We start from the raw sequence: 55,937 nt of genomic DNA, 5'->3' as shown, positions 1-55,937 counted from the left end.
GGAGCCGCGTCACGCGCCCCGGCTGGACGTAGACCGTGTCCTGCCATCCGGCGAGGTCGGGCCCGGGCGGTTCGCCCGCGACGTCGAGGACGCGGAACCGGACATCGTGCACGTGGAAGTTGTGCGGGGTGTCGTCGAGGCCCGTGACCTCCCAGACCTCGGTCTCGCCGACCGTGACGACCTCGTCGACGCGGGTCATGTCCATGGACCGGCCGTTGATCGCGCTCCCGGAGAGCTCGAAGCGCCGGGTGCGGACGGCGTCGGACTCGTCGAGCGCGTCCGCGGGGTCCGTCGCCCCGAGGGTGGCGGGCACGTCCGGGCTCGGCACGAGCGTGGCGGCCGCACGCAGCTCGAGGAGGTCGAACGTGTCGTCCCCGCCGGAGAAGCGCTCGAACAGGGGGTTGACGCCGAGGTCGGGCGGGAAGCTGCGCAGGACCGCGCGCTGCCCGGGCGCCATGGTCACGACGACCTCGGCGCGGTCGCCGGGCGAGAGCCGGACCCGCTCGACGGTCTGCGGTGCGGCGAGCAGGCCGCCGTCGGTCCCGACGAGGCGGACCGTCCCGCCGTCGGCGAGCCCGACGTCGTACACGCGCGAGTCGGAGCCGTTGAGCAGCCGGAGCCGGACGCGCTCGGTCGTGACGTCGAGGTAGGGGCCGGGCGTGCCGTTGACCAGGATCGTGTCGCCCAGCGTGCCGACCGGCGACAGGAACGACACCGCGTCGTCGAGCCGGCCGTCGGCGTGGAAGCGCTTGTCCTGGAGGATCACCGGGACGTCGTCGACGCCGTACTCGTGCGGCAGGTCCGCGGCCGGCCCGTCGGCGGCGGCGGGGTCGTCGAGCAGGAACATCCCCGCGAGCCCGCGGTACACCTGGTCCGCCGTCTGCCCGTGGAGGTGCGGGTGGTACCAGAGCGTCGCGGCGGGCTGGTCGACCGTCCAGGTGGGCGACCACGTCTCGCCGGGCTCGACCATCTGGTGGGGGCCGCCGTCCATCGCGGGCGGCAGGTGCATGCCGTGCCAGTGGAGCGTCGTCGTCTCGTCGAGCGCGTTCGTCACGTCGACGCGCACCCGCTCGCCGCGCGTGGCACGCAGCGTCGGCCCGAGGTGGTCGCCGTTCAGCCCGATCGTCGGTGTGGGCGCGGACGCGCCGAGGTCCGCGACGCCCGCGCGCGCCTCGAGCGCGAAGACGCGCACGCCGTCCTCCACGCGCGACTCCGCGAGGGGCGGGACGGCGAGCGGCCGCGTGAACGCCACGGCGCCGGCCGTGCTCGTCGCGGCGCGCGCCCACGCGACACCGAGGACGGCGACGATCGTCCCGACGAGCAGGAGCGCGCCCAGGCCGAGCACGAGGACGACCCGCCGCGCGCGGTGCGGCGGGCCTGCGGCCGGGACGACGGCGGGCGGGACGGTCGGCGAGGTCGGCATGGCGGCTGCGCTCCAGGGTGCGGACGGCGGCCTCCGGGGACCGGGGCCGGAGGCGGCCGGGCGAGGGCCACCTCCTCGACGCTAGGACGGCGGAGGGCACCGGGCGTCGGCCGTGCGGCGTACGCGCGCCCGGAGCGGACCCTGAGCGGGGCCCGGGGAGGCTCAGGGGCCTCCCCGGGCCGCCGGCTCAGGCGTCGAGGCCGCGGCGCGCGAGGAGCGGCGCGATCTCGGCGTCGCGTCCGCGCAGCTCGCGGAACGACTGCAGCGGGTCCTGCGAGCCGCCGCGCGCGAGCAGCACGCGGCGGAAGCGCTCGCCGTTCTCGCGCGACAGGCCGCCGTTCTCGCGGTACCACTCGACCGTGTCGGCGTCGAGGACCTCGGACCAGATGTACGAGTAGTACCCGGCCGCGTACCCGCCCCCGAACACGTGGTTGTAGTACGTCGTGCGGTAGCGCGGCGGGACGGGCGCGAACGCGACGCCCGCCGCCTCGAGCGCGGCGGCCTCGAACGGCACGACGTCCGCCTCCGACGCCGGGACGCCGTCGGGCCCGACCTGGTGCCAGGCCTGGTCGAGCAGCGCCGCCGCGAGGTACTCGGTCGTGCCGAAGCCCTCGTTGAACTGCCGCGAGGCGAGCATCGTGTCGACCCACTCGGCGGGCATCGGCTCGCCCGTGACGTGGTGCACCGCGTAGGAGCGCAGGACCGACGGCTCCCACGCCCACATCTCGTTGACCTGCGACGGGTACTCGACGAAGTCGCGCGGCACCTCCGTGCCGGACTGCGACGGGTAGCGCACGTCGGAGAACAGGCCGTGCAGCGCGTGCCCGAACTCGTGGAAGAGCGTGATGACCTCGTCCCACCCGAGGAGCGTGGGCTGGCCGGCCGGCGGCTTGACGATGTTGAGGTTGTTCACGACGACCGGCTTCTGGCCGAGCAGGTGGTTCTGGTCGACGAGGTTGTTCATCCAGGCGCCGCCGCGCTTGGACTCGCGCGTGTACCAGTCGGCGAGGAACAGGCCCATCCCCTGGCCCGGCTCCCCCGGCGTCTCGGCGTCGAAGACCTCGAAGACGCGCACGTCCGGGTGGTAGCCGACGAGGTCGTGGCGCTCGGCGAAGGAGATGCCGAACAGGCGGTTCGCGGCCAGGAGCACGCCGTCGTGCACGACGCGCTCGAGCTCGAGGTACGGGCGCAGCAGGGCGTCGTCGAGCGCGTAGCGGTCCTTGCGCACGCGCTCGGCGTAGAACGACCAGTCGGACGCGCGCAGCGTCGCGCCCGGCTCGTCGGCCCGCAGCGCCGCCTCGAGGTCGGCCGCCTCGCGGCGCGCGTTCGCGACGGCGGCGGGAGCGAGCCGCGCGAGCATCGCGTTCACGGCCTCGGTCGTCTTCGCGGTCGCGTCCTCCGCGACGTACGCGGCGTGGTGCTCGTAGCCGAGCAGGCGCGCGCGCTCGGCCCTCAGGCGCACGGTCTCGAGCACGATCTCGCGCGTGTCGTGGTCGTCCCCGGTCGCACCGCGCGACTCCGACGCCTGCTGCACGCGCTCGCGCACGTCCCGGCGCGCGAGCGAGGCGAGGACGCCCTGCTGGGTGGGGAGCTGCATCTCCAGCAGCCACGCGCCCTCGTGCCCGCGCGCCGAGGCGGCCGCCGCCGCGCCCGCGACGGCGTCCTCGGCGAGCCCGTCGAGCTCGGCGCGGTCCGTGACGAGCACGCTCGCGGCGTTCGCGCCCGCGAGCAGCTTGCGCCCGAACGCGGCCTCGAGCGTGGTCAGGCGGCCGTTCAGCGTGCGCAGGCGCTCCTGCTGCTCCGCGTCGAGCTCGACGCCCGAGCGGCGGAACCGGACGAGCAGCGTGCGGAGCAGCCACGCGGCGTCGGGCTCGAGGGTCTGCTCGCCGGCGTCCACCGCGTCCTGGAGCGCGCGGGCGCGCGCGTACAGGCGGGCGTCCATGTAGATCGCGTCGTGGTGGGCCGCGAGCTCGGGCGCGAACTCCTCCTCGATCTGCTCCAGGCCCGGCGTCGCGTCGGCCGACAGCTGGTTGTAGAACGCGTTGAGCACGCGCGCGAGGTCACGACCCGACCGCTCGAGCGCCTCGAGCACGCTCGCGACCGTGGGCGGCGCGTCGTCGGTCGCGATCTCCTCGATCGCCGCACGTTGCGCCGCCGTCGCGGCCCGCAGCGCCGGGAGGTAGTGCTCCTCGCGGACCGCGTCGTAGTCGGGCAGCTCGTACGGCAGCACGGACGGCGTCGCGAACGGGTTGGCGGGGTCGAGGTCGAGAAGGGCCGGCGCGGCGGTGGGCGCGGGCGCGTCGGCGCGCGTCGTGGGCTCGGAGGTCATGGTGCCCATCTTGACCCCGCGGGCGGGCGCGACGGAAACGGATACCCCGCCGCCCGCGAGCACGACGGCGGTGCGTCGTCAGGCGGCGCGGCCCGACGGCGGCGCGTCCGCCGGCCACGGCTCGGCCGGCTCGCGCGGGTCGTCGGGCAGGAGCGTGCCGACCCAGGCGTCCCGTCGCTCGCCGCGCTGGAGCGCGAAGCCGCGCACCGTTCCCTCGACCCGGAAGCCGAGGCGCCACGCCGTCCGGCGCGAGGGCCAGTTGCCGACGTACGCCTGCCAGAAGAGCCGCGCGAGGCCCGCGCCCTCGGGGTCGAACGCCCAGTCGACGACGAGGCGGCCCGCCGCCGTCATGAGGCCGCGGCCCCGCACCCCCGGAGCGGTCCAGTAGCCGATCTCGGCGGACCGTCGGCCCTCGGGCGCGTCGTCGAGGCTCAGGCCGATCATGCCGAGGAGAGGACCGACGCCGTCCGGGCCGGGGATGCCCGAGCGGCCCGCGCTCTCGCGCACGCCCCACGTGAGGACGTCCCCGCGCTCCCACCCGGGGCCGACGTGCTCCTCGACGAACTGCACCGCGTCCGTGCGCGCGTACGGCGACGGCACGACCGTCCACGCGGCGACCTCCGGGTCCTGGCACGCGGCCGTGATCGCGTCGACGTCGTCGAGGGTCGGGGTGGACAGGTGGACGCGGCCGTCGTCGAGAGCGAAGGGGTGCACCCGCCCGAGCCTGGCACGCCCTGCGGCGCGACGTCACCCGGAATCCGGGAGGTCGCCGTCCTGGAGCGCCACCGCGCCCTCGCTCGTCCTCGTGGCCCGGTCGGCGTCAGGGGCGCAGGGCGTCCTCCACGGGCGTCCACGGCAGGTCGTGCGCGGCAGCCACCGCCTCGTTGAGGAGGGCACCGCGGTGGGTGGACGCCCCCGACCGCAGGAGCGGGACGTCCCGCACGGCGTCGACCCCGCCGTCCGCGAGCGCCGCCAGGTACGGGAGCGTCGCGCTGGTCAGGGCGAGGGTGCTCGTCACGGGGACGGCGCCGGGCATGTTGGCGACGCAGTAGAACGTCGTGCCGTGGACGGCGAACGTCGGGTCGTCGTGCGTGGTGGGCCGCGATCCCTCGAAGCACCCGCCCTGGTCGACGGCGACGTCCACGAGCACGGCGCCGGGCCGCATCCGCGCCACGAGGTCGTCCGTGACGAGGCGCGGGGCGCGCGCCCCGGCGACGAGCACGGCGCCGACGACGAGGTCGGCCTCCAGCACCTCGCGCTCGATCGCGTACGCGCTCGACACGACGGTGCGCACGTGCCCCGAGAACTCCTGGTCGACGGCGCGCAGCACGGGGAGCGCGAGGTCGACGACCGTCACCTCGGCCCGCATGCCCACGGCGATCTCGGCGGCGTGGCGCCCCGCCGTGCCGCCCCCGAGCACGACGACCCGGCCGGGCCGCGTCCCCGGCACACCGCCGAGCAGGACGCCGCGGCCGCCCGCCGGTCGCTGGAGGAGCCATGCGCCGACCTGGGTCGCCATGCGTCCGGCGACCTCGCTCATGGGCGCCAGGAGCGGGAGCGTGCCGTCCGCGGCCTGCGCGGTCTCGTAGGCGACGGCGGTGGTACCGGCGTCGAGCAGGGCGCGCGTGCAGGCCTCGTCGGCGGCGAGGTGGAGGTACGCGAACAGCAGGAGGTCGTCGCGCAGGAAGCGGTGCTCGCTCGCGACCGGCTCCTTGACCTTGCACACGAGCTCCGCCTCGCCCCAGACCTCCTCGGCGGTGGGCACGATGCGCGCGCCCGCGCTCTCGAACTCCGCGTCGGGCAGGTGGGAGCCGGTCCCGGCCCCGGACTGGACGAGCACGTCGTGCCCGGCCCGCACGAGGTGGTGCGCGCCGGCGGGGGTGAGCGCGACGCGGTCCTCGTGGTTCTTGACCTCGGTGGGTATCCCGATCCTCATGGTCCAGTGTGGCCGCAGGCGGCCGTCGTGCGCAGGGTGGCAGGATCTTGTGCCTGCGTGTCCTGGCTGCCACTCGTGCCGCCTCGGCGTCGTTGCCAGGGTAGGGCGCGTGGACCCGACGACCTCTCGCACGACGGCCCGACCCGACCTGCCGGGCCGCCCGGCCGCCCCTCCCGGACCGGGCCGTCCTCCCGCACCCCTCGCACCGGCACCGGCACCGGCGGGCACGCTGGGCCTCGCACGCGGCAGCGCGCTCTACGTCGCGAGCGTCCTCGGCACCGGCGTCCTCGCGCTGCCAGGGCTCGCGACCCGCGTCGCCGGGCCCGCGTCCGTGCTCGCCGTCGCGCTCGTCCTCGTCGCGAGCGTGCCACTCGCGGGGACGTTCGCCGCGCTCGCGGCGCGGCACCCGGACCGGGGCGGTGTCGCGAGCGCGGTGCGCACGGCGCTCGGCCCGACGGCGGCCCGCGCCACCGGGTACTGGTTCTACCTCGGCGTGTGCGCAGGCGTCCCCGTCGTCGCGGTGCTCGGCGCCGAGTACGTCGTCGCCGTCGTCGGGGCGGACCGCGGGGCCGTGCCCGTCGTGGCGGTCGCGCTCGTCGTCGTGCCCGCGCTCGCGGTGGGCCTCGGCGTGCGCGTGGCGGGCGCCGTCCAGCTCGGCCTGACGACGCTCCTGCTCGCGGCGGTCGTCGTGGTGGTCGCCGCGGCGGCGCCGGCCGCGAGCGCCGAGCGCTTCACGCCGTTCCTCAGCGAGGGGTGGTCCGGCGTGGGCTCGGCCGTGAGCCTGTTCGTGTGGGCGTTCGCCGGGTGGGAGGTCGGCACGCACGTCTCGGCCGACTTCCGCGACCCCCGGCGCACGATCCCCGCCGCGACGGGCGTGGCGCTCGTGGTGGTGGGCGTCGCGTACCTCGCGCTCCAGGTCACGACGGTCGGGGTGCTCGGGACGGGCGCGGGGACGGGGACGGTCGCGCTCCTGGACCTCGCGCGCGTCGGCGCCCCCGGCGCGGGCCCGGTGCTCGTGGGGGTCGTCGCCGCGGTCGTCACGTCCGGCGTGCTCACCGCGTACCTCGCCGCGTTCGCGAACCTCGGGCAGGCGCTCGCTCGCGACGGGGACCTCCCTCGTCCCCTGGCCGCGCTCTCGGGCCGTGGGGGCGTTCCGCGTCGCGCGCTGGCCGTCACGCTCGGGCTGGCGACGGGCTACCTCGCCGTGCTCGTCGCGACGGGGCTCGACCTCGAGCCGTTCGTGCGCGTCCACACGAGCAGCATGGTGGCCGTCTACGCCCTGGGCATGGTGGCGGCGCTGCGCCTGCTCCCCCGACGCACTCCCGGCTGGTGGCTCGCCGCGGTCGCGGCCGTCCTCACGGGCGTGCTGCTGCTCCTCGCCGGTGCGTCGCTCGTGGCGCCGGCGCTGCTGGCCGTTGCCGCGGTCGTCGTGACGCTCGTCCGGCGCCGGGCCGCGCACCGACCCTCGGACGCCCGGGTCCGGGGCCGGTGACGGCGTCGCCCGGGAGCCACCCGGGCGGCCTGTTCCCCGGGCGCGCACTCTCCGCTACGGTCGACGCCATGCCCACGTGGACGGACCCCGGCCCGGTGGAGTTCGACGCCGAGGTGGTCGCCGCCGGGACACGGTCGGGAGCGTTCGTCGCGCTCCCCGTCGACGTCGTCGACCTGTTCGGGACGCGCGGCCGGGTCCCGGTGCTCGCGGCGGTCGACGACGTCGCGTACCACGCGTCGCTCGTCGCCTACGGCGGCCCGCACCTGCTCGCCGTGCTGCGCTCGGTGCGGGCGGCGACCGGCAAGGGCGTCGGGGACACCGTGCACGTCTCGGTCCGTCTCGACGACGGGGTCTCCGCCGTCCCGAGGTGACCGCGCCCCGAGCCCTCGCGGGCGGTCAGCTCGTCGCGCTCTCCGGGGGCGGCGTGACGCCCGGCCCGACGTCCCCGAGGGCGATCTCCTTCGCCGTCGGCAGCTCGTCCTCCATGGGTGGGTCCTTGTGCCGCAGGTGCGAGAACACCGACCACGCGACCGCGACGAGCGGCACGGAGACGACCGCGCCCAGGATCCCCGCGAGCAGCGTGCCGGCCGTCACGGCGATCGCGACGACCACCGGGTGGAGCGACACCTGCTTGCCCATGACGAGCGGCTGCAGCACGTGGCCCTCGAACTGCCCGATGAGCGCGATGCCGATCGTCACGATGAGCGCGATGAGGAAGCCCTTGGCCGCGAGCGCGACGATCGCGGCGATGATCATCGCCAGCGGGGCGCCGATGATGGGGATGAAGGCCCCGATGAAGACGAGGACGGCGAGCGGGGCCGCGAGCGGGACGCCGAGGATCGCGAGGAAGATCCCCGCGAGGATGCCGTCGACGAGCGCGATGATCACCGTGCCGCGCGCGTAGCCGGAGAAGGTGTACCAGCCGGCGCCGCCCGCGATCTTCCAGCTGTCGCGCGAGCGCGACGGGAGCTGGTTGAGGAACCACGTCCACATGTCCTTGCCGCGGGCGAGGAAGAACACCGTGCAGAAGATCGCGAGCGCGATCGCCGCGAACGCCTCGAAGACCGACCCGGCGCTCGCCGCGGCCTGGCTCGCGATGTCGCCGCCGTGCTCCGTCAGCCACTGGCGGCCGTTGTCGATCCAGCCGTTGACGTCGTCCGCCGTGATCGTGACCGGCAGGGGCCCGTTCTCGAGGAAGTCGAAGATCTGCTCGATGCCCTGGTCGAACTGCTCCGCGAGGCTCTGCCACTGGCCTGCGACCGACGTGATGACGTAGGTCAGCAGGCCGGCGAAGAAGAGCAGTGCCGTGAGGATCGCGAGCCCCGTGGCCAGGCCGCGCGGCATGATCCGGCCGTAGAAGTCGGTGACCGGCCGCAGGACCGACGTGATGACGAGCGCGAGGAAGACCGCCACGAACACGAGCTGCACCTGCGCCGTCGCGAAGAAGACGAGCGCGACCGCCGCGACGATCATGAGCAGCCGCCACGACCAGCCCGCGGTGGTGCGCAGCCAGGCGGGCACGGTCTCGTCGTACCCCACCACCGACGGGTTGCGACGCGCCCCGGCGACCTTGCGCGCCGCGCTCGACGCCCCGGCGAGGTGCTTGACCGACGCCGCCGAACGGTCGGAGCCGGACCCCGGCCGAGGTGTCGGTGCCGGGCCTGCTGCGGGTCGCTGCTCGTCCGTCACGCGTGCCTCCGTCGCGTCGTGGCCACCATCCGCCCAGTGTGCCCCAGGTCGCCCCCGCACGCCGGGCGCCGCGCGCGGCCTCGACGGAGGTCGAGGTCGAGGTCGCAGCCCTGGTCCGGGCCGTGACGGCGATGTGAGGACCACCCCCGAACCGTGCTATGTTTTTCCCCGCACCCGAACGGCGGAAACGCCGGGAAGGTCCACTCGTCCGGGTGGCGGAATGGCAGACGCGCTAGCTTGAGGTGCTAGTGCCCTTTATCGGGCGTGGGGGTTCAAGTCCCCCTCCGGACACCACGATCAAGGCCCCTGGCCTGCGGAGACGCAGACCAGGGGCCTTCGTCGTGCTTCCCGGCGCGTGCGAGCGGTGCGTCACCGTCCCGTGGGGAGGACGACGTCCTCACCCGTGGTGACGACCGTCACGGGCTCGTCGGCAGGCAGGCCGGGGACGACGACGACGCTCGTCGACGGCGCGGTGTCGAGGGTGCAGGGACGCTCGTCGGTGCCCGCACGACGGCCGAGGAGGAAGCTCAGCTCGCGGTCCTCGGCGTCCCACGTGTAGTCGACGGGGACGAGCGGGCACGAGCTCGACCCGAACGTCACGACGTTCACGGTCTGCGGCTCGCCGCCCCGCGCGTAGCCGACCTCCGGTGTGTCGGCGTCCGACCACGGGTGCACCTCCCCGCCCTCGGCGGGCAGCCCGAGATACGTGCGGTCGGCGACGGACGGATCGATCGGGTCCGCGACCCCCGCGCACGCGGCGAGGGCGACGAGCGCGCCGGCGCTCAGCACCGCGGTGCCGGTGCGGCGGGCCGTGCGGACGGGGACGGGCGGCTGGAGGTCGATGGCAGGCATGCCGCCCACGCTGGTCCTGAGGCGCACCGTCCCGCATCCGTCGGACGCGCCGTCCCTGCCGCCCGGGCGGCCTCACCCGGCGCTCCACCGCCTCAGGCGCGACCGCCTCGGGACCTGAGGCCACTTCCCCGCCGCGGCCGGGCACGCCGTCGACCCGTCGGCTCAGGCCGTGACGTTGGCGCTGTCGCCACCGGTGACGGCGAGGCTCGTGCCGCTGATCATGGACGCCTCCGGCGAGGCGAGGAAGACGACGGCGGGTGCGACGTCCTCCGGCGCGAGCCACGGCACCCCGAGGGGGAGCTTGCTCGCCAGCCCCGCTGCGGCGGCCCGCTCGTCGCGGGCGACGTCGCCGGTGGGCGACGCCCCCGACGACTCCAGGGCCTGGGCGTACCGGTCCTCGTGCCGGGTCAGGACGGTATCGACGAGGCCGGGGATCACGGCGTTGACGGTGATCCCGTGGGGGCCGAGGTCGAGCGCCGCGGACTTCATGAGGCCGATGAGCCCCCACTTCGACGCGGAGTACGCGCTGCCCTCGAGGGTGCCGTGCTGTCCTTGCGTCGACGAGGTGAGGATGATCCGTCCGCCACCCCGTTCGACGAGGAGCGGCGCCGCGGCGCGCAGCACGTTCGCGGTGCCGGTGAGGTTGACGTCGATCGTGTCGCGCCAGAGCTCGTCGCTCATGTCGAGGACCGAGGCGAAGCCCTGGATCCCGGCGTTGGCGAACACGACGTCGAGGCCGCCGAACCGCTCGACGACCACCTCGAGGGCTGCGCGCACGGCAGCGAGGTCGCGCTGGTCGGCGACCAGCGGCAGCCACGACGCCCCGGCCTCCTCCACGAGCTCGCCGGTCCGCGCGAGGTCGTCCGGGCTCGCGGGCTCGTACTCGAGCGCGCGGCTCGCGACGGTCGCGATGTCGAGGCCGGCGACCCGGTAGCCCGCCTGCGCGAACGCGACCGCCGTCGCGCGCCCGATCCCGCGCGCCGCGCCGGTGACCACGACCACTCGTCCCTGGCTCATCCCGCTCTCCCTCCGAGGGTGCCGTCCCGCGAGGCTAGCCGCGGGACCGCGGGACGGCAGCCGGAGCGCCGCCGACCGCCCGGCGCGCCCGTCGGGCGCGTCAGCGCGGCGCCACGGCGTCGTGGCGGCGGGCCAGGGCGAGCGTCGTCGTGCCGACCGCGACGAGGACGCCCGCCAGCAGCAGGCCGGCCGCACCGGACCACGACCGCACGACGACGGCGCCGACGGCCGCGCCCGTGCCCATCGCGAGCACGGCCCCCGCGCGTCGGGCCGCGCCCTCTCCGGACCCGCCCGCGAGCGGGCTGCTGAGGGCGAGGTTCACGAGCGTCGTGGTGACGACGACGGTCGAGACGTCCTGGACGTGGGCGCCCCGCGCGGCGACCGCCTGGGCACCCATCACCAGCGCGAGGGCGGCGGTGAGGGCCAGGACCCCCGCAGCGGGCAGGCGCCCGACGGCGAGCCAGAGCGCGCCGCCCGCGACCACGAGCACCGCTCCCCCGGCGAGCACGCCGAGCGCGCGCCGCGGCATCCGCGCGCCGTCGGCGCCCCCGCGGAGCAGCACCCCGCACAGGGCGGCGCCGAGGACGAAGGCGACGAGCGCGACGACGTTGTTGAGCAGCGGGATCCCGCCCGCACCGGCGGCGGCGAACCCGACGAAGAGCACGTTGCCCGTCATGTTGCCGGTGAACACCTGGTCGAGCGCGAGGTAGCTCACCGCGTCGACGACGCCCGTCGCCACGGTCAGGACGAGCAGGCCGGCCACGTACGGCCGGTCGCGCGGGTCGGTCATCGTCCGACCGTACGGGCCGGGACCTGCCGCGGCGCGTCGGCCGGGCGCCGCCCCGAGCCCGCGCGCGGCTTCATGCGCCGGACGCGCGGTCCTCCACGTCGTCCGCCGGGCGGTCGGCGACCACGACGGCGTCGTCGACGAAGCGGGGTCGGCAGGCGAACCAGCCGGCCACGACCCCGGGGACGGCGGTCGCGGCGAGCACGACGAGCGGGACGGACCACGAACCGGTCGCCTCGCGCAGCAGGCCGAGGCCGAGGGGCCCGAAGCAGGCGAGCCCGTACCCGATGCCCTGGACGAAGCCGGACACGGCCGACGCGGCCTGCGCCGTCCGCGTGCGCCGGTTGATGAGCGTCATGCACAGGGGGAACGTGCTCACCCCGATGCCGAGCGCGCACACCCAGACCACCGTGCCGTCGAGCGGGGAGAGCAGGAGGCCCAGGTACCCGGCGACCAGCACCACCGAGCACGCGACCACGACGACGAACGGGTTGGCCATCCGGGTGGCGACCTGGGGCACCACGAGGGCTGCGAGCACGCCCCACGCCGAGTACAGCGCGACCATGGAGCCGCCGAGCGCCGCGCTGCCCCCGGCGTCGGTGAGGACGGCCGGCACCCAGGTGATGATCGCGTAGTTCGACAGCGACATCATGGCGAAGAGGCCGACGAGACCCCACGCGGTGGACGACCGGCCGACCCGGAGCCGTTCGCCGGCGACCGCGACCGGGGCGGGCGCGTGGTGGTCGGCGGGGAGCCGGAGCGCGAGGAGGAGCCAGACGACCGCGGCGACCGCGGCCGGCCCGGCCCAGATCCCGACCGACAGCCGCCAGGTGCCGGCCTCGGCGACCGGGACCGCGAGCAGCGGGGCGACGAACTGCCCCGTCTGCAGGAGGAGGAGGTAGAGCGAGGTCCACAGGGCGAGCCGGTCGGAGAACCAGGCCTTCACCAGCGGCACGATCACGACGTTGGCCGCCCCGATGCCCGCGAGCGCGAGCACCGTGGAGAGCACGAGCACGGTCGTCGTCGGGGACAGGGCGCGCAGCAGGAGCGACAGCGCGGTGAGCCCGAGCGCCACGGTGGCCGTGCGCTCCAGGCCGAACCGCCGCGTCACGGCGGGCGCGAGGAACCCGAACACGGCGAACGACGCCGCGGGCACCGTGCCGAGCAGCCCCGCGACGGCCACACCGAAGCCGAGGTCGGCGCCGACGATCTCGAGGAGCGGGGTGAACCCGGTGACGGCCGTCCGGAGGTTGACCGCCGTCAGCGCGACGGCGACGCCCGCCCAGAGCGTCAGGCGTCCGGGGCGCAGCCGCGGCCGGGAGGGAGAGAGGGTCGCCACGCTAGACTCCACACTGAGGTCGGCGGATGATGGGATCATGGGATGAATCTGGAGCAGTCTGGCACAGCCGGACCGATGCGTCGAGTAGGCCTCATCGACCAGGCCGCCGCGCGCTTCCGGGACGAGATCGTCTCCGGCCGGTGGGCCGTCGGCGAGCGGATCCCCACCGAAGCCGCCCTCGTGGCGGAGTTCGGCGTCGGGCGCAACACCGTGCGCGAGGCGCTGCAGTCGCTCGTGCACGCCGGGCTGCTGCGCCGCGAGCAGGGCCGCGGCACGTTCGTCATCTCCCGCTCCGAGCTGACCGGCACCCTGGAGCGCCAGCTCGCGGGCGGCAGCCGCCGGCACTACCTCGAGCTGCGGCTCGCCCTCGACAGCACCGCCGCCTCGCTCGCCGCGGCGAGCCGCTCGGACGACGACGTCGAGCACCTGCGCGAGCTGCGCGACCGGCGGGAGGCGGCCGGGGAGGCCGACGACCGCGACGCCCGCGCGCGCGCCGACCTCGACCTGCACCGCGCGATCGTGGCCGCGACGCACAACCCGCTCTACGTCACCCTCTACTCGAGCATGCTCGACGTCTTCACCGTGCACATGCGCGACGAGGAGAACGCGGACGACGAGACGGCGCACCGTCACCACCACGAGCTGGTCGAGGCCGTCGCACGGCAGGACGCCGCCGGGGCCGCCGCGGCGGTCGCCGCGATCTTCGAGCCGTTCCTGCCGCGCGCGGACGCCGGGCCCTCCCCCGTCCGCTGAGGCACGGCGCCCGGGCGGGCGGCAGGACGCACCGGGACAGCGAGAGGCCCCGTCGTGTGGAGCGACGGGGCCTCTCGATCCGCTGTCTCATTCGGATCCCGCCGGCGCTCTCACGCCGGAAGCATGCCCCCGAGCCTACCGGTCCCGTCCGGGTTCGCGTGCCGTAGCGTCGGGGCGTGACCGCGACCACGCCCGGCGGCAGCGACCGGGCGGAGCTCCTCTGGCTGCCCGTGGGGGCCGGGGGCCACGTCGTGCGTCGCACGAGCGCCGCGTGGGAGCGTGCCGCCGCGCTCCGCGCACGACGGCGTCCCCGCCCGCTGTTCCACGCGGCGCTGGGGCTGCGGTGCGACGGGGTGCCGTACGTCGTCGAGATGACCCCCGCGTGGGGCGGCCCGCCGGTCGACCGGGGCGTCGTCGTGACCGGTCCCGTGGGCCTGCGGCCGCTCGGGCGCTCCCGCTGGTTCCGGTACGAGGTGCGCTGCTGGCCGCACGGCGCGATCCCCGACCGGGAGCACGCCGTCGGGCCGCCCGTCGTCGTCACGAGCGACCCCGCCGCGGTCGGGCGGCTCCTGCGCGCCGTGCGTGGCGCCCCGCCGCTCACGTGGGGCCGTCGCCCGCCCGGTGCGAGCGAGATGTGGAACTCGAACTCGCTCGTCGCGTGGTCCCTCGTCCGGGCGGGGCTCGGGGCCGACCACGTGCCGCCCGACGGCGGACTGGCCCCGGGCTGGGGTGCGGGCGTCCGCGTGGCCGCAGGCACCGCCTGATCGTCCACGGTCGCGCGGGCGGCGCCCGTCCCACCCCGGCACGACCTCCTCCTCCCCGAGGAGGAGGCGGAGCGGTCGCGGATCTCGGCCGACCGCCCGAGCCGGTGCCCCCGCGGGTCTCCGTAGCGTCGACGACGGCGGTGCCCGACGACCGGGCCCGCGGACGACGGGAGGACCGATGATCCAGGTGGAGGCGCTGACGAAGCGCTACGGACCCACGACGGCGGTGGACGGGCTGACGTTCACGGCGCGGCCCGGGACCGTGACGGGCTTCCTCGGCCCCAACGGCGCCGGGAAGTCGACGACGATGCGCGTCGTCGTCGGGCTGGAGCGGCCGACCTCCGGCACGGCGACCGTCGACGGCCGCCGGTACGCGGACCTGCCGGCACCGCTGCGCGCCGTCGGGGTCATGCTCGACGCCCGCTCCGTGCACCCCGGCCGCACGGCGTTCCGCCACCTGACGGCGCTCGCCCGCACGCACGGGATCGGGCGGGCACGCGTGGACGAGGTGATCGGGATGACGGGCCTCGAGAGCGTCGCGGGGCGGCGTGCGGGCACGTTCTCGCTCGGGATGGGCCAGCGTCTCGGCATCGCGGGCGCGCTCCTCGGCGACCCCGGGACGCTCATCCTCGACGAGCCCGTCAACGGCCTGGACCCCGACGGCGTGCTGTGGGTGCGCGGTCTCGTGCGCGGCCTCGCGGCCGAGGGCCGCACGGTGCTGCTGTCGTCCCACCTCATGCACGAGCTCGCGCTGTGCGCCGACCGCGTCGTCGTCATCGGCCAGGGCCGGCTGCTCGCCGACGCGCCGGTGTCGGAGCTCGCGGGCGAGGCGGGCTCGCTCGAGGACGCGTACCTGCGGCTCACCGCCGACGCCGTCCAGTACCGCGGCCGCGCCGCGGGCGAGACCGGCCTCGCGTCCGCCGGAGGTGCCCGATGACCGCCCCTCCCGCCCGGACCGCACCGACCGCGACGTCGCGACGTGCGCACCCGGCAGCGCCACGGCCCGCGAGCGCCGGTGGCCCGACGCTCCCCCGCGCCGTCGCCGCGGAGTGGACGAGACTCACGAGCCTGCGCTCGTCGTGGTGGGCGGCCGCGCTCACCGTCGCCGTCTCGGCCGTGCTGACGTACCTCTCGGCGCAGGCGTCGTCCGGGGACCCGGGGTTCGACCCGCTCGGCTCGCTCTCGTCGGGCCTCCTGCTCGCCCAGGTGCCGCCGCTCGTCCTCGGCGTCCTCGTCGGGACGGGCGAGCACAGCACCGGCACGTTCCGCACGACGTTCGTCGCGGAGCCGCGGCGCTGGCCGGTGCTCGTGGGGCAGACGGCGGCGACCGCCGCGTTCGCGCTGCTCACCGCGGTGGTGGCGGTCGCGGCGGCGGTGCTCGCGCTGCTGCCGTCGGCGCGCTCGCGCGACCTCGCGCTCGACCTCGGCGGCGACGGCACGCCGCAGGTCCTCGTCGGGATGACGCTCCTGCTCGCCGGCATGGCCCTGCTCGGCCTCGCGATCGGGGCGCTGGTGCGGCGCCCCGTGCCCGCCGTCACCGCCGCGGTGCTCGTCGTGCTCGTCCTGCCCGTCGCGCTCGTCCTCGCGGCCGACCTGTCGGGCGACCCGCTCGCCGCGCCCGCGGGGGTCTCGTCCGCGCAGGCCGCGGTGAACACGGTGGTCACGTTCCTGCCCACCGGGGCGGCGTCGCTGCTCACGGGCGAGGGTGCCGTCGAGGGCGCGCCCGACCTGGGCGCCGTCGGCGGCGGGCTCGTCCTGGCGGCGTGGGTCGTCGTGCCGCTCGCCCTGGCCGCCGTCCGCCTGCGCACGCGGGACGTGGTCTGACGTGGCGGCGACGATCCCCCCGACGGACCCCGCGCCGACCCGCACCGCGCCCGCGCCGGACCGTCCGCAGGTGACCCTGCTCCGGGTGATCGCCGCGGAGCGGGACAAGCTGACGAGCCTGCGCTCGACGGCCTGGCTCGCGCTCGCGACCGTCGCCGCGGCGGCGGGGACGGCGTGGGCGCTGGGCGCGTTCGCCCGGCCCGACGCCGGGTCGTCGGGGGCGCCGCTCGCCGTCGCGGGGTCCGTGCTCGCCCAGCTCGGCTTCCTCGTGCTCGGCGCGGGCGTCGGCGCCGGGGAGTTCCGGACCGGCACCGCGCGCGTGACGTTCGTCGCGGTCCCCCGCCGCCTGCCCGTGCTCGCGGCGCAGGCGCTCGTGACGACGGCGGCTGCGCTCGCCGTCGCGGCCCTCGCGCTGGGCGCGGCGCTCGCCGCGACCGCCGCGCAGCGCGCCGACGCCGCGCTCGTGCTCGACCTCGCGGACCGGGAGACGCTGCGCGTCCTCGGGGGCTTCGTGCTCTACCTGACCGGGGTCGCCCTCGTGGGCCTGGGCCTGGGGTCGCTCGTGCGGCGACCGGACGGGGCGCTCGTGGGCGGGGTCGTGCTGCTCGTCGTGCTCGACCACGTGCTCGCGACGAACCCGGGTCGGGTCGCGGACACGGCACGCGCGCTCCTCCCCGGGGCAGGGGCGCGCCTGCTGCAGGACGACGCCCGGCTCGCCGCGCTCGACGCGACGACGCTGGGCCCGCACCTCGGCACGTGGGGCGGGGGGCTCGTCCTCGCGGCGTGGGCCGCCGCGCTGCTCGCGGCGGCGGCGCACCGGCTGCGGCGCCATGACGTCGCCTGACGTGCCGCGCGGCGGACGATGGGAGAGTAGGCGCGTGCCCACCCCGCCCCTCGCCCTCCCGCCCGCGCCCGGGGCGCACGACGGCGGACCGCGCGCGGAGCCCGACGTCCGACGGCGCGGCGCCGTGGGCCGCGTGCTCGCGCGGCACCCGTGGGCGGCCGACCTCGCGCTCGCGGGCGGGGTCGCGCTCCTCGGGCTCGTCACGGCGGCGGTCGCGCTCATGACCGTCGAGGGCTCCACCGGGCTGGGGCTGTTCCACGCCGACGAGCCCGTGGCGCAGGTGGTCGTCACGACCTGGCTCGTCGGCGCCGCCCTCGGGGCGGCTCTGCTCCTGCTCCGGCGGTCGCGCCCGCTGACCGTCACGGCGGCCCTCACGATCCTGGCCGTCGTCTCGCTCGCGACGGCGGGCGTGCTCGGCGTGCTCGGCGTGTGCCTCGCGTGCGCGGTGCACGCCGTCGCCGCCGAGCGCCCGCCCCGCACGGCGTGGGTCGTGTGCGGGGCGGTGCTCGCCGTCGTCGTGGCCGCGCTGTGGTGGAGGCAGGACATCGGGCTCGCCGAGATGCTCCTGTGGAGCGACCCGGTCGTCCTGCCGGACGGCGACCCGGTGCGCGACCTCGCGCAACCGCCCTTCTCCCCCGGCAGACGCTCGGCGTCGGTCTTCCTCCTCGTCGCGCTCCTCCTGCTGGGGATGGCCACCGGCTCGGGGGTGCGGGCGCGCCGGCTGCACGACGAGGACCTCGTCGCGCGCTACCGCGCCCTGGCGCGCGACCGCGACCAGAGCGCGGCGCTCGCCCGGGCCGCCGAGCGGGCGCGCATCGCGCGCGAGATGCACGACGTCGTCGCGCACAGCGTGTCCGTGATGGTCGCGCTGTCCGACGGCGCGGGCGCGGCGCTCGACCGGGCACCCGACCGCTCGCGCGAGGCGCTGCACGAGCTGTCCCGCACGGGACGCGACGCGCTGGCCGACATGCAGCGCGTCCTCGGCGCGCTCGACCCCGAGGAGGGCGGCGACGGGTCCGGCACCCCGGTCGAGCCGACGGGGACGGACCTCGCCGCCGTCGTCGCGCGGTTCCGCGCCGCGGGCGTGCCCGTCGCCGCGACCGGCCTCGACGTCGCGCTCCCCGCGGACACGTCGCTGCGCCTCGGGGCCGTGCGCATCGTCCAGGAGGCCCTGACCAACGTGCTCCGGCACGCGCCCGGGACCCCCGCGGCCGAGGTCGTCGTGCGTCGCACCGAGCGCGCGGTCGAGATCGACGTCCGCGACGACGGCGGCACGCGCCCGGGGACCGGGGGCGGGAGCGGGCGCGGCATCGTGGGCATGCGCGAGCGCGCCGCGCTGCTCGGCGGCGTCGTCGAGGCCGGCCCGCGGCCGGGCGGTGGCTGGGCGGTGCACGTCGTCCTGCCCTGCGACCCGGGCGAGGGCCGTGCCCGGAGCGCCCTCGGGCTGGAGCACCCGCACCGCGACGTGCACGACGACGAAGGAGGACGACCGTGACGACCGTGCTGCTCGTCGACGACCAGGCGCTGCTGCGGATGGGCTTCCGGCTCGTCATCGAGTCCGAGCCCGACCTCGAGGTGGTGGGCGAGGCCTCCGACGGGCGCGTGGCCCTCGACCAGGTGGCGGCCCTCGCCCCCGACGTCGTCGTCATGGACGTCCGGATGCCCGGGATGGACGGCATCGAGGCGACCCGGCGCGTCGTCGCCGAGCACCCCGGGACGCGCGTCCTCGTGCTCACGACGTTCGACGTCGACGAGCACGCGTTCGCCGCGCTGCGCTCCGGGGCGAGCGGGTTCCTGCTGAAGAACGCGCGCCCGCACGAGCTCGTCGAGGCGATCCGCACGGTCGCGGCGGGGAGCTCGGTCGTCGCGCCCCGCGTGCTGCGCCGCATGCTCGACCTCTTCGCGCCGCACCTGCCCACGGGCGAGCGACCGGCCGTCGACGACGGCCTCGATCCCCGGCTGCGCTCCCTCACGCCGCGCGAGCTCGACGTCCTGCGGTGCGTGGCCGAGGGGATGTCGAACGCCGAGATCGCCGACCGCCTCGTGCTGTCCGCGACGACCGTGAAGACGCACGTCGGCAACCTGCTGGCCAAGCTGGGCGTGCGCGACCGCGTGCAGGCCGTGATCGTCGCGTACGAGAGCGGGCTCGTGGGGTCGCGCGGCTGACGCCCCGCGTTCACCCCCGCCGGGTGAGGCTCGCGCGCGCGCACCGCTGCGACCGTGGGACGAGCGCCCGAGAGGAGCCGAGGATGACGGCTGCACCGATCCCCCGACAGCAGGCACCGGCCCCCACGGGCCCCTGGCACACGGCGCCGCCCGAGGCGGTGTGCGCCGCGCTCGACGTCGACCCGGCCGTCGGGCTGACGAGGGCGCAGGTCGCGGAGCGGCGCGCCCGCTACGGGCCGAACGCGCTCGCGCAGGAGCGCAAGGAGCGGCCGTGGCAGGCGTTCCTGCGCCAGTACCGCGACCTCATGCAGCTCGTCCTCGTCGGTGCCGCGGTCGTGAGCATCATCGCGCTCGGCGACGTGACGACCGGCGTCGTCGTGCTCGCCCTCACCGTCCTCAACGCGCTCATGGGCCTGCACCAGGAGGGCAAGGCGGCCCAGAGCGTCGCGGCGCTCCAGCAGATGCTCGTCATGACGGCCACCGTGCGCCGCGACGGGCGCCAGGAGCAGGTGCCCGCGGAGGAGCTCGTGCCGGGCGACGTCGTCGGGTTCGAGGCGGGCGGCAAGATCCCCGCGGACGGGCGGCTGCTCGTCGCCGCGTCGCTGGAGATCGAGGAGGCCGGGCTCACGGGCGAGAGCACGCCCGTCGCGAAGGGCGTCGCGGCGGTCGCGGCGGACGACGCCCCGCTCGGCGACCGCACCGACATGGCGTACATGAACTCCCAGGTCACGCGCGGGCGCGGCGAGATGGTCGTGACCGCCACCGGCATGACGACCGAGGTGGGCCGCATCTCCGGGATGCTCAGCGGCGTCGAGCAGGACAGGTCGCCGCTCACGCGTCAGCTCGACCGCATCACGGTGATCATCACGGTCATGGCGGCGGTCGCCCTCGTCGTGGTCGTCGTGCTGGGGCTCGTGCGCGGCGAGGACTTCGACAGCCTCTTCGTCGTCGGGATCAGCCTGGCGATCGCCGCCATCCCGACCGGTCTGCCCGCCGTCGTGACCATGCTCCTGTCGCTCGGCACGCGGCGGCTCGCCGAGGAGGGCGCGATCGTCAAGCGCCTCAAGTCCGTCGAGACGCTCGGGTCGACGTCGGCGATCTGCTCCGACAAGACCGGGACGCTCACGCTCAACCAGATGACCGCGCGCCGGCTCGTGCTCGCCGGGCGCCGGTTCTCCGTCGACGGCGAGGGGTACTCCACGACCGGCCGCATCCTCGCGGCGGCCGGCTCGACCGACGTCCCGCTCGAACCGGTCGCGCTCCCGCTGGCGCTCGCGAGCGACGCCGTCGTGCGCGACGGCGAGTGCCTGGGCGACCCCACGGAGGGCGCGGTCGTCGTCCTCGCGGCGAAGGCCGGGCTCGACGTCGAGGAGACGCGCGCGGAGCACCCGCGCGTCGCGGAGGTCCCGTTCGACGCCGCGTACAAGCTCATGGCGACGTTCCACGAGATCGACGGCGAGCTCGTGTGCTTCGTCAAGGGCGCCCCGGACGTGCTGCTCGCCCGCTCGGCGCGATACCTGACGGCCGACGGCGGGTCGGCGCCCCTCGACGACGAGGGCCGCGCGCGCGTCCTCGCGGAGAACGACGCGCTCGCGGGCGAGGGCATGCGCGTGCTGGCCGTCGCGCGCCGCACCGTCGCGCGCGACGAGCTCGCGGGCGACCTGCTCGCCGCGGTGCGCGACCTCGAGCTCCTCGCGCTCGTCGGGATCGTGGACCCACCGCGCCGCGAGGCGCGCGACGCCATCGCCGAGTGCCGCGACGCCGGCATCCGCGTGCGGATGATCACGGGCGACCACGTCACCACGGCCGCGGCGATCGCCGGGCAGCTCGGCATCGAGGGGCGCGCGCTCACGGGCGCCGAGTTCGCCGCGATGTCCGACGCGCAGCTCGAGGCGGAGGTCGGCGAGATCGGTGTGGTCGCGCGCGTGGCGCCGGAGGACAAGGTGCGGCTCGTCGACGTGCTCAAGCGGACGGGCGACGTGGTCGCGATGACGGGCGACGGCGTGAACGACGCCCCCGCCCTGACGCGCGCGGACATCGGCGTCGCGATGGGGATCACGGGCACCGAGGTGACCAAGGACGCCGCCGAGATGATCCTCACCGACGACAACTTCGCCACGATCGTGGCGGCGGTCGAGGGCGGCCGTGGTCTCTACGACAACCTCATGAAGTACATCCGCTTCCAGATGGTCGTCCTCGTCGGGTTCATCCTCACGTTCGTCGGCGCGGGCATCTTCACCGTGGCCGGCGGCACCCCGCTCACGCCGCTGCAGATCCTCTGGGTCAACTTCGCGATCGACGTGCTGCTCGCGATCGGCCTCGGCTTCGACGCCGCGACGCCCGGGCTCATGCGGCGCCGACCCCGCCCGCCCACGGAGCCGGTCATCGGGCGCGCGCTCGGCGTGCGGCTCGCCGTCGGGGGCGTGCTCATCGCCGTCGGCACGCTCGTCGCCGTCGCGTGGGGCGAGGCCGACGCCGACCTCGCCGTCGCGACGACGATGGGGCTCACCGCGATGTCGCTCCTGCACGTCGTCGCCGCGCTGGAGTGGCGCGACCCGCGGGCGAGCATCCTGTCCTCCGAGACGCTCGCGAACGGCCGGTTCGTCGTGCTCCTGCTCGCGTCGCTCGGGCTGACGTTCCTCGTGACGACGCTCGACGGGCTGCAGCGGATCTTCGGCACCGTCGACCTCGACGGCGGCCAGTGGGGCGTGTGCGCGCTCGTCGCGCTCGCGTTCCTCGTCCTCGTCGAGCTCGGAAAGCTCGTGCTGCGGACGGTCGACCGGCGCCGCGCCTGAGGGCGTCTCCTCGGAAGACCCGTCAGGGCACGACGCCGAGCTCGCGGCCGCGCCGCACCGCCTCGCGCCGCGAGCCGACGCCGAGCTTGCGGTAGACCGACTTCAGGTGGGCCTTGACGGTGTTGACCGACACGAAGAGGTCGGCCGCGACCTCGGCGTTGCTCGCCATGGACGGCAGGACGGCGAGGACCGCGAGCTCGCGCTCGGTGAGCGGCTCGACGAGCGGGACCGGCTCCGGCGCCCGGCCCGGAGGGTCGAGGTGGGCGCGCAGCAGCTCGCCGAGCGCGTCGTCGCGGCGCGCGGCCGCGCGCGCGAGCGGCTCGTCGAGCTCGGTGCCCCGGACCGCGAGGAACGGCCGGACGACCCGTTCCGCTGCGGCCAGCTCGAGGGCGCGCCCGAGCGGGGCGTCGACGCGGCGTGTGCCCGCCCGCGCGAGCGCGGACGCCACGACGAGCGCCGCCTCCACCCGCACGACGACGTCCGCCTCCTCCCCCGGCGTGTCCCCGAGGTCCGCGACGGCGCGCTCCGCCGCCCCGGTGCGACCCGCGGCCAGGAGCTCGCGCGCGCCGCACACCGCGACCACCGCGGCGCTCCCCAGCCGTTCCCGCGCGACGCGCGCGCCGAGCGCCGGGCCCGTGCCGTCGTCGACCCGGCGGGCGGCCGCCGTGGCGCGCACCCACAGGTCCGCGAGCACGGGGGGCGTCGCCGACCGCCCCAGGGCGCGGTCCGCGGCGACGAGCGCCTGCCGCGCGGCCCGCGCGTGCCCACGGTCCGCGGCGACGAGCGCCTGGAGCAGCCGGACGGCGGCCTCCGACGCGGGCTCGCGACCACCGGCGTCCGCCGCGAGCGCGTGCGCGAGGTGCCGGTCGAGCCCGTCGTCCGACGCCCGGAGGTAGCGCACCCACGCGCGCGCCGCGTGCGCGGGACGCACGTGCGCGTACCCGTCCCAGCCGCGCCGCTCGGCCTCGACCAGCACGGCGCGCGCGGCGGCGTCCCCCGCGTCGAGCCGACCCGCCGCGACGGCGAGCAGCGCCGCGGCGGCGCGCGCTCCGAGGGCGTAGAGCTGCGGGGCGGGCCAGGACCGGCCACCCGGAGCGGCGGCGGTCCCCGACGCCCTCTCCGACCCCGGCTCGGGGCCCACCGCGCACCAGGCGAGGCCCGCCGCGCGGTGCGCCCGCGCGAGGCCCCGGTACGTCTCGAGGGCGGGGAACGGGTACGGCACGGCGTCCGCCGCGGCGAGCGCGGCGCCCGCCGCTGTCGCGAGGCTGCGCACGTCGCCCGTCGTGCGTGCGGCCGAGGCGGCGAGCAGCTCGAGGAGCACCGCCGCCGCCGGGTCGGCAGCCGGCTCCGCGGCGACGGCGAGGAGGTGCCGCGCCCGCTCGAGGTGGAGCCGGACGGCGTCGAGCCGCTCGTCGACGGACGCGAGCGCGCCCGCGCACAGGTGCAGCCGGGCGTCGGGTCGCAGGGCGGCGTACGGCACGCGCCGCAGGACCTGGGCGACGCTCTCGCGGTGCGGCCCCGCGAGCTCCGCGGCCGCCCCCTCGACGAACACCTCGCCGAGCAACGGCCAGTCCTCCGCGTCCGCCGCGTGCTCGAGCGCGCGCAGCGCCTGACCGTCCTGCGCGAACCAGCGCGCCGCGGCCCGGTGCGCCTCGCGCAGGCCCGCCGGGTCCTCGGACCGCAGCTGGTGCAGGAGCATCTCGCGCAGCAGCGGGTGGTAGCGGTACCAGGTGCGTCGGCCGCCCGACGTCATGACGAACCCGTCCGCCGCGGCCAAGCCCGGGAGCAGCCGGTCCGTCGGCGCCCCCGGGTCGAGGACGGCCGCGAGGTCGGGGCACACCGCCGACGCCACGCTCGTGCGCAGGAGGAACCGCCGGGCCTCGGGCCCCTGGCTGTCGAGGACCTCCGCGAGCAGGAACTCCGCCGCCGAGCGTGCGGCGCGCGCCCGGCTCGCGGCGTCGTGCTCCTCCACACGCAGCCGCACCCCGACGGCCCAGCCGCCGGTCGCGCCCACGACGCGCCCGGCGTCGTCCCCGGAGAGCGCACGCCCCTGCGCCGCCGCGAGCGCCGTGACCGCGGGGGCGTCGAACGCGAGCTCGGCCGCACCGACCTCGGTCATCTCGCCCTGCGCGCGCAGGCGCTGCAGCCGCAGGAGCGGGTCGACGCGCGTGAGGACCACGAGGTGCAGGGGCAGCCGGTAGCGCAGCAGGTCGTCCACCGTGGCCGCGACCTCGGGGCACGCGGCGTGGTGGAAGTCGTCGAGCACGAGCACCACGGGCTCGGGCAGCGCCTCGATCGCCGCGAGGACACGGCGCAGGAGCGCGGGCGTGAGGCGCTGCGGCACGACGAGGGTCTCGAGCGCGTGTCCCGGCGGCACCGCCCCGGCCGCCCGCAGCGCGGCGAGCACGTCGGCCCAGAAGGCCGCCGGCTTGTCGTCGAACGGCTCGAGCGTCAGCCACGCGACGCGTGGGCCGGTGCCGCCGTGCGCCCACCGGGCCGCCGCGGTCGTCTTCCCCCAGCCCGGGCCGGCAGACACCAGGGTGAGACGGCGCGTCGCCGCCGCGGCGACCAGCGCCTCGACCACCGGGCGGCCCATCGTGGACGACGGCAGCTCGGGGACCGAGGTGCGGGCGCGCGAGATGCCGGAGGCGTCCGTGACGTGCGCGACGTCCTCCGGCTCGGCACGGGGCTCGACCGAGGCCATGGGGGCAGGGTATTCCCGGGCCCCCCGGACCGCAGGGCGAGCCGAGCGCGGGCTCGCCACGGGCCTCAGGCCGGACCGGGCCCGGCCGGCGGCACGACGACGGCGGGCGGCCGGGCGAGGATCTCGACGACGACGAGCACGAGGCCCGCGACAAGCGCGACCCCGACGACGAGGCCGGGCGTCGGTGTGCCCGCCAGGAGCAGGACGAGCGCGGCGACCGCCACGATCACGACGCGCACGAACGCCTTGTGCCGCCCGAGCCAGTCGCCGACAGGACCCGTCGAGACGCCCCGTCCCTCGCCCCAGCCGCGGACGGCGGCACCCGCGCGGCCCAGCCCCGCGCGCAGGCTGCGGGCCGAGGCGCTCGGCCCGCCCACGTACGCGGCGAGCGCGACCACGAGGCCCAGCACGCCGACGGTGCGCAGCGTCAGGCGCAGATAGCCGACGGCCTGGTCGAAGACGACCTCCGCGGCGTCGAGACGCACCACCTGCCCCGAGAGCGCGCCGAGGTACAGGCCCCGCGCGACGGCGAGCCCGACGCCCAGCGCGACCATCGCCCCCGTGAGGGCGAGCCCGGCCACGACGAGCGCGCGCGAGCGGTGGTTCGCGACGAGGACCCCCGCGGCGAGCAGACCGAGCACGACCCACGGCAGCCACGTCGTGAGCGTGACGACCTGGGCGTACCGGTTCTGGAGCATGACGAGCTCGGCGGACTGCGCGACGGTGAACGTCGCGTCGACCGACGGGATGCGGGCCGCGAGGTCCAGGCCGCGGTCCACGAGGCGCTCCTTGAGCAGGTCGATCAGCCCGGAGAGCTGGATGGACAGGCGGCCGTCGTCGCTCACCTGGAGGACGTCGCCGTCCTCGCCGCGCATCACGGCGACGAGCTGCTGGTGCGCCACGCGGTTCGCCTGGAGCCAGGCGCCCTCGAACGCGTCGCTCTCCACGAGCCGCGTCGCGGTCTCGTGCACGAGCGACTCGACGCCGCTCGTGAGCGGCGCCTCGAGCGCGGCCAGCGCCTGGGTCGCGCGCGGCGGGACGTCGCGCTCCTCGAGCCCGCCGACGAGGTCGTCGACGAGCGCCCCCACGTCGACGCGCGACATGACGACCTCGGTGAGCCGCCCGGCCACCGCGGACTGCACGACGGGGTCGCCCGCGAGCGGACCGACCGTCGCGACGTAGCGGTCGGTGTCCGTGAGCTCGCGCTGCGCCCACGCCGAGACCGCGCCGAGCGGCGCGAGGAGCGCCCCGAGCGTGATGAGGACCGCGCACGCCGCGGCCCGCAGCCCGCGCCGGGGTCGCCGACCCGCCTGCTGCGGGGTGGCGTCGTCGTCCGAGCCCCCGGGCGGCGCGGCGGGCGGGCGCTCCTCGAGCCGCCGGCGCAGCTCCGCGTTCTCGCGCTCCAGCGCGGCGAGGCGCGCGGCGACGTCGGACGCGTCGCGCCCCGGCGCGGTCTGGTCGGCCATCGCCCGTCCTCAGGCGAGCGCTCGGGCCTTGAGCCGGGCGAACTCGTCGGCGTCGATCGTTCCGGCGTCGTAGAGGGCCTTGGCGTCGGCGATCTCGCTCGCGGGCGACCTGCCGGAGCCGGCCGTGGCCCGCACGTAGTCGTCCATGACCTGGCGGCGCGCCAGCTGCTCCTCCGCGTGCCGCTCCGCCATGCCCCGCCCGCGCGCGATGACGTAGACGAGCGCGGACAGGTACGGGACGACGATCAGCGCGACGATCCACAGCGCCTTCCACCAGCCGCTGAGCGTCTTGTCGCGGAACAGGTCCGCGACGATCTGGAACAGCACGACGAGGTAGGCGATGAAGAAGAACCACCACACCATGAGCCAGAACCAGTCCCAGAATCCGTCCATCGGGCACCCCTCGTGTCGGGTCACGGCGGTCCCGTGACGCTCCCACTGTGGAGCGGCGCGGGCGCCCGCGTGCTCACCCGTCGGGGGTAGTCGGCCGACCGGCGTCCCGGGCCACCCCCGCCGGGTGATCCGGCCCGGGCCCGCACCCCCGCATCCTGGACCGACGTGGGCGACCCGGGAGAAGGACGCATGGACCGCACGACGCTGGTCGAGGTGACGGTGCTGGGGCCGGTGGTGCTGCCCGAGCCCGACCTCGCCGAGCTCGGCGTGCGCCGGTCCGTGGAGTGCACCCGGCTCGAGGCCCGGGTCCGCGACCAGGCCGCGCTCTACGGGCTGCTCCAGCGGCTCGCGGCGCTGGGGCTCGACCTCGTCGAGCTGCGCACGGCGGCGCCCGGCGGCCGGCCCGACGTCGAGCTCGTCGTCCGCGGCCCGGTGGGCGCGCTCGTGCAGCAGATGCTCGACGACGTCGGTCGTGCGCAGCCGGCGACCAGCACGACGTACCGCGTGCGGGCCACGGACCTCGTCGGCGTGCTCGGCGCCGTGACCGGGCTGCCCGCCGACGACGGGGGCGCCGACCGCCCGCCCGGCGACGACCGGCCCGACGCGACCGCCATGGACGTGCGCATCGCGCAGCTGCGCGACCTCGCCGCGCTGCGGGACCGGGGCGTCCTCACCGACGCCGAGCTCGCAGAGCAGAAGGCGCGCGTCCTCGAGCCGTGAGGGCGGCAGGCCGGGCGGGTCGGCCACGCGCACGGCAGGGCGATGCCCGTTCCGCCTCCTTCGCGTTACGTCGTCCCACCACGCGAGACGATGGGGACCACGCTGGGGCCAACTGATGCACTAGCGCATAGTGGCAAGCACATCACGAAGCGCTTGCTCGTGTGTCAGACCCCAGGAGGACTCATGGCCATCTCACGCCGCTCGTCGGTCACCATCTCTCTCGTCGCGGCGGCGGGGATCCTCGCGGGCTGTGCGGGCGGGAGCGACCCGTCCGGCGGCGGGGACGACGCCGCGCCGCAGATCTCGTTCCTCTACTCCCCCTACGCGGACTACGCGCCGTTCTTCCTCGCGGAGGACAAGGGGTACTTCGAGGAGGCGGGCGTCGACGTCGAGCTCCTCGCCAAGGGCGGGACGTCCGGCGAGACCTACCAGCTCGTCAGCACGAACAACGTCACGGCCGGCGGCGCGACGTGGGGTGCGGGCCTGTTCAACGCCACCGAGGCCGGCGCGTCGCTCTCGGTGATCGCGAGCGTCTCGCGCGTGCCGGAGAGCGGGCCGAACCCGGCCCCGTTCGTCGTCGCGGCCGGCTCCGGCATCACGTCGATCGAGCAGGTCGCCGGGAGCCGCGTCGGGATCCCGGGCGACGGCGGCTTCGGCATCTACTCGGTGGCCAAGGCGCTGGAGGCCGGGGGCCTCACGCTCGACGACGTCGAGCTCGTCAACGTCGGCCCGCCGGAGACCGGTCCCGCGCTCGTCGGCGGCTCCGTGGACGCCGCCTGGTCGATCGAGCCCATCTCGTCGTCGCTCGAGAGCGAGGGCATCGCGTCCGAGATCCTCCCGATCGACTACCACGCGGGCACCGAGCTCGGCGCCCTGGTGTTCAGCACCGAGTACGTCGACGAGCACCCCGACGCGGTCGTCGCGTTCACGGCCGCCTACCTGCGCGCCGCCGCGGAGCTCGAGGCGGGCGGCTGGGACGACCCGGCGAACCAGGAGATCATCGCGCGGTACACCGAGCTCCCGGTCGAGACGCTCACGTCGCTCGCGCTCACGGAGCAGGACCCGACGGGCGAGATCGACTGGGAGGACGTGCACGCCCAGGAGCAGTTCTTCCGCGAGCGCGGGACGCTCGAGTACGAGGGCGAGGCGGACGTCGAGAGCATCTTCCGCGCCGACCTCCTCGAGCAGGCGCGCGAGCGGGCCGCGGAGCTCGGCTCGTGACGGCCGTCTCCGTCGAGGGCCTCTGGAAGGGGTTCCACGACCGTCGCCGCGACGACGTGCTCGTCGCGCTCCAGGACGTGTCCCTCACCATCGAGGACAACGAGTTCGTCTGCGTGCTCGGACCCTCCGGGTGCGGCAAGAGCACCCTCCTGCGCATCCTCGCGGGCCTGGAGGAGGCCGACCGCGGGACGGTGACGATGGCGGCCCGTCCGTCCGTCGTCTTCCAGGACCACGGCGTGCTGCCGTGGCTCACGGTCGAGCAGAACGTCGAGTACCCCCTGCGCCTGCGGGGCGTGCGGCGCTCGGCCCGGCGCGAGCGCGTCGCCCCGCTGCTGGACATGGTGGGCCTCACGGAGTTCCGGGGCTTCTACCCGCACCAGCTCTCGGGCGGCATGCGGCAGCGCACGTCGGTCGCCCGGGCGCTGGCCGACGACGGCGCGACCCTCCTCATGGACGAGCCGTTCGGTGCGCTCGACGAGCAGACGCGCGTCGTGCTGCAGCAGGAGCTGCTCAAGATCTGGTCCCAGACGTCGCGGTCGGTGCTCTTCATCACGCACAGCGTCGACGAGGCGCTCGTGCTCGCGGACCGCGTCGTCGTCATGTCGGCCCGGCCCGGCCGCATCCTCGCCGACGTGCGTGTCCCGTTCGACCGCCCGCGCGACATCCTCGAGCTGCGCCGCGACCCTCGCCACGGCGAGATCACGTACGAGCTGTGGCGCCTGCTGCGGGACGCCGAGGCGCAGGACGCCGAGTCTCACGACGCGTCCGGGGCGGACGAGCGCTCCGCCGCCGGTGCCCGGGAGGCGGTCGCATGACGACCCCGACCGACGAGCGCACGCCCGCCCGCCCGACCGGCCCGGCCGCGAGCGGCGGGACCCCGGAGGGGACCCGGGACGGCGCCGACCGCACCGCCGAGATCACGCGCGAGCTGACCGAGGAGCTGCGCCGCAGGCGCACGGGTCGCTTCGTGCGCGTCGTCGGGCCGTTCACGCCGCTCCTGCTCCTCGCGGTGTGGGAGCTCGCGAGCCGGACGAACGTGCTCGACGCGCGGTTCTTCCCGCCGCCGTCGTCGATCGCCGAGACGTTCGCACAGCTCGTCGGGAGCGGCGAGCTCTTCGAGCACGCGGGCATCACGCTCACGCGCATCGCGATCGGGTTCGTGCTCGGCGCCGTGCCGGGGCTGGTCCTGGGCATCGCGCTCGGGTCCGTCACGACCCTGCGCACGCTCCTCGGGCCGATCTTCGCGAGCCTGCTGCCCGTGCCCAAGGTCGCGATCTTCCCGCTGCTGCTCCTCGTGTTCGGCCTCGGCGAGGCGAGCAAGTACGTGATCGTCGCGATCGGCGTGTTCTTCTACGTCTTCTACAACGCGATGGGCGGCGTGCTCCAGACGCCGCAGATCTACTTCGACGTGGCGACCGCCAACGGGGCGGGCCGGCTCCAGCGCTGGCGGACGGTCGCGCTGCCCGCCGCGCTGCCGAGCATCTTCACCGGGCTCAAGCTCGCCGTCGGCGGCGCGTTCGTCATCATCGCGGCCTCGGAGTTCGTCGGGTCGCGCAACGGCCTGGGCTATCTCATCTGGAGCTCCTGGACGACGTTCGCCGTCGCGAAGATGTACGTGGGCATCGTCACCATCTCCGTGCTGGGCTACCTCTCCACGACCCTGGTCACGGTGCTCGAACGACGTCTCGTGCCCTGGTCCCGTCAGTAGGAGGCAGCATGAACCCCCATCACGACCCGTCCCGCGCGCCCGGGGCCGACGCATGAGCGTCGTCCCGGCCGCGGACCGGATCTACCACGAGCTGCGCCGTCGGATCATCTTCACCGAGCTGCGCCCCGGCGAGGAGATCGACGTCACCGAGACGGCGTCCGAGTTCGGGACGTCGCGCACGCCGGTGCGCGACGCGCTGCACCGCCTCGACCACGACGGCCTCGTGGACGTGCGGCCGCGCGCCCTGTGCCGCGTCGCCCCGGTCACCCTCAAGACGCTCGTCGACGTGCTCGACGTCCGCGAGGCGACGGGACCGATGGCGACGCGCCTCGCGGCCGCCCACGCGAGCCCGGCGGAGGTCGACGAGCTCGCGGCCATCGCCGAGGGCACGTACCCGCAGGCGCAGGACGTGCAGTCGATCCTGTCGGCGTCGCACCTGTTCCACTGCCGGGTCGCGAAGTACTCGCGCAACCCGCGCCTGCACGCGATCACCGAGCTCGCGCTCGAGGACCTGGAGCGGGCGTTCCGGCTCTGCGGGCGTCAGCCCCTGGAGCCCGGGCCGCCGCTCGACGACCACCGGCTCCTCATCGAGGCGCTCCGCGCGGGCGACGGCGAGCGCGCCGCCCGGCTCGAGCTCGAGCACATCCGTCGCGGTCGCAGCGTCGTCATGGGCCTCGCGATCGACTCCGGGGCGTTCTTCGGCGACGACTGACCGCCTGCCTCGCGCGACGACCCGCGCGTCCCTCCCGCCCCACCCGCACGACCCGACCCGCCCCACCCCACCCCGACCACCCGAGAGGACCGCCGTGCCCGCCACCCCCACCGTGCGCGTCGTCGCCGCGGACGCCCGTGCCCGGGCCCGCGCGGCGCTCGCCGCCCACGACCCCGCCGACGCCGACCTCGCGGCCCGTGCCGTCGTGGCGGGGGACGCGTCGGGGTGGCCCGAGTTCGGCCTGGCGCTCCTCGTCCGCGAGCTGCGGGAGGCGCGCGAGCGGACGACGACGGGGCGGGCCCGGCCCGCGGGGCCGGCCGCCGTCGTGACCGGGGCGACCGCGACGCTGGACGCGCACGACCTCCCCGGGCCGGTCGCGCTCGCCGCCGCGGTCCGCCAGGCCGCGGGGCTCGCGCGCGGGCTCGGCGTCGGCGTCGTCGCCGTGCGCCACGCGGGCGGCACGGGGCGCGTCGGCGCGTACGTCCGCGCGCTCGCCGAGGACGGGCTGGTCGGGGTCGCGCTCGCGCAGTCCCCCGCCACCGTCGCCCCGTACGGCGGGACCGCTCCCGTGGTCGGCACGAACCCGCTCGCCGTGGCGGTGCCGCGGGCCGGGCAGGGTCGCGCGCTCGTCGTGGACGCCGCGACGAGCGCCGTCACGCTCGCGGACGCACGGCGCCACGCCCGGGAGGGCACGCCCCTGCCCGACGGCGCGGCCCTCGGCCCCGACGGCGAGCCCACCCGGGACGCGGGTGCCGTCGGTGCGCTGCTCCCGGCCGGTCTGCTCGGGTCCCTGCTCGGCCTCACGGTGGAGGCGCTCGCCGGGCTGGTGACCGGCGCGCGCGGCGACGCCGTGGGGCGCGGGCTCTGGGTCCTCGCGCTCGACCCCCGCGCGTTCGGCGCCGACGACCTCGCCGACCGGGCCAGCCGCCTCGGCGACGACTGGACCCGCGCCGGGGGCCGCGTCCCGGGCGCCCGGCCGGACGCGGAGGCGTTCGACGTCGACCGCGACGTCTGGGACGCGCTGGACCCGGCGACGGGAGACGCGTCGTGACGCTCCGGCTCACCGTCAGCCCCGCCGACGACCTGCTCGACGTCGCCCGCCGCATCGAGGTGAGCGGCGCCGCACCCGGCGCGCTCGTCACGGTCCGCGCGACGACGGACCGCGCCGGGACGCCGTGGTCCGCCCGCGCGACCTACCGCGCGGACCGGGCCGGCACCGTCCGGCTCGACCGCGACCCGCCGATGACCGGCGACTACGGGCGCGTCGACGGGATGGCGCTCCTCACGTCGCAGCGGCCCGACCCGACGCCCGGCACGGCCCCCGGCCGGCCCGCCGCGACCGACGTCGCGCGCCCGCTGCGCACGCGCCTCGAGGCGTGGGACGAGCACGACGCCGCGCAGCGCGCGACGGCCGACCTCGTGCAGCGCTGGACCGGGCCGGGGGTGCGACGGCGCGAGGTCCGCGAGGACGGCCTCGTCGGCACGCTCTTCGTGCCGCCGGGCGACGGCCCGCACCCGACGATCGTCGTGCTCAACGGCTCCGGCGGGGGGATCAACGAGCAGCGCGGCGCGCTCTACGCGTCGCGCGGCGTGCAGGCGCTCGCGCTCGGCTACTTCGGCGCGCCCGGGCTGCGCGACCACATCACCCGCACGCCGCTGGAGTACTTCGAGACCGCGCTGCGCCACGTGCACCGCGAGCTCGCGCCGCGTGCCGGCGTCGTCGTGGTGAGCGGCCAGTCCCGGGGCGGCGAGCTCGCGCTCCTGCTGGGCGCCACCTACCCCGGCCTGGTGGGCGCCGTCGTGGCCTACGTGCCCGGGGCCCACGTGCACGGTGCCCAGGGCGCCGCGGACCCTGCCCAGGGGTGGGACTCCCCCACGTGGACGCTCGGCGGCGAGCCGCTCCCGCACCTGTGGCAGGACAACCCCGGCGTGACGTGGCAGCCGTGGACCGGCGGGCCGCCCCCGGACCGGTACCGCGACGTCTACGTCGACGGCCTGCGCGACCGCGGGTTCGCCGCCCGGTCGCGCATCCCCGTCGAGCGCGTCGCGGGGCCCGTCGCGTGCGTCTCCGGCATGGCCGACGGGCTGTGGCCCTCGAGCATGTACGCGCGCCAGGTCGTCGAGACGCTGCGCGCCGCGGGCCACGCGCACGAGACGCTGCTGCTCGACTACCCCGACGCGGGCCACTCGATCGCCCTGCCCCACCTCCCCGTCGCGCAGGGCCCGACCCGCCACCCCGTCTCCGGCATCGAGCTCTCGGCCGGCGGGACCCCCGCGGGCAACGCGTACGCCGACGCCGACTCGTTCGCGCAGGTGTGCGCGTTCGTGGAGCGCGCGACGCGCGTGCCCTGACCTGCACCCTCCGACCCCGATCTTGACCCGACCCATCGACGAGAGGACCGACATGCCCGCAGTGAGCGCCGAGTACCGCCAGGAGTGGGAGCGGTGGCACCGCGCCCGGATCGACGAGCTGACGAGCCCGTACGGGTGGATGTCCATGGTCAGCCAGGACTGGCTGACGGGTGCCGAGCCGCTCCAGGTCGAGGGCGTGCCCGGCACGTGGTCGGTCCAGGACGACGAGGTCGTGTACACACCCGACGGCAGCGGCGAGACCGTGACGCTCGACGGCGCGCCCGTGACCTCACCGACGCCCGTGTCGACCGGTCACAAGTACTCCCTCGTGCCCGCGTTCTACGGCGACCTGCGCGTCGAGACCATCCGTCGCACCGACGCGACCGGACGCCAGATCTTCGGCGTGCGCGTCCGCGACCCGCGCGAGGCGGCCCGCAAGCGCCTCGACGACATCGAGACGTTCCCGCTCGACGAGCGCTGGGTCCTCCCGGCGCGGTTCACGCGGACGGCGGAGCAGGCGTCGGACTACCCGACGGTCGAGCGCGGGGTGTTCGAGGAGCAGCGCGTGATCGGCACCGTGACGTTCACCCTGGACGGGACGGAGCACACGCTCCTCGTCGCGGGGCGCCCGGACGACGACACGGGCATCGAGCGCGGCAACGCGCACTTCACCGACACCACGAGCGGCAAGGAGACGTACGGCAACGGCCGGCTCGTGCGCGTCCCCGACACCGAGCGCGACGGTGACACCGTGGTCGACCTCAACCGCGCCTTCTCCTTCCCGTGCGCGTTCACGAACTTCGTCACGTGCCCGCTCGCCCCGGCGCAGAACCGGCTCCCGGTCGCGGTGACCGCGGGCGAGAAGAAGCCGCCGCTCCAGATCGACCGCATCCAGACCTTCGCGCAGGCCTCCTGACCCGTCCGCGTCCGGGCGGCCTCCCGGGTGCCGCGCGGACCGATCTCTTGACACTCGGAAAGCGCTTCCCTACGCTGCGAGAGTCGCGCACACGGACGTGCCGCTCGAGAGCAGGACGGGAGAGCAGGACGCGGCGACCGCCGAGGTCACCGACCGTGCGCCCGGCCCGGACGGGCCTCGCCGCAACGACGCGGGGACGAGGACCGACGGCGTGCAGGAGGGCCGGCCCGGCGACGACGCCCGGCGGGTCGGTCGCATGACAGCGCTAACCAGCGTCGTGCCAGCACCATCCGACGAAGTGGAGCAGACGATGACGTCTACGCATGCGAGCCGACGAGGCAGGGCGGCGCTCGCCCTGTCCCTCGCGGCCGTCCTGGGAGGGACACTCCTCGGACCACCGGCGGCCGCGGAGGAGGCCGCGGACGAGTTCAGCGAGGTCCTCAGCTTCGAGTCCTACCAGCGCACCGCCCTGAACGGCCAGGACGGCTGGTCCTCCTCCTCCGCCGCCCGGGTCGTCGCCGACCCGCTCAACGGCAACAACCAGGTGCTCGAGATGGTCGGGGGGACCCAGCGGGCCCACCGCGCCGTCCCCGGCATCGCCGACGGGACGACCGGGACCGTGTTCTTCCGCTTCCTGCGCTCCGGGAGCGTCGACACGTCGTTCGGGATCACGGACCTCGACGCGCCGTCCGACTACGCGCACAGCCGCGCGTACGTGAACAACCAGAACGACGACGTCATGCTCGTGCGCGACGGCGGCGCCTTCAAGCCCGCGGGCGTGTGGTCGCGCGACACGTGGCAGTGCGTCTGGATCGTCGCGGACAACGCGACGGACAAGGTCAGCGTGTACAGCCAGGGCGGCCCCTACGAGGAGGTCACGCGGCTGCCCGCGGGCACCGAGCAGCAGTTCGGCTTCCGGCAGGCCGTGAGCGGCGCGCTCGACCGCTTCTTCTGGATCAACGGCGCGAGCAGCGCGGGCCGGCTCCTGCTCGACGACGTCGCGGTCGACACGACCGGGCAGAACCTCGCGGTCCCGACCGGCAACCCGGCCGACTGCGCCGGGGGCGGCACCGCACCCAGCGAGCCGCTGCTCAACCCGCTGCCGGACCCGACGCCGTCGACCCTCGGCATCGAGGTGACCGAGCTCGCCCAGCTCCCCGAGTCCTCGACGACCCCGGCGACGCAGGACCAGCGCCTCGTGCGGCACAACCGGATCACGCACCTCGACGAGATCCCGGACGGCTCCGGCCGCCTCATGGTGCCGGACAACAACGCGGTGCTCTACACGGTCGACAAGGACACCGGCGAGCACGTGGCGTACCTCGACGTGCGCCAGCAGTTCCTCGACAACTTCCACAACAGCGCGGGCCTCGGCACGGGCCTCGGCTCGGCCGAGTTCCATCCTGACTTCGCCGAGAACGGCCTGTTCTACACGGTGCACACCGAGGGCGGCACCGCGCTGACGCAGGACACGCCGGACTACCCGGCGTACGGCAACACCCAGTTCCACAGCGTCGTCACGGAGTGGAGGGCGACCGACCCGTCGGCACCGGTCTTCGCCGGCACGAGCCGTGAGGTGCTGCGCGTGCCGTTCGCGGGCCGCGTGCACACCGTGCAGCAGATCGCGTTCAACCCGACGGTGACCGAGGGCGACCCCGACTACGGCAACCTCTACGTCCTCGTGGGCGACGGCGGCAACGGTGTCGGCAACGGCAACCCGCAGGACCTCGCGACGCCGCAGGGCAAGGTCTTCCGCATCGACCCGCTCGGCGACGACAGCGCCAACGGGAGGTACGGGATCCCCGCGGACAACCCGTTCGTCGGGACCCCCGGTGCGCTGCCCGAGATCTACGCCCTCGGCCTGCGCGACCCGCACCGCATCAGCTGGGACCCCGAGGGCGACCACACGATGTACCTCGGGCACATCGGCGAGTGGCAGGTCGAGTCGGTGTACGCCGTCGAGCCGGGCGACAACTTCGGCTGGTCCGTGCGCGAGGGACCGTTCCTCGCGGACAACCGGCAGATCTTCCCCCTGCCCGCCGACGACGCGCAGCACGGCTTCACCTACCCCGTCGCCGCGTACGACCACAACCGCGACCCGGGCCAGACCGGTGACGCTGGCGTCGCGCTCAACGGCGGCTTCGTGTACCGCGGCGACATCCCCGAGCTGCGCGGCCGCTACCTGTTCACCGACCTCGTGCGCGGGTGGGTCCTGGGCACCGAGGCGGACGAGATGGTCCGGAACGACGGCGACCCGGCGGACCTCGCCGAGATCGAGCACCTGCGCGTGTTCGCCGACGGCGCGGAGACGACGTTCCAGCAGCTCGTCGGCGACCAGCGGGTCGACCTGCGGTTCGGCGCGGACGCCGACGGGGAGCTGTACCTCATCTCGAAGGCCAACGGGAAGATCTGGCAGCTGACGGGCGCGCGGCGCGCGACGGCCGCCTCCCCCGTCGCGCTGCCCGAGCTCGCCCCGAACCTCGTCGCGCACTACGACTTCGACCACCCCGTCCAGGGTGCGCCGACGTGGGAGGCGGACCAGGGCTGGTCGGGGACCGACATCGAGCTCGTCAACGGCGGCGTCGAGATGCGCGTGGCCGACCGGGCCTACCCCGGCGCGGGCGAGGCGCTCCAGACGCAGCAGATGAGCCCCCGCACGGCGTCGAACGACGACTGGAAGGCCGGCCTCTACGACCCCGACGGCGTCGACTCGCTCGGCGCGTTCGCCGGGGCGGACGAGATCTCCGTGATGGGCTGGTTCAAGCCGACCGGCGAGCACCCCGCCCTCAACTCGGGCACGGCGAACCCCGACGACCGCTACAACGCGATCGGGCTCGCGGGCGTCCTCACGGGGACGTCGGACGGGCACGCGGTGCGCGCGCTGCTCGAGGTCATCACGGTCGACGGCGAGCTGCGGCTCGTCGCGCTCGGGCGTCGCCTCGACGGCGGCGGCTCGTGGACGTTCGCGGCCGACCTGCCGTGGGACCAGATCCTCCAGCGCGACCAGTGGGTGCACCTCGCCGCGACGTTCGACTTCGCGGGCGGCGAGATGAAGCTCTACCGCAACGGCGAGGAGCTCGAGGGCCGGTACACGGCCTCGAACCCGTGGGGCGCGGGCGCGACGTCGCCCACCGACCCGGCGGGGATCAAGATCGGCGGCAGCTTCCCGCAGGACACGCGCGAGGCGAACCCGTTCCACGGCCGCATGGACGACCTCATGTTCCTCGACGTCGTCCCGACGCCCGAGCAGGTCGCCGCGCAGTACGCGCTGTTCGGCGCCCAGCCGGTCGAGCCCCCGGCGCCGCCGTCGTGCGCACCGGCGGGCGAGCCGATCACCGACGTCCTCGGTGCCGAGCACTGGGCGCCTCGGACGCCGTCGAAGTGGCAGTTCCCGGGCGACGCGGTCGTGCTCGCGCAGGCGGGTGACAACCCGAACGACGGCATCCGCCGTCCGTTCGAGTACGCGGTCCTCACCGAGGGTCCGGAGCTCGGGTCGTTCGCGCTCGACGCCGAGGTACGGCTCGACGCCCCGGCGTCCGTGAACAACCGCGACGTGATCGTGGTGTTCGGCTGGCAGTCGGACACGCAGTACTACTACGCGCACCTGTCGCAGGACAACACGATCTACGCCCACAACGGCATCTTCAAGGTCGACGGCAAGGACCGGGAGCGGATCGACGACCAGTGGGACGGCGCCGTCGGTGCTCCCCCGGCGGTCACCGACGAGGAGTGGCACGACGTGCGCGTCGTGCGCTGCGCCGACAGCGGCGACGTCGCCGTCTACGTCGACGGGCTCGACACGCCGCTCCTCACCGCGAACGACACGACGTTCGGCACGGGACGCGTCGGGTTCGGCTCGTTCGACAACACCGGCAGCCTGCGCGGCCTCGTGGTCACGCCGGCCGAGGAGCCGGCCGGCGTGGCGCTCGACGTCGTCGTGACGCCGCGGTGCCTCGCGGGCAAGGCGTACCTCGCGGTCGCGGCGACGAACGGGTCCGACGCCGCGGCGGACGTGACGCTCACGACGGCGTTCGGGTCGCGCACGGTCGCGGGCGTCGCGCCCGGGGCGGCGGCCTACCAGGCGTTCGCCGCGCGCGCGACGGCGCTCGACGCAGGGTCCGTCACCGTGTCCGCCACGGCGACGGTCGACGGCGAGGAGGTGTCGAGCGAGGAGGTCGTCGAGCACGCCGCGCACGCCTGCGGCTGACGCCCTCCTGACCGCCCGCCGACCACCCGAGCCGCCCCGGCCCCCAACGGCTGCGTCCGACCAGCCCGCGGGACCGGGGCGGTTCCGCGCGCCCGTGGTCAGGCGGCCGCGAGCGCCGCCACGCCGCGCCGCAGCGCGAGCACCACAGCGCCCGCGACGAAGTAGTCCTGGTCGTCCTCGCGGCGCGCCGCCCGCACCCCCTCGTGCAGCTCCTGCGTCCGCTGGGAGAGCTCGCGCAGCGCCTCCTCGGAGGCGGGCTCCGTGCCGACGGACCGCAGCGCACCGGCGTAGGCGTCCAGGGCGCGCGCCGCGAGCGGCCGCAGGCGGGCGCCGAGCGCGAGGTCGTCGCGGTCCTCGCGCTCCCACTCGACGAGCAGGCGCACGAGCGACTCGACGACGTCGGCCGACCCCTCGAGCTCCTGCGCGCGCCGCACCTGCGACGCGGCCCAGTCGCGGTGCCGGCGCAGCCGGATGTTGGCGCGCGCGGCCTCGCGGGTCCGGGCGACGGCGTCGCGCGCCCGGGTGAGCGTCGGCTCCACCTCGCGCCGCCGCTCGTCCCACTCCTCCGCCGACGGCGGGCGCTCGCCCGCGAGGCCGTCGCCGAGCGCCTCGACCTGGTCGACGAGCGTGTCGCGCAGCCCGTCGAGGGCCTCCTCGGTCGGGGTGAGGGGCAGCGGCGGCACGAGCAGGTTGATGACGACACCGATGCCCGCCCCCACGACGACGAGACCGGCGTACGCGCCGACGAACTCGACCTTCGCGGCGTTGCCGATGATGAGCACGAACAGGGCGGACGTCACCGCCCACGTGCCCATCTCGCCGAACCGCCGCCAGCCCGCGCACAGGAGCGCGAGGCCCACGACGAGCGCGACGGACAGCGCGCTCGGGGCGAGGACGAGGTCGACGCCGCGGGCGATCGCCGCGCCGACGAGGATCGCGAGGATCGCCTGGGCCGACTCGCGGACGGAGCGCGCGAGCGTGCTCGTCGTCGCGACGACCGCGCCGAGCGGGGCGTAGTAGGGGTACTCGGAGAACGGGGCCGGGGCGAGCACCCCGACGTACCACGCGACCGCCGCCGCGAGCGCGCCCTTGACGGCCAACGACCACCGGGGGTGGCGCACCCACTGCCGCTGCGCCGCCGCGACCGCCCGGTGCGCCCGCGTCCCGGCCTCCACGACCCGGGGCGCCCGGGCCGCGAGCGGGGTCCGACCCGTGCTGCTCTCGTCTCGTGCCACGGCACGAGGGTGCCCCGCCCGGCGGGCGCCCGCACGCGCGCCCTCCCACCCGGGTGCTCGGCAACCGGGCGCGAGAAGCGGCTCGACGTGTGAGCGGGCAGAGCCGGTGCTTCACTGGCGGCGTCGGTGCAGCCAGACGCCGACGCCGTCGAGCACCACGGTGGCGTCGCGCACCCCTGCCGTCCGCCCCGTGGCTCCCACGAGGAGGCAGATGATGGTCCGACGACGCGGCCCGGCAGCCGCAGGAACGAGCATGGTGGTCGCCGCCCTGGCCCTGACCGGCTGCGCCCAGGGCACCGGTGACGACGGCTCGGACGTCGACTTCACGGCCGACGGGTCGCCGTCGGGAGTGCTCTCGGTCATGGGCTTCGGGACCGGCGACGAGATCGGCGAGGTCCGCTACGACCGCGCCGTCGAGGGCCTCGACGGCGTCGACGTCCGTCTCTCCGAGGGCGAGCTCGACATCCAGGCCTTCCTCTCGGCCGTCGCGTCGGGCAACCCGCCGGACGTGGTGTACGCGAACCGCGACCAGATCGGCACGTTCGCGTCCCGCGACGCGATCCTCCCGCTCGACGAGTGCGTCGCGGCCGAGGAGATCGACATGGACGCCTTCGTCGACACCGCGGTCGACCAGGTGACGTTCGACGGCAGCGTGTACGGGATCCCGGAGTTCAACCAGGTCCAGGTGACGATGGCGAACGCCGACCTGCTCGCCGCGGCCGGGCTCACCGTCGAGGACGTCGACGGCTCGGACCGCGAGGCCGTCACGGCGGCGAACGAGGCGCTCCTGCGCGCCGACGGCGGGACGCTGAGCGTCATCGGGTTCGACTCGAAGCTGCCGGAGTTCCTCCCGCTGTGGTCGAAGGCGGTCGGCGCCGACCTGCTCTCCGAGGACGGCCGCACGGCGCAGCTCGACGCCCCCGAGGTCGTCGAGTCGCTCGAGTGGGCGGTGGGGATCTACGACGCCCAGGGCGGCTTCCCCGCGGTCAAGACGTTCCGCGACTCCGCCGACTTCTTCGGCGCCGGGAACCAGTTCGCGACGGGCGCCCTCGGCGCGATGCCGATGGAGCAGTGGTACATCAACGTGCTCAACGAGTCGTCCCCGGACGCCCCCATGGCGTTCGACGCCGTGCGCACGCCCGACGGCGACGCGATCGCGTTCGCGTCGGGCTCCGCCTGGGCCGTCCCGCGCGGGAGCGAGAACCCCGCGGCGGCGTGCCGGTTCGCGCGCCTCATGACCGAGTCGGACGCCTGGGTCGAGGCGGCGCAGGCGCGCGCCGACGCGCGCGCGCAGGACGGCCTGGTCTTCACGGGCGTCCTCACCGGCAACGAGGAGGCGGACCAGCAGATCCGCGACGACCTCGTGCCCGACGACGCGCCCCAGCCGTGGCAGGACGCGATCGACGCGATGTACGAGGCGAACGACGCGACCTTCGCGCTGCCGGCGAACCCCGCGGACAACGAGTTCGAGACCGCCTGGCAGGACGCGGTGAACCGCGTCCTCAACGGCCAGCAGGAGCCGGCCGAGGCGCTCGCGCAGGCCCAGGACGAGGCGCAGAAGGCGCTCGACGACGCCTGGGCGCAGTGGGACGAGGAGGACTGAGGTGGCGGCAGCGGACGTCGCGCCGACCCTGCCGACCCCTCCCCCGGCGTCGGGCGGTCCGCGCACGGCGCCGGGCGGGCGCCGCCCGCGCCTGAGCGCGTCCGCGCGGCGGGAGCGCAACGCGGCGCTGCGCTTCATCAGCCCGTGGATCGTCGGGTTCCTCGTGTTCACGGCCTGGCCGATCCTCTACAGCGCCTACCTGTCGCTCACGGACTACGACGTCATCAACGACCCGACGTTCGTGGGCCTCGACAACTACCGGGAGATGGCGCAGGACCCGAAGGTCGCGCTGTCGCTGTGGAACACGCTGGTCTACACGGTGGTCCAGGTGCCCCTCTACACGGTCGTGGCGCTCGCGCTCGCGCTGCTCCTCAACCAGGCGGGCCGGTCGGCCGGCTTCTTCCGCACCGCGTTCTTCATCCCGAAGATGACGCCGCCGGTCGCCGTCGGCGTGCTGCTCCTGCTGCTGTTCAACGGCCAGTACGGCGTCGTCAACCAGGTCCTGTCCTGGTTCGGCATCCAGGGCCCGTCGTGGACGACCGACCAGGCCTGGATCAAGCCCGGTCTGGTGCTCATCAGCCTCTGGACCGTCGGGTCGGCCGTGATCATCCTGCTCGCCGCGCTGCGCAACGTGCCGAACGACCTGTACGACGCCGCGCGCGTCGACGGGGCGGGGTTCTGGCGCCGGACGCGCGCCGTCACGGTGCCGATGATCAGCGGCGCGCTGTTCTTCGTCGTCGTCATCAACACGATCGCCGGGTTCCAGATGTTCACCGAGGCGTACTCGGCCTACTTCGGCGCCGGGAACTCCACCTACCGCAACGACGCCGCGCTGTTCTACGTGATCTACCTCTTCCAGGAGGGGTTCCAGGAGCTCCACATGGGGTACGCGTCGGCGCTCGCGTGGCTGCTGTTCGTCGTCATCATGCTCGTGACGCTCGTCCAGCTCGTCGTGTCCCGACGGCTCGTCTACTACGAGGGGGAGCAGCGATGACCACCGCACCCTCCTTCCCCCGCCCCGCCGTGAGCGGCCCGGGCGCCGCGCCGGACCCGGCGACGGGTGCGCCCGAGGCGCAGGGCACGCCGCCTCCCGCCCGGACCCGCGGCGCCGGGCGCGGACCACGCCGGCGGTGGCTGCGCGCCGTCGTGCTGGCTGCGCTCGTGCTCGCCACGGTCGCGTTCGTGTACCCGCTGCTGTGGCTGCTCTCCGCGTCGTTCAAGCCACGCGCCGAGGTGTTCGACAACCGGCTCGTGCCGCGCACGTTCACGCTCGACAACTACGTGACCGTGTGGCAAGAGGCGCCGCTCGCGCTGTGGCTCGGGAACACCGTCGTCGTCACCGTGCTCGCCGCGGGCCTCGTCACCGTGTCGAGCGCGCTCGTCGCGTGGGGCTTCGCGTTCTTCCGCTTCCGCGGCCGCGGCGCCCTGTTCGCGCTCGTGCTCGCGACCATGATGCTGCCCGGCGCGGTGACGATGATCCCCACGTTCCTCATCTGGAACCAGCTCGGGCTCGTGGGGACGAACGTGCCGCTGTGGGCGGGGAACCTCTTCGCGAGCGCGTTCTACGTGTTCCTGCTGCGGCAGTTCTTCCTCGGCCTGCCGCGCGAGCCGTTCGAGGCCGCGCGCCTCGACGGAGCGAACAACTGGCAGATGTTCTGGCGCATCGCGGTGCCGCTGTGCCGGCCCGCCCTCGTCCTGACGCTGCTCTTCGAGGCCCAGGCGGCGTGGACGGACCTCATGCGCCCGCTCATCTACCTGCAGGACTCCTCGACGTTCACGATCCCGCGCGGGCTCAAGGCGCTCATCGACCAGTTCGGTCCCGGCGGCGAGTCGCAGTGGGAGGTCGTCGTCACGGCCTCCGTCATCACGACCCTCCCGATGATCCTCCTCTTCTTCCTCGGCCAGCGGCACTTCGTCGAGGGGGTGGCGACGACCGGGAGCAAGGGCTGAGCCCGCGGTCTCCACCACGCACAGCACCACCCACCACGCACCACGCACACGCACCACCCACGGAAGGACGGCAGCACCATGCGAGCACTGACCTGGCAGGGACGCGAGAAGGTGAGCGTCGAGGACGTGCCCGACCCCCGGATCGAGCAGCCCACGGACGCGATCGTGCGCGTCACGTCGACCGCGATCTGCGGCTCCGACCTGCACCTGTACGGGGTGCTCGGGATGTTCCTCGACGCCGGCGACGTCCTGGGCCACGAGACCATGGGCGTCGTGGAGGAGGTCGGGCCCGAGGCGGGGAACCTCCGGGTCGGCGACCGCGTCGTCGTCCCGTTCAACATCGCGTGCGGGCACTGCTGGATGTGCGAGCGCGGCCTGCAGACCCAGTGCGAGACGACGCAGGTCCGGTCGCAGGACAAGGGCGCCGCGCTCTTCGGGTACACGAAGCTCTACGGCCAGGTGCCCGGCGGCCAGGCGCAGTACCTGCGCGTGCCGCAGGCCCAGTACGGGCCGGTCGTCGTGCCCGACGACGGCTCCCCGGACGAGCGGTACCTCTACCTGTCCGACGTCGTACCCACCGCGTGGCAGGCCGTCGAGTACGCCGACGTGCCGCCCGGCGGCACGGTCGCGGTGCTGGGGCTCGGCCCGATCGGCCAGATGTCCGCACGGATCGCGCTGCACCGCGGCGCGTCCCGCGTCGTCGGGATCGAGCGCGTCCCGGAGCGGCGGGCGATGGCCGAGCGCCACGGCGTCGAGACGCTCGACCCGTCGGCGGTCGACGACCTCGTCGGCGCGGTGCGCGACCTCACGTCCGGCCGCGGCGCGGACTCGGTCATCGACGCCGTCGGGATGGAGGCGCACGGCTCCCCCGTCGCCGAGGCCACCCAGAAGGTCGTCGGCGTCCTGCCCGACGTCCTCGCCGCGCCCCTCACGGAGCGCGCCGCGACCGACCGCCTCGCGGCCCTCTACACCGCGATCGACCTCGTCCGCCGCGGCGGCACGATCTCGATCTCCGGCGTCTACGGCGGGGCGAAGGACCCGCTGCCCATGATGCAGCTCTTCGACAAGCAGGTGACGCTGCGCATGGGGCAGGCGAACGTGCGGCGCTGGACCGACGACGTCCTCCCCCTCGCCGCCGACGTCTCCGACCCGCTCGGCGTGCTGGACCTGCGCACGCACCGGCTGCCGCTCGAGTCGGCCCCGGACGCGTACCGCACGTTCCAGCGCAAGGAGGACGGCTGCATCAAGGTCGTGCTCGACCCGTGGGCCTGACCACCGTCGACGCGGTCGTGGTCGGCGCGGGGCCCAACGGCCTCGTCGCCGCGAACGCGCTCGCCGACGCGGGGTGGGACGTGCTCGTGCTCGAGGCGCAGGAGACGTACGGCGGCGCGGTCCGCTCCGCCGAGGTCGCGGCACCGGGGTACGAGACGGACCTCTTCAGCGCGTTCTACCCGCTCGCGGCGGGGTCGCCGGTGATCCGGGGCCTGCACCTGGAGGAGCACGGGCTCACGTGGTCCCGCGCCCCGGACGTCCTCGCGCACGCGCTGGACGGCGGCGGTGCCGCCGTCCTGCGCGCCCGTGCCGAGGACACCGCCGCCGGGCTCGAGGAGGTCGCGCCCGGCGACGGGGACGCGTGGCTCGAGCTCGTGGCCGGGTGGGACCGCGTGCGCGACCCGCTCCTCGACGCGCTGTTCAGCCCGCTCCCGGCGGCCGGGCCGGTGCTGCGCGTGCTGCGCCGGCTCGGCGCGGCGGGCACGCTCGACCTCGCGCGGCTCGCCGTCCTGCCCGTGCGCCGCCTCGCCGACGAGACGTTCCGCGGCGAGGGCGGCGGCCTGCTGCTCACGGGCAACGCGATGCACGCCGACGTCCCGCCCGACGCCGCGGGCAGCGGCGTGTTCGGCTGGCTCCTCGCCATGCTCGGCCAGGACGTCGGCTTCCCGGTCCCCACCGGCGGGGCCGGCCGGCTCCCCGACGCGCTCGTCTCCCGGCTCCGCGCCCGCGGCGGCGACGTCGTCACGGGAGCGCGGGTCGAGCGGGTGCACGTGGTGCGCGGCCGCGCGGTCGGCGTGAGCACGGCCGACGGGAGGCACGTGCGCGCCCGCCACGCCGTGCTCGCCGACGTCAGCGCGCCCGCGCTCTACCTCGACCTCGTCGGTGCCGACCGGCTCCCGGCGCGGCTCGTGCGCGACCTCGGCCGGTTCCAGTGGGACCACCCGACCGTGAAGGTGAGCTGGGCGCTCGACCGGCCCGTCCCGTGGACCGCGCCCGGGGCGCGCGGTGCAGGCACGGTGCACCTCGGCGTCGACCGGGCGGGGTTCGTCGACGTCGCGGCCTCGCTCTCGCGCGGCCACGTCCCCGAGCGGCCCTTCCTCGTCCTCGGGCAGATGACGACGTCGGACCCTACGCGGTCGCCCGCGGGCACCGAGTCGGCGTGGGCGTACACGCACGTGCCGCACGGCGTGCCGTGGACGCACGAGCGCGTCGCGGACGAGGTGCGTCGCATGGAGGACGCGGTCGAGCGCGTCGCGCCCGGCTTCGCCGACTCCGTCGTGGGCCGGTTCGTGCAGACCCCGGCCGACCTGGAGGCGGCCGACGCGAACCTCGCGGGCGGGGCGATCAACGGCGGCACGTCCGCCGTGCACCAGGAGCTGTTCCTGCGCCCGACGCCCGGCCTCGGCCGCCCCGAGACCCCCGTCGCGTCGCTCTACCTCGCGAGCGCGTCCGCCCACCCCGGCGGCGGCGTCCACGGGGCGTGCGGGTGGAACGCGGCGCGCGCCGCGCTCGCCGCCGCCGGTCCGCGCGGGTCGCTGCGCCGCGCGCTCGTGCGCACCGCGTGGGCACGGCTGCTGCGCGACCCCTGACCCGGCGGGCCGCCGGCACGATCCGCGAGCGCTACGGGCTCCGGCGCTCCGCGAGGTACGCGAGCCGCCGCAGGGCCTCGACGTTCCGCGGGCCGATCACCGCGCTCCGGAGCGGCCGGGGCACGAGCGTGCCCGGACCCTTCTCGGCGTCCTCGGTGATGCGCACGGTGCAGCCCTGCTCCGTCGGGCGCACCTCGATCCGCACGCGCGCCTCGCCCGCGGGCCAGCCGCGCGCCTGGAGGTCGATCCCCCGGTCCGGGTGCCAGGCGCGCACGACCGTCTCGTCGTCGAGCAGCGCGGGCCACAGCCCGACCGAGTGCAGGATCCTCGACCCCGGCGCGGGCCAGGAGTCGTCGACGGCGCGGATCCGCGCCGTCCCGACGACCCACGTCGAGTAAGACCAGCCGTCCGCGAGGACGCCGAGCACCGCGTCGGAGGGGCATCGCACGGCTCGAGTGACGGTCACCATGAGGCGACGCTAGTCGCGCGTCCCGCACTGGCAACCGCTCGCGCCCACCGCGACTCCGCGCGAGGGCGAGGCACCCCCCGTAGCGTGAGGGACCTGCCCACGACACCGTGGGCGGCCACGTCCAGGAAGGGAGGGCGCGATGGGCATCGCCGGCTTTCCGCAGGAGTTCGCGGACCGGGCCGCGACGATCCTCGGCCACGGCCTCGAGGTCAGCGTGACGATGCGCCAGGCCGGGGTGAGCGTGCGCGCGGGCAGCAGCACGGAGGCCGCCGCGCGCTGCGACCAGGCCGAGGCGCTCGACGACCGCGGCCCGTGCATCGACGCGATGGACCACGGAGGACGTCGCGTCGTCACGTCCGTGACGGACGCCCCCGGGTGGGAGCGCTGGTCGCGCCAGTGCGTCGAGGAGGGCTTCGTCACGGCGGCTGCCGTCCCCGCCGCCGTCACGGCCGACGTCGCCGTCGCGCTCAACCTGTACTCGCGCGCGCCCGACCCGTGGACGCCGGAGCTCCTGACGGCGGCCGACGCGTTCGCGCAGCTCGTCGCGTCGGCGGTCGGCCTCCGCCTCGAGCTCGCGGCGCTCGAGGACTCGACCGCGGGCTTCTACCGGGACATGCCCGACGCCGTGGCGACCGAGCGCGCCGTCGGGGCGATCATGCAGACGAACCGGTGCTCCGCCGACGAGGCCCGCCGCATCATCGACTCGGCGTCCCGGCACCGGAACGTGAGCCCGCGCGAGGTCGCCGAGTCCCTCCTGCGCGCGCTCGTCGTGGAGGACGCGCCGGACCCCGCCGACGACGACCCGGGCCTCCCGTGAGCGCCCCGCACGACGCTGCCCCGGCAGGTCCCGGCCGCGCGCAGGCGGCTCCTCACGTCCCGTCGTCGCCCGGGTCGAACGCCTCGCGGTAGAGCCGGCCCGCCTCCTCGACGACCCGCGGGTCGAGGGACGCGGCCGGCACGACGTCCACCAGGAGCGGCTCGCTGTCCGGGCCCCGCCCCGCGACCTCGCCCGTGAGGAGCCACGGGAAGCGCTCCGGCGTCATGAGGTGCGCGTACTGGCAGAGCTGGCGTGCGACCCAGTGCTCCACCGGCCGGGCCCACCACGGCTCGGGCGTCAGCGGGTTGACGCTGAGGCCGGGCAGCAGGCACCCGCTCTCGTGGTCGCGGCTCACGCTCTCGGCGTCCCGCTCCGGACCGCCGCTGAACCGCACGTAGAGAGGGCGCACCACCTCGACGAGCCCGGCGACCTCCGCGAGGCTCCGCAGGCGGGGCAGCGTGTCGATCGTGCGGGGCGCGTCGGGCATCGGGACCTCCTGGACATGCGTCGCTGCGTGCCGCCGGGGCCCCTTCTCGACTCTCCGTGACGGACGGGACGTGCCGGACCACGACCGCCGTCCCCAGGCTACGAGCGGGTCGGCGGCCAGGCATCCCCAGGCCTGCGAGCGCCGGGAGGTCGTGCGACGGTGGCAGGACGCGCCGCCCGTGCGGGGCGCGGGACCACCACGAAGAGCGCGACCCAGGAGGCCGACATGAGCGAGAACGACGAGCGCGGCTACGACCCCGCCGACGACCCGGACGCCGACCCCCGGTCGCTCAACCCCCGCGAGGGGCGGCAGGCGAGCGGGTCGGGGTCCGAGGACACCGACCCCGACGCCGAGCCGGGGAACGTCAACCCGCGCACCGGCGGCCAGGCGTCCGGCGACGCCTGACGCGTGGCAGCACGAGGGCCCGGGTGCGATGCACCCGGGCCCTCGCCGCGCGGTCTACGCGGCCGCGCTCGTGACGAGCCCGTCCTCGCGAGGGGCCGTCTCCTCTCAGTCCTTGTGCAGGGCGTCCTTGACGGCGCCCTTCGCCTTCTCGAGCGTCGACGGCTTCCCGGTCGTGCCGTGGAAGCGCTCGTCGGGGGTCGTGGGCGGCGGCATCGGGACGCCCGCGGGCGGCTCGGCCACGTAGGTGAACTCGCCCTTGCCGTCGGGGGTCGGGCCGCTCGCCCAGCGCCCCTCGGACGCGTGCTCGCCGTCGGAGAAGTTGATGTACTGGTAGGACACGTCGCGGTCCTCCTTCGACAGCGGGAACGTGCTGGGCACCGGGAGCTCCTCGACGCCCTCGTCGCGCAGCTCCTGCGCCGCCGCGAGCCACTGGTTCTGGTGCATCGTGTCGCGCGCGAGCAGGAAGGCGAGCAGGTCCTTGACGCCGGCGTCGTCGGTCATGTGGTAGAGCCGCGCGACCTGCACGCGGCCCTGCATCTCGGCGTTCGCGTTGGCCGTGAAGTCGGCGAGCAGGTTGCCGCTCGCGGTCACGTACCCGGCCGACCAGGGGTTGCCGTTCGAGTCGACGGGCCGTGCACCGGCCCCCGCGACGATCGCGTGCTGCGGGTCGGTGCCGCCGATGATCGCCGCCACGGTCGGGTCGTCCTGGACGGCTCCCTCGACGGCGCCGACGGGCGCCTTCTCGAGGAGCTGCGCGATCATCGTCGCGAGCATCTCGACGTGCCCGAACTCCTCGGCACCGATGCCGTAGAGGAGGTCGCGGTACTTGCCGGGGAGGTGGGCGTTCCAGGACTGGAAGCCGTACTGCATGGCCACGGTGATCTCGCCGTACTGCCCGCCCAGCACCTCCTGGAGCTTGCGGGCGTAGACGGCGTCCGGGCGGTCCGGCGTGGCCTGGTGCTGGAGCTCTTGACGGTGGAAGAACATGCTCTCTCCCTCGGGAGGTCGCCTCCCCGCACCAGCGTGCGCGGGAGGACCACGGCACGCGCCCCCTTCTCGACGCGTCGAGCGTCCCTCCACCCTGTGGCCGTCCGTACCCGGTCGCATCTGGGGCCGGGCGAGACGGACGCCTGACCGCGTCGGTCCCGGCGCGGCGCCTGACGGGTCGCGGGCCGCGACACGCCGGAACTTCACCCCCCACGGGGGACGCCGCCGCGGGAGCCGAGCCCCTAGCGTGGTGCCCGTCGCGGGGCGGCCGGTGAAGAAGACCGCCGCACGCCTGCCCCGCGACGAACCGCCCTCGTCCGGGCCCGCCGGGACGAGGGCGACGTGCGTCCGGGCCCACGCGCGCGAGCGCACGCGATCATGCCTACGGTCGACGCAGCTTCGAGAAGGGGAGCTCGACGACCTGAGGAGCCACCATGCCCGACGCCCCCGGCACCGCCGTCCACGACGACGACACCCCCGTCCTCCTGCGTCTCGCCCGACGGCTCGAGGACTCACCCGCCCTCGACGGGCTCTCGGGCACCGTCCGCGGGGTCGCGCTCGCGCTCGTCCCCTCCCACGGGCGGCTGCGCGAGGAGCTGCACGGCCGCTCGCTCGGCCACGCACTGCACGCGACGCTCACCGACGTGCCCGTCGGCCTCTGGACGAGCGCCGCCGTGCTCGACCTCGTCGGGGGCGAGCGCAGCGCGCCCGCGGCGCAGCGCCTCATCGGGCTCGGCGTCCTCGCGGTCGCGCCGACCGCGCTCACGGGACTCGCCGACTACCTCGACGTCGACCGCCGTGCGCGCCGCGTCGGCGCGGTCCACGCCGCCCTCAACTCGGGCGTCTCGCTGCTCTACGGGGCGTCGTGGCTGCTGCGCCGCGGGGGCCGACGCCGGTCGGGCGTCGCCGTGTCGTTCGCCGCCTACGGGCTCGCCGGCGCGAGCGCGTTCCTCGGTGGCCACCTGGCCCAGGCGCTGCGCGAGCCGCCCGCCGAGGTCGCGCTCGGCGACGACGACGTCCCGGACCTCCCGTGACGTCGCGGCCCCCGGCGGTCGTGCGGGACCGCGCGAACGCGCTCGTGACGGGTGCGACGAGCGGCATCGGGCGCGCGGTCGCGCACGAGCTCGCCCGCCGCGGGCACGACGTCCTGGTCGTCGCCGACCGCGACGTCGACGCGACCGTCGGCGAGCTGGCCGCGCACGGCGGGGCGCACGAGGGCCTCACGGTCGACCTCACGACGCCGCGCGGCGTCGAGGCCACCGCCCGACGCGCGCGCGAGCTCGGCGTCTCGACCGTCGTCCTCAACGCGGGCGTCGGGGTGCACGGCGCGTACGCGCGCACCCCGCTCGAGGCGCAGCTGCGTCTCGTCGACCTCAACGTGCGCTCCGTCGCCCACCTGACGCACCTGCTCCTGCCCGACCTCCTCGCCGAGGGGCACGGCCGGCTGCTGGTCACGGCGTCCGTCGCGGGCGAGATGCCGGCGCCGCACTTCGCGACCTACGCGGCGTCGAAGGCGTTCCTCCGGTCGTTCGCGTGGTCGCTGCGCGGCGAGCTCGCGGGCACGGGCGTGACGGTCACCGCCCTCCTGCCGGGCCCCACCCGGACCCCGTTCTTCCGGGAGGCCGGCATGGAGCGCACGCACGTGGGGCGTCTGCCGAAGCCGAGCGCCGCCGCCGTGGCGCGGCAGGCCGTCGACGCGCTCGTCCACGGCCGGCCGGAGGTCGTCCACGGAGTCCAGGGCAAGGCCATGCTGGCGGTCGCCCGCGTCCTGCCGCAGCCGGCGCGGGCCGCGTTCCACGGCTGGTTCTACGCGCCCGTCCCGCCCTCGCTGGCCGTGCCACGGCCCGTGTCGTCGGGCTCGCCGCTGCGGTAGCCGTTCACCTTGTGCGTCCCGTCGCACCACGGCGGGATCGCCGTGCCGCCGCAGCGGCACAGGGCGACGGTCGCGCGGTGCCGCTCGATCTCGCGGCCCTGCTGGTCGACGAGGCGCGCGGGACCGCGCACGAGGAGCGGCCCGTCCGGGCACGCCGTGACGGTGACCTCCTCCACCCGCGACTCCACCCGCGACTCCACCCGCGACACCGCCCGGGAGTCCTCGCGCGACGCACCCCCGGCGCCCGTCATGCGGCCACCGCCTGCGCCGTCGCGCCACGCAGCGCGGCCGTCGAGTGCGCGGCGCGGCGGATCCGCGTGCCGGCGTACGGCACGCCGCCGCGGGCGCGCCAGGCGACCGCGACCCACACGCACACGGCCCGCTCGACCAGCCACGCGGGAGCCCAGAGCGCCGACGACGCGGGCCACGCCGCGGTGCCCCCCGCGCGGCGTCGTCCCGCCTCGGCCAGCAGGATCGCGCTCGCGAGCACCGCGGTCAGCGCGCCCAGCCAGGCCGCGCGCGCCGTGCCCCGGCGCCGCACCACCCCCACGACGCACGCGCCGAGGAGCGGGGCGAGCGCGAGCTCTGCCGTGAGCCGCGCGGGCTGCGCGAACGAGTCGTAGGCCTGGCGCACGCGCTGCTCGACGAACTTCCGCGTCGTCGGCGGGCGGCGGACGACGAACAGGTCGGGCCGGTACACGACCGTCATCCCGTGGGCGCGCAGCGTGCGCTCGAGCTCGAGGTTCTCGAACAGCACGCGGGCGTCGTACCCGTCGGGGCCGAGCGCGTCGCGCCGCAGCACCACCGTGCCGCCCCAGTCGTGGCCGAGCGCGCGGTTGACGAGCGAGCGCGCGGTGTCCCAGCGCGCGTGCCACGGCAGCGGGTCGAACACGTTCTGCGGCACGACGGCGTCGGCGTCGGCGAGCGCCGCGAGCGCCCGGTCGAGCGTCGCGGCGTCCCAGCGCACGTCGTCGTCCGCGACGACGACGCGCGGCGCGGTCGTCGCGGCCAGGGCGGTGAGCACGCCGACGACCTTCCCGTTGCAGCCCGTGGGCGGCGGGCCGACCTCGACGGTCCGCGCCGACCCGCCCCACGCGGCGGCGTGGAGCGCGCGGACGGGACCGGGCGACCCGTCCGCCACGACGACCTCGACGTGGCGCGAGAGGTCGCGCAGGTAGGCGGACAGGTCCGCCGTCGCCGCCTCGTCGGGCTGCTCGCGGCGCAGCGGCAGCACGTAGGTCACGTCAGCCACGCGGCGCGTCGCCCTCCTGCGCCGGGTCCGTGCCCGGCTGCGGCTCGACGGCGGGCGCGAGCGGCACGCGCAGGGCCGAGACGCCCTGCTGCCAGCGCTCGAGCGCGTGGGCGGCCACGTCGCCCTCCACGGCCAGGCACGCGGCCGCGCCGAGCAGGACGTCGTCCCGCAGCGCCGGCTCCTGCTCGACGAGGCGGCCCGCGAGGTCGCGCGCGGCGATCTGCTCGTGCACCGCGTCGGCCTCGACGTGCTCGTCGAAGTACCAGGTGGTGTCCGCGTCGTGCCCGAGGCGGCGGAAGCCGTTGCCGTACAGGCGGCTCGGCACCGACGACGTCATCTCGAAAGCGGCGAGGTGGCCGACGATCGCGCCGCGCAGGCGCCGGTGCAGGCCGAACAGCGACATCGTGTTCAGGGCCGCGAGCACGACCGCGGGCACGGCGTCGACGTAGCGGCCGTACGTGTCGTCGAGCCCGACGCCGCGCATCGCCTGCGCGAACAGCTCGGCGTGCATGCGGCCGGGTCGACCGCCGCCGTACTCGTCCGCCTGGATCTCCACGAGCGCCGCCTTGGGCACGCCCGCGAGCCGCGGGACGGCCCACGTGTGCGGGTCCGCCTCCTTGAGCTGGTAGAGGGACTTCAGCGCGAGGAGCTCGCGCGCCTGCCCGGCGTCGGCGCGCTTCGCGACGTACCGCGACAGGCTCGGGCCGTCGTCGGCCGCCGCGAGCTCGAACAGCCGTCGCGCGACGCCGGCCGCATCGGTCGCGTCGCACGCCGGCTGGCCGGCGCGCTCGCGCACCGCGACCTCGAACGGGGCCTCGATCCGCGCGCGCACCGCGAGCAGCGCCGGGTCCCACTCCCAGTCGTCGTCGACGCCCTCGATCCCCCGGTAGTGGAGCTCGTAGAGAAGGGTGAGCGTGAGCTGGACGTCCTCGTCGCGCAGGATCTCCCCGGCCGCCGCGTCGAGCGCCGGCCCGACGGCGTCCTCGACCGGGCGCAGGCGGTCCGTCGCGCCCGGGGAGGGCGGCTCGACGAGCGCGGCGAGCAGCGCGGCGCTCAGCGGACCCCGCGGACGGGGCTGCGGCAGCCGGCCGGTCCCCGGCGCCGAGGAGGCACCGGGCACGGGCCCGTCCGACGGACCGGTCGCGGTCGCCGACCCGGTGGTGGGGACGGGGAGGGCGGTGGAGGGCATCACGGGCTCCTGACGCTCGCACGGACGGCGCCCCTGCTCGACGCCACCGCCATGCTCCCCAGGGACCGCCCGACTCGCGAGCCGAACCGGCTCGCGAGCGGGCGGCCGACGGTGCATCAGCCCTGCTGGGAGCCCTGCGGGGACGTCGCGACGGTGCGTGACGCCTCGGCTGCGCGAGAGGGCCGCTCGCAACCTGCGGGCGACCACCCGCTCCAGTTGTGTGCGCGCGGTCCGCGCCTAGCGTGGGAGGTGGTCCAGGAGGTGGCCGTACCGGCGGAGCGAGAGCCCGGCACGGCTACCGCTCCGTCGCCAGTCACGCCGCACGAGCGGCGACGACGACGGGAGTCCGACCATGAGCGAGACGAACGTGCCGTACGGCTCGGGGCCCGGTTCGCCGGGTGTCGGGACGACGCAGGACACCGGGGACAGCGGCGGCGCCGCGGCCGGGGTGAAGCAGCGCGCGAGCGAGGCCGCGTCCCACGCCGGCGACGCCGGCCGGGAGGTCGCGCAGGACGCGAAGGAGAAGGCGCGCGACGTCGCGCACGAGGCCACGGACCGCGCGCGCGGCCTGGTCGACCAGACGAAGACGGAGCTCAGCGACCAGGCGCGCACGCAGCAGGAGCGCCTCGCAGGCGGGCTGCGGTCCCTCGGTGACGAGCTCCGCCAGATGGCGGACGGCACCGAGGACCCGGGCTACGCGACCGACCTGGTGCGGCGAGCCGGGGACGCCACCGGGCAGGTGGCGCAGTGGTTCGAGGACCGTGAGCCCGCGTCGGTGCTGCACGAGGTCGAGAGCTTCGCCCGGCGCCGTCCGGGCACGTTCCTCCTCCTCGCCGCCGGAGCCGGCCTGCTGGTCGGACGGCTCGTGCGCGGCATGAAGGACGCGCCGGACACCGGCTCCGACCGCGCGCAGGACGGCGGCACCGGGTCGACGTCCGGGTCGGCGACGTCCGCGACGCGCGGCGCGCACGCCGCACCGCTCGGCACGACCACGGGCTCGACCGGCGCGACGACCACCGGCACGACCGGGACCACCGGCGTGCCGGGCACGACCGGCGGCGCGGGCACGACCGGCGCGCCCGACATCGGCACGGCGGGCGCGTACCCGGGCCTCGCGAACGACCGCCTGGCGCACGACCCCGACGTCCCGACGTCGGCCGAGGGCGCTCCCCCGGCGCCGTCGTACCCGCCCACGACGCCCGGCTCGGGCGCCCGGCCGGGAGGTGGCCCCGATGTCGTACACCCCTGACCCGTTCGCCGCGGCGGGCACCGGGCGGCACACGACGGGCAGCGGCCCCGACCCGGGCCTCGCGGCCACGCCGCAGCCCGTGCCGACGTCCGCGGACCAGCAGGCCGAGCAGCAGAGCATCGGCGAGCTCGTCGCCGAGGTGAGCCGCGACCTGTCGACGCTCATGCGCCAGGAGGTCGAGCTCGCCAAGGCGGAGGCCAAGCAGTCGGCGCAGCGCGCCGGGAAGGGCGCCGGGATGCTCGCCGGCGCCGGGGTGGCGGGCCACATGGTCCTGCTGTTCCTCTCCGTGGCGCTGTGGTGGGCGCTCGGCGCCGTCATAGGGCGCGGCTGGTCGGCCGTCGTCGTCGCGGTGCTGTGGGCGATCGTCGCCGCGGTGCTCGCGGCGCGCGGTCGCAAGGAGCTGCGCACGGTCGAGGGCATGCCCGAGACCACGGACACCCTCAAGAAGATCCCGAACGCCGTCCGAGGACACGAGGAGAAGAACTCATGAGCACCAGCGATCCGGAGGAGATCCGGGCGGACATCGAGCGCACGCGGACCGAGCTGAGCCGCGACGTCGACGCCCTCGGGGAGAAGGTCAAGCCCGGCAACGTGGCGCGCCGCCAGGTGGACCGCGTGCGGTCGGGCGTGACGAGCGTCAAGGACCGCGTCATGGGCAGCGCGCACGACACGGTCGGCTCGGCCCGGGACACGTCGCACGGCGTCGCCGACCGCGGGCGCGAGGCGGCCTCGTCGGTCGCCGACTCGGCGCGCAGCACGGCGTCCTCGGTCGCCGACACCGTGGGCTCCGCCCCGCGGGCGGTGCGCGAGCAGACGCAGGGCAACCCGCTCGCCGTCGGCCTCGTGGCCTTCGGCGTGGGGCTCGTCGTCGCCTCCCTCCTCCCGTCGAGCCGCGCCGAGCAGCGCGCCGCCGTCGGGGTCAAGGAGAAGGCGGCTCCCCTCGTCGAGGACGTGAAGTCCACGGCGCAGGAGGTCGTGCAGGACCTCAAGGAGCCCGCGAAGGAGGGCGCCGAGGCCGTCCGCGACGCCGCGAAGGACGCCGCGCAGTCCGTGGGGCAGCACGGCAAGGAGGCCGCGGCGGACGTCCGCGACCAGGTCAAGGAGGGCTGACAGCCCGCACGACGGCGGCCCGGGTGACGCGTGCGTCACCC

The 55,937-nt window shown here is 75.9% G+C and carries 51 protein-coding genes and 1 tRNA gene (1 of these 52 running past the window's edge); 32 read left to right on the top strand and 20 right to left on the bottom strand.

Annotation, left to right across the window (positions count from 1 at the left end):
• The 4 genes from AC3WT4_RS16590 to ald form a co-directional block, all read right to left on the bottom strand.
• Window positions 1–1,423, bottom strand: partial view of a multicopper oxidase family protein gene (locus tag AC3WT4_RS16590; protein ID WP_492315959.1) — the 5' portion only. The gene continues 242 nt to the left of window position 1, outside the view; 1,423 of the gene's 1,665 nt are visible here — the first part of the coding sequence; it begins with the start codon at window positions 1,421–1,423; its stop codon lies off the left edge, out of view.
• Between the two features lie 187 nt (window positions 1,424–1,610).
• A complete protein-coding gene (locus AC3WT4_RS16585) occupies window positions 1,611–3,752 on the bottom strand; it encodes a M3 family metallopeptidase (RefSeq protein ID WP_108046959.1) in 2,142 nt (713 codons plus the stop codon).
• 78 nt (window positions 3,753–3,830) lie between these two features.
• A complete protein-coding gene (locus tag AC3WT4_RS16580; protein WP_108046921.1) occupies window positions 3,831–4,466 on the bottom strand; it encodes a GNAT family N-acetyltransferase in 636 nt (211 codons plus the stop codon).
• A 106-nt stretch (window positions 4,467–4,572) separates the two neighbouring features.
• Window positions 4,573–5,688: an alanine dehydrogenase gene (gene ald, locus AC3WT4_RS16575; protein ID WP_108046923.1), complete on the bottom strand. Its 1,116-nt coding sequence runs from the start codon at window positions 5,686–5,688 to the stop codon at window positions 4,573–4,575.
• A gap of 109 nt (window positions 5,689–5,797) precedes the next feature.
• Between ald and AC3WT4_RS16570 the strand changes: the two genes are divergently transcribed.
• On the top strand, window positions 5,798–7,180 hold the full coding sequence (locus tag AC3WT4_RS16570; RefSeq protein WP_286185594.1) for an APC family permease: 1,383 nt from the start codon (window positions 5,798–5,800) through the stop codon (window positions 7,178–7,180).
• A gap of 68 nt (window positions 7,181–7,248) precedes the next feature.
• Entirely contained in the window at window positions 7,249–7,551 is a 303-nt protein-coding gene (locus AC3WT4_RS16565; protein WP_074806810.1) for a DUF1905 domain-containing protein, read from the top strand.
• A 25-nt stretch (window positions 7,552–7,576) separates the two neighbouring features.
• Here the strand turns inward: AC3WT4_RS16565 and AC3WT4_RS16560 are convergent, their stop codons facing one another.
• Complete coding sequence (locus AC3WT4_RS16560; protein ID WP_400111344.1) at window positions 7,577–8,722, bottom strand: AI-2E family transporter; 1,146 nt, start codon at window positions 8,720–8,722, stop codon at window positions 7,577–7,579.
• 353 nt (window positions 8,723–9,075) lie between these two features.
• Between AC3WT4_RS16560 and AC3WT4_RS16555 the strand changes: the two genes are divergently transcribed.
• Window positions 9,076–9,163: transfer RNA gene (locus tag AC3WT4_RS16555), tRNA-Leu, on the top strand.
• A gap of 75 nt (window positions 9,164–9,238) precedes the next feature.
• Here the strand turns inward: AC3WT4_RS16555 and AC3WT4_RS16550 are convergent.
• The 4 genes from AC3WT4_RS16550 to AC3WT4_RS16535 form a co-directional block, all read right to left on the bottom strand.
• Window positions 9,239–9,721: a hypothetical protein gene (locus tag AC3WT4_RS16550; protein WP_146177617.1), complete on the bottom strand. Its 483-nt coding sequence runs from the start codon at window positions 9,719–9,721 to the stop codon at window positions 9,239–9,241.
• A gap of 162 nt (window positions 9,722–9,883) precedes the next feature.
• Window positions 9,884–10,738, bottom strand: a complete 855-nt coding sequence (locus AC3WT4_RS16545; protein WP_108046930.1) for an SDR family NAD(P)-dependent oxidoreductase — start codon at window positions 10,736–10,738, stop codon at window positions 9,884–9,886.
• A 100-nt stretch (window positions 10,739–10,838) separates the two neighbouring features.
• Entirely contained in the window at window positions 10,839–11,528 is a 690-nt protein-coding gene (locus AC3WT4_RS16540; RefSeq protein WP_074806817.1) for a YoaK family protein, read from the bottom strand.
• 70 nt (window positions 11,529–11,598) lie between these two features.
• On the bottom strand, window positions 11,599–12,864 hold the full coding sequence (locus AC3WT4_RS16535; protein ID WP_167405649.1) for an MFS transporter: 1,266 nt from the start codon (window positions 12,862–12,864) through the stop codon (window positions 11,599–11,601).
• Between the two features lie 75 nt (window positions 12,865–12,939).
• Here AC3WT4_RS16535 and AC3WT4_RS16530 point away from each other — a divergent pair, with 75 nt between their 5' ends.
• From AC3WT4_RS16530 to AC3WT4_RS16495, 8 genes are all read left to right on the top strand, one after another.
• Window positions 12,940–13,617: a FadR/GntR family transcriptional regulator gene (locus tag AC3WT4_RS16530; protein ID WP_108046932.1), complete on the top strand. Its 678-nt coding sequence runs from the start codon at window positions 12,940–12,942 to the stop codon at window positions 13,615–13,617.
• Between the two features lie 176 nt (window positions 13,618–13,793).
• Entirely contained in the window at window positions 13,794–14,381 is a 588-nt protein-coding gene (locus AC3WT4_RS16525) for a hypothetical protein (RefSeq protein ID WP_074806827.1), read from the top strand.
• 178 nt (window positions 14,382–14,559) lie between these two features.
• A complete protein-coding gene (locus AC3WT4_RS16520) occupies window positions 14,560–15,318 on the top strand; it encodes an ABC transporter ATP-binding protein (protein WP_074806831.1) in 759 nt (252 codons plus the stop codon).
• Window positions 15,315–16,205 (top strand): hypothetical protein, encoded by an 891-nt coding sequence (locus tag AC3WT4_RS16515; protein ID WP_492315958.1) that lies wholly within the window; start codon window positions 15,315–15,317, stop codon window positions 16,203–16,205. The genes AC3WT4_RS16520 and AC3WT4_RS16515 overlap by 4 nt, the downstream gene beginning before the upstream one ends.
• A 70-nt stretch (window positions 16,206–16,275) precedes the next feature.
• The gene (locus AC3WT4_RS16510) at window positions 16,276–17,049 is read left to right on the top strand and encodes a hypothetical protein (protein WP_492315957.1); all 774 of its coding nucleotides are present in this window, start codon (window positions 16,276–16,278) and stop codon (window positions 17,047–17,049) included.
• A 34-nt stretch (window positions 17,050–17,083) separates the two neighbouring features.
• A complete protein-coding gene (locus AC3WT4_RS16505; protein ID WP_492315956.1) occupies window positions 17,084–18,544 on the top strand; it encodes a sensor histidine kinase in 1,461 nt (486 codons plus the stop codon).
• Window positions 18,541–19,215, top strand: coding sequence for a response regulator (locus AC3WT4_RS16500; RefSeq protein ID WP_492315955.1), 675 nt, complete (start codon window positions 18,541–18,543; stop codon window positions 19,213–19,215). Before AC3WT4_RS16505 ends, AC3WT4_RS16500 begins: the two co-directional genes overlap by 4 nt.
• An 83-nt stretch (window positions 19,216–19,298) precedes the next feature.
• On the top strand, window positions 19,299–22,010 hold the full coding sequence (locus AC3WT4_RS16495; protein WP_492315954.1) for a cation-translocating P-type ATPase: 2,712 nt from the start codon (window positions 19,299–19,301) through the stop codon (window positions 22,008–22,010).
• A 22-nt stretch (window positions 22,011–22,032) separates the two neighbouring features.
• Here AC3WT4_RS16495 and AC3WT4_RS16490 read toward each other — a convergent pair whose 3' ends face one another.
• The 3 genes from AC3WT4_RS16490 to AC3WT4_RS16480 all read right to left on the bottom strand — a co-directional run bounded on the left by AC3WT4_RS16490 (window position 22,033) and on the right by AC3WT4_RS16480 (window position 26,573).
• Entirely contained in the window at window positions 22,033–24,714 is a 2,682-nt protein-coding gene (locus AC3WT4_RS16490) for a winged helix-turn-helix domain-containing protein (RefSeq protein WP_492315953.1), read from the bottom strand.
• A gap of 65 nt (window positions 24,715–24,779) precedes the next feature.
• The gene (locus AC3WT4_RS16485) at window positions 24,780–26,180 is read right to left on the bottom strand and encodes a hypothetical protein (protein WP_492315952.1); all 1,401 of its coding nucleotides are present in this window, start codon (window positions 26,178–26,180) and stop codon (window positions 24,780–24,782) included.
• Window positions 26,181–26,189: 9 nt separating this feature from the next.
• Window positions 26,190–26,573 carry an SHOCT domain-containing protein gene (locus AC3WT4_RS16480; protein WP_074806851.1) on the bottom strand — a complete coding sequence of 128 codons (384 nt, stop codon included), beginning with the start codon at window positions 26,571–26,573 and terminating at the stop codon, window positions 26,190–26,192.
• 189 nt (window positions 26,574–26,762) lie between these two features.
• On the opposite strand from AC3WT4_RS16480, the gene AC3WT4_RS16475 reads away from it, so the two are divergent.
• The 9 genes from AC3WT4_RS16475 (at window position 26,763) to AC3WT4_RS16435 (ending at window position 38,409) form a co-directional block, all read left to right on the top strand.
• Window positions 26,763–27,293: a DUF8691 family protein gene (locus AC3WT4_RS16475; RefSeq protein WP_492315951.1), complete on the top strand. Its 531-nt coding sequence runs from the start codon at window positions 26,763–26,765 to the stop codon at window positions 27,291–27,293.
• A gap of 183 nt (window positions 27,294–27,476) precedes the next feature.
• Window positions 27,477–28,514, top strand: a complete 1,038-nt coding sequence (locus AC3WT4_RS16470) for an ABC transporter substrate-binding protein (RefSeq protein WP_083385069.1) — start codon at window positions 27,477–27,479, stop codon at window positions 28,512–28,514.
• Entirely contained in the window at window positions 28,511–29,329 is an 819-nt protein-coding gene (locus tag AC3WT4_RS16465) for an ABC transporter ATP-binding protein (protein WP_074806857.1), read from the top strand. The genes AC3WT4_RS16470 and AC3WT4_RS16465 overlap by 4 nt, the downstream gene beginning before the upstream one ends.
• On the top strand, window positions 29,326–30,222 hold the full coding sequence (locus AC3WT4_RS16460; protein WP_083385070.1) for an ABC transporter permease: 897 nt from the start codon (window positions 29,326–29,328) through the stop codon (window positions 30,220–30,222). The genes AC3WT4_RS16465 and AC3WT4_RS16460 overlap by 4 nt, the downstream gene beginning before the upstream one ends.
• 52 nt (window positions 30,223–30,274) lie before the next feature.
• Window positions 30,275–30,934, top strand: coding sequence for a GntR family transcriptional regulator (locus AC3WT4_RS16455; RefSeq protein ID WP_021483335.1), 660 nt, complete (start codon window positions 30,275–30,277; stop codon window positions 30,932–30,934).
• Between the two features lie 94 nt (window positions 30,935–31,028).
• The gene (locus AC3WT4_RS16450) at window positions 31,029–31,985 is read left to right on the top strand and encodes an Ldh family oxidoreductase (protein ID WP_209829804.1); all 957 of its coding nucleotides are present in this window, start codon (window positions 31,029–31,031) and stop codon (window positions 31,983–31,985) included.
• Window positions 31,982–33,286 (top strand): acyl-CoA thioesterase/BAAT N-terminal domain-containing protein, encoded by a 1,305-nt coding sequence (locus AC3WT4_RS16445; RefSeq protein WP_209829803.1) that lies wholly within the window; start codon window positions 31,982–31,984, stop codon window positions 33,284–33,286. The genes AC3WT4_RS16450 and AC3WT4_RS16445 overlap by 4 nt, the downstream gene beginning before the upstream one ends.
• A gap of 52 nt (window positions 33,287–33,338) precedes the next feature.
• Window positions 33,339–34,202: a DUF1684 domain-containing protein gene (locus tag AC3WT4_RS16440; protein ID WP_108050595.1), complete on the top strand. Its 864-nt coding sequence runs from the start codon at window positions 33,339–33,341 to the stop codon at window positions 34,200–34,202.
• A gap of 310 nt (window positions 34,203–34,512) precedes the next feature.
• Window positions 34,513–38,409 carry a PQQ-dependent sugar dehydrogenase gene (locus AC3WT4_RS16435; RefSeq protein WP_492315950.1) on the top strand — a complete coding sequence of 1,299 codons (3,897 nt, stop codon included), beginning with the start codon at window positions 34,513–34,515 and terminating at the stop codon, window positions 38,407–38,409.
• 98 nt (window positions 38,410–38,507) lie between these two features.
• On the opposite strand, the gene AC3WT4_RS16430 is transcribed toward AC3WT4_RS16435, so the two are convergent.
• Window positions 38,508–39,644, bottom strand: coding sequence for an FUSC family protein (locus tag AC3WT4_RS16430; protein WP_492315949.1), 1,137 nt, complete (start codon window positions 39,642–39,644; stop codon window positions 38,508–38,510).
• 111 nt (window positions 39,645–39,755) lie between these two features.
• Window positions 39,756–39,899: a hypothetical protein gene (locus tag AC3WT4_RS16425; RefSeq protein ID WP_257418562.1), complete on the bottom strand. Its 144-nt coding sequence runs from the start codon at window positions 39,897–39,899 to the stop codon at window positions 39,756–39,758.
• Here AC3WT4_RS16425 and AC3WT4_RS16420 point away from each other — a divergent pair.
• The 5 genes from AC3WT4_RS16420 (at window position 39,898) to AC3WT4_RS16400 (ending at window position 46,058) form a co-directional block, all read left to right on the top strand.
• Window positions 39,898–41,247, top strand: a complete 1,350-nt coding sequence (locus AC3WT4_RS16420) for an extracellular solute-binding protein (protein WP_492315948.1) — start codon at window positions 39,898–39,900, stop codon at window positions 41,245–41,247. The genes AC3WT4_RS16425 and AC3WT4_RS16420 overlap by 2 nt on opposite strands.
• Window positions 41,248–41,338: 91 nt before the next feature.
• Window positions 41,339–42,241: a carbohydrate ABC transporter permease gene (locus tag AC3WT4_RS16415; protein WP_074807309.1), complete on the top strand. Its 903-nt coding sequence runs from the start codon at window positions 41,339–41,341 to the stop codon at window positions 42,239–42,241.
• Complete coding sequence (locus AC3WT4_RS16410) at window positions 42,238–43,197, top strand: carbohydrate ABC transporter permease (protein WP_492315947.1); 960 nt, start codon at window positions 42,238–42,240, stop codon at window positions 43,195–43,197. The genes AC3WT4_RS16415 and AC3WT4_RS16410 overlap by 4 nt, the downstream gene beginning before the upstream one ends.
• A gap of 78 nt (window positions 43,198–43,275) precedes the next feature.
• Window positions 43,276–44,469, top strand: coding sequence for a zinc-dependent alcohol dehydrogenase (locus tag AC3WT4_RS16405; protein ID WP_074806868.1), 1,194 nt, complete (start codon window positions 43,276–43,278; stop codon window positions 44,467–44,469).
• Window positions 44,460–46,058 (top strand): phytoene desaturase family protein, encoded by a 1,599-nt coding sequence (locus tag AC3WT4_RS16400; RefSeq protein ID WP_492315946.1) that lies wholly within the window; start codon window positions 44,460–44,462, stop codon window positions 46,056–46,058. The genes AC3WT4_RS16405 and AC3WT4_RS16400 overlap by 10 nt, the downstream gene beginning before the upstream one ends.
• 31 nt (window positions 46,059–46,089) lie before the next feature.
• Here AC3WT4_RS16400 and AC3WT4_RS16395 read toward each other — a convergent pair whose 3' ends face one another.
• Complete coding sequence (locus tag AC3WT4_RS16395) at window positions 46,090–46,527, bottom strand: SRPBCC family protein (protein WP_108050590.1); 438 nt, start codon at window positions 46,525–46,527, stop codon at window positions 46,090–46,092.
• Window positions 46,528–46,666: 139 nt separating this feature from the next.
• Between AC3WT4_RS16395 and AC3WT4_RS16390 the strand changes: the two genes are divergently transcribed.
• Window positions 46,667–47,344, top strand: coding sequence for an ANTAR domain-containing protein (locus tag AC3WT4_RS16390; protein ID WP_492315945.1), 678 nt, complete (start codon window positions 46,667–46,669; stop codon window positions 47,342–47,344).
• 52 nt (window positions 47,345–47,396) lie between these two features.
• Here the strand turns inward: AC3WT4_RS16390 and AC3WT4_RS16385 are convergent, their stop codons facing one another.
• Window positions 47,397–47,831, bottom strand: coding sequence for a DUF6098 family protein (locus tag AC3WT4_RS16385; RefSeq protein WP_492315944.1), 435 nt, complete (start codon window positions 47,829–47,831; stop codon window positions 47,397–47,399).
• 225 nt (window positions 47,832–48,056) lie between these two features.
• Here AC3WT4_RS16385 and AC3WT4_RS16380 point away from each other — a divergent pair, with 225 nt between their 5' ends.
• Window positions 48,057–48,236 (top strand): hypothetical protein, encoded by a 180-nt coding sequence (locus tag AC3WT4_RS16380; protein ID WP_257418556.1) that lies wholly within the window; start codon window positions 48,057–48,059, stop codon window positions 48,234–48,236.
• 105 nt (window positions 48,237–48,341) lie between these two features.
• On the opposite strand, the gene AC3WT4_RS16375 is transcribed toward AC3WT4_RS16380, so the two are convergent.
• Window positions 48,342–49,223: a manganese catalase gene (locus AC3WT4_RS16375; RefSeq protein WP_108050582.1), complete on the bottom strand. Its 882-nt coding sequence runs from the start codon at window positions 49,221–49,223 to the stop codon at window positions 48,342–48,344.
• Between the two features lie 434 nt (window positions 49,224–49,657).
• On the opposite strand from AC3WT4_RS16375, the gene AC3WT4_RS16370 reads away from it, so the two are divergent.
• Window positions 49,658–50,257 carry a DUF2231 domain-containing protein gene (locus tag AC3WT4_RS16370; protein ID WP_492315943.1) on the top strand — a complete coding sequence of 200 codons (600 nt, stop codon included), beginning with the start codon at window positions 49,658–49,660 and terminating at the stop codon, window positions 50,255–50,257.
• Entirely contained in the window at window positions 50,254–51,096 is an 843-nt protein-coding gene (locus AC3WT4_RS16365; RefSeq protein WP_492315942.1) for an SDR family NAD(P)-dependent oxidoreductase, read from the top strand. Before AC3WT4_RS16370 ends, AC3WT4_RS16365 begins: the two co-directional genes overlap by 4 nt.
• On the opposite strand, the gene AC3WT4_RS16360 is transcribed toward AC3WT4_RS16365, so the two are convergent.
• Genes AC3WT4_RS16360 through AC3WT4_RS16350 form a run of 3 tightly spaced genes read right to left on the bottom strand, consistent with a single transcriptional unit; the run spans window position 51,030 to window position 53,537 of the window.
• On the bottom strand, window positions 51,030–51,347 hold the full coding sequence (locus AC3WT4_RS16360; protein ID WP_492315941.1) for a CDGSH iron-sulfur domain-containing protein: 318 nt from the start codon (window positions 51,345–51,347) through the stop codon (window positions 51,030–51,032). The genes AC3WT4_RS16365 and AC3WT4_RS16360 overlap by 67 nt on opposite strands.
• Window positions 51,344–52,348, bottom strand: coding sequence for a glycosyltransferase family 2 protein (locus AC3WT4_RS16355; protein ID WP_492315940.1), 1,005 nt, complete (start codon window positions 52,346–52,348; stop codon window positions 51,344–51,346). The genes AC3WT4_RS16360 and AC3WT4_RS16355 overlap by 4 nt, the downstream gene beginning before the upstream one ends.
• On the bottom strand, window positions 52,341–53,537 hold the full coding sequence (locus AC3WT4_RS16350) for an iron-containing redox enzyme family protein (protein ID WP_492315939.1): 1,197 nt from the start codon (window positions 53,535–53,537) through the stop codon (window positions 52,341–52,343). Before AC3WT4_RS16350 ends, AC3WT4_RS16355 begins: the two co-directional genes overlap by 8 nt.
• Window positions 53,538–53,889: 352 nt before the next feature.
• Here AC3WT4_RS16350 and AC3WT4_RS16345 point away from each other — a divergent pair, with 352 nt between their 5' ends.
• Genes AC3WT4_RS16345 through AC3WT4_RS16335 form a run of 3 tightly spaced genes read left to right on the top strand, consistent with a single transcriptional unit; the run spans window position 53,890 to window position 55,896 of the window.
• Window positions 53,890–54,786, top strand: coding sequence for a hypothetical protein (locus tag AC3WT4_RS16345; RefSeq protein ID WP_108051505.1), 897 nt, complete (start codon window positions 53,890–53,892; stop codon window positions 54,784–54,786).
• On the top strand, window positions 54,770–55,276 hold the full coding sequence (locus tag AC3WT4_RS16340) for a phage holin family protein (RefSeq protein WP_492315938.1): 507 nt from the start codon (window positions 54,770–54,772) through the stop codon (window positions 55,274–55,276). The genes AC3WT4_RS16345 and AC3WT4_RS16340 overlap by 17 nt, the downstream gene beginning before the upstream one ends.
• Complete coding sequence (locus tag AC3WT4_RS16335) at window positions 55,273–55,896, top strand: DUF3618 domain-containing protein (protein WP_074806908.1); 624 nt, start codon at window positions 55,273–55,275, stop codon at window positions 55,894–55,896. Before AC3WT4_RS16340 ends, AC3WT4_RS16335 begins: the two co-directional genes overlap by 4 nt.
• Window positions 55,897–55,937 lie beyond the last annotated feature (41 nt).

The organism is Cellulosimicrobium sp. EB106-03-01-XG111 (assembly GCF_058792115.1).
The sequence above is the reverse complement of the archived record's forward strand: the minus strand, read 5'-3'. Positions and strand labels throughout refer to the sequence as shown.

What these genes read in the sequence shown, in the direction of transcription:
- AC3WT4_RS16395 (WP_108050590.1), bottom strand. Translation starts at nt 46,527, where the DNA reads ATGGTGACCGTCACTCGAGCCGTGCGATGCCCCTCCGACGCGGTGCTC.
- AC3WT4_RS16335 (WP_074806908.1), top strand. Translation starts at nt 55,273, where the DNA reads ATGAGCACCAGCGATCCGGAGGAGATCCGGGCGGACATCGAGCGCACG.
- AC3WT4_RS16540 (WP_074806817.1), bottom strand. Translation starts at nt 11,528, where the DNA reads ATGACCGACCCGCGCGACCGGCCGTACGTGGCCGGCCTGCTCGTCCTG.
- AC3WT4_RS16530 (WP_108046932.1), top strand. Translation starts at nt 12,940, where the DNA reads ATGCGTCGAGTAGGCCTCATCGACCAGGCCGCCGCGCGCTTCCGGGAC.
- ald (WP_108046923.1), bottom strand. Translation starts at nt 5,688, where the DNA reads ATGAGGATCGGGATACCCACCGAGGTCAAGAACCACGAGGACCGCGTC.
- AC3WT4_RS16340 (WP_492315938.1), top strand. Translation starts at nt 54,770, where the DNA reads ATGTCGTACACCCCTGACCCGTTCGCCGCGGCGGGCACCGGGCGGCAC.
- AC3WT4_RS16460 (WP_083385070.1), top strand. Translation starts at nt 29,326, where the DNA reads ATGACGACCCCGACCGACGAGCGCACGCCCGCCCGCCCGACCGGCCCG.
- AC3WT4_RS16440 (WP_108050595.1), top strand. Translation starts at nt 33,339, where the DNA reads ATGCCCGCAGTGAGCGCCGAGTACCGCCAGGAGTGGGAGCGGTGGCAC.
- AC3WT4_RS16370 (WP_492315943.1), top strand. Translation starts at nt 49,658, where the DNA reads ATGCCCGACGCCCCCGGCACCGCCGTCCACGACGACGACACCCCCGTC.
- AC3WT4_RS16360 (WP_492315941.1), bottom strand. Translation starts at nt 51,347, where the DNA reads ATGACGGGCGCCGGGGGTGCGTCGCGCGAGGACTCCCGGGCGGTGTCG.
- AC3WT4_RS16455 (WP_021483335.1), top strand. Translation starts at nt 30,275, where the DNA reads ATGAGCGTCGTCCCGGCCGCGGACCGGATCTACCACGAGCTGCGCCGT.
- AC3WT4_RS16385 (WP_492315944.1), bottom strand. Translation starts at nt 47,831, where the DNA reads ATGCCCGACGCGCCCCGCACGATCGACACGCTGCCCCGCCTGCGGAGC.
- AC3WT4_RS16475 (WP_492315951.1), top strand. Translation starts at nt 26,763, where the DNA reads ATGGACCGCACGACGCTGGTCGAGGTGACGGTGCTGGGGCCGGTGGTG.
- AC3WT4_RS16550 (WP_146177617.1), bottom strand. Translation starts at nt 9,721, where the DNA reads ATGCCTGCCATCGACCTCCAGCCGCCCGTCCCCGTCCGCACGGCCCGC.
- AC3WT4_RS16425 (WP_257418562.1), bottom strand. Translation starts at nt 39,899, where the DNA reads ATGCTCGTTCCTGCGGCTGCCGGGCCGCGTCGTCGGACCATCATCTGC.
- AC3WT4_RS16480 (WP_074806851.1), bottom strand. Translation starts at nt 26,573, where the DNA reads ATGGACGGATTCTGGGACTGGTTCTGGCTCATGGTGTGGTGGTTCTTC.
- AC3WT4_RS16470 (WP_083385069.1), top strand. Translation starts at nt 27,477, where the DNA reads ATGGCCATCTCACGCCGCTCGTCGGTCACCATCTCTCTCGTCGCGGCG.
- AC3WT4_RS16375 (WP_108050582.1), bottom strand. Translation starts at nt 49,223, where the DNA reads ATGTTCTTCCACCGTCAAGAGCTCCAGCACCAGGCCACGCCGGACCGC.
- AC3WT4_RS16565 (WP_074806810.1), top strand. Translation starts at nt 7,249, where the DNA reads ATGCCCACGTGGACGGACCCCGGCCCGGTGGAGTTCGACGCCGAGGTG.
- AC3WT4_RS16520 (WP_074806831.1), top strand. Translation starts at nt 14,560, where the DNA reads ATGATCCAGGTGGAGGCGCTGACGAAGCGCTACGGACCCACGACGGCG.
- AC3WT4_RS16485 (WP_492315952.1), bottom strand. Translation starts at nt 26,180, where the DNA reads ATGGCCGACCAGACCGCGCCGGGGCGCGACGCGTCCGACGTCGCCGCG.
- AC3WT4_RS16405 (WP_074806868.1), top strand. Translation starts at nt 43,276, where the DNA reads ATGCGAGCACTGACCTGGCAGGGACGCGAGAAGGTGAGCGTCGAGGAC.
- AC3WT4_RS16380 (WP_257418556.1), top strand. Translation starts at nt 48,057, where the DNA reads ATGAGCGAGAACGACGAGCGCGGCTACGACCCCGCCGACGACCCGGAC.
- AC3WT4_RS16495 (WP_492315954.1), top strand. Translation starts at nt 19,299, where the DNA reads ATGACGGCTGCACCGATCCCCCGACAGCAGGCACCGGCCCCCACGGGC.
- AC3WT4_RS16585 (WP_108046959.1), bottom strand. Translation starts at nt 3,752, where the DNA reads ATGACCTCCGAGCCCACGACGCGCGCCGACGCGCCCGCGCCCACCGCC.
- AC3WT4_RS16410 (WP_492315947.1), top strand. Translation starts at nt 42,238, where the DNA reads ATGACCACCGCACCCTCCTTCCCCCGCCCCGCCGTGAGCGGCCCGGGC.
- AC3WT4_RS16515 (WP_492315958.1), top strand. Translation starts at nt 15,315, where the DNA reads ATGACCGCCCCTCCCGCCCGGACCGCACCGACCGCGACGTCGCGACGT.
- AC3WT4_RS16435 (WP_492315950.1), top strand. Translation starts at nt 34,513, where the DNA reads ATGACGTCTACGCATGCGAGCCGACGAGGCAGGGCGGCGCTCGCCCTG.
- AC3WT4_RS16545 (WP_108046930.1), bottom strand. Translation starts at nt 10,738, where the DNA reads ATGAGCCAGGGACGAGTGGTCGTGGTCACCGGCGCGGCGCGCGGGATC.
- AC3WT4_RS16420 (WP_492315948.1), top strand. Translation starts at nt 39,898, where the DNA reads ATGGTGGTCGCCGCCCTGGCCCTGACCGGCTGCGCCCAGGGCACCGGT.
- AC3WT4_RS16390 (WP_492315945.1), top strand. Translation starts at nt 46,667, where the DNA reads ATGGGCATCGCCGGCTTTCCGCAGGAGTTCGCGGACCGGGCCGCGACG.
- AC3WT4_RS16490 (WP_492315953.1), bottom strand. Translation starts at nt 24,714, where the DNA reads ATGGCCTCGGTCGAGCCCCGTGCCGAGCCGGAGGACGTCGCGCACGTC.
- AC3WT4_RS16345 (WP_108051505.1), top strand. Translation starts at nt 53,890, where the DNA reads ATGAGCGAGACGAACGTGCCGTACGGCTCGGGGCCCGGTTCGCCGGGT.
- AC3WT4_RS16350 (WP_492315939.1), bottom strand. Translation starts at nt 53,537, where the DNA reads ATGCCCTCCACCGCCCTCCCCGTCCCCACCACCGGGTCGGCGACCGCG.